Source organism: Methylobacterium sp. Gmos3, assembly GCF_056430985.1.
In genome coordinates this window covers 386843-443528 of sequence record NZ_JBWJYL010000001.1, presented here as the reverse complement: position 1 = coordinate 443528, position 56686 = coordinate 386843, and the positions used below count along the sequence as shown (strand labels likewise).

Sequence of the window (56686 nt, the reverse complement as noted above, 5' to 3'; positions counted from 1 at the left end):
GCCATCTGTCGTCGTCCAAACTCAGGCCGCCGTCGCGGCCGTTCCAAAATGCACCTCCCCGGCAGTCACGACATGCCGGGCCTCGTCGGGGCCGAGGATCACGAGCCGCCCCCCCTCGTCGATCGTGTCGAACCGGCCCCGCAGGACCCGTTCCCCGCTGGCCACCGCGATCTCGCTTCCGAGACCGGCGGCCCGCGCGAGCCAGCGCTCGCGGATGCGGGTGAATGCCTTGCCTCCGGCCCAGGCGCGCGCATGCGCGGCCATCTCGTCGGAGAGATGTTCCAGTAACGCTTCCGGCCCGCCGACGTAACCCGCCGCCGCGAGGCTTGTCGCGGGCAGGTCCGCCGGCGCGGCGGCGACGTTGACGCCGAAACCGATCACCACCGCCCGCCGGCCGCCCGGCAGAGCCTCCGCTTCCAGGAGGAGCCCCGCGAGCTTGCCGGACCCGAGCAGCAGGTCGTTCGGCCATTTCAGGCGAACAGATCGTGTCGGATCGCGCCGATCCCAGCCCGGCAGGGTGCCGCAGGTGGCCTCGACCGCATCGGCCAGCGCCACCCCGGCCACGAAGCCGAGTTCGGCCAGATGATCCGGCGCGACGCCGGAGACCGGCCAGAGCACGCTGGCGGTGAGGTTGCCCGGCAGCGAAGCCCAGGTGTTGCCCCGCCGGCCGCGCCCCGCCTCCTGACGGTGCGCGACGACCCAGAGCGGCCCGAGCTCGCCGGCCCGGGCCCGCTCCAGGGCTTCCGTGTTGGTGGAACCGAGGCGGTCATGGACGTGGAGCCTGTGCCCCGCCGCCCGCGCCGCCTGACCGAGTCGGTAGGCCAATCCTAGAAGAGGGATTTGGCCGCGTTCGCCGCAGCGGCCCGGAGGGGATCCGGCATCACGACGAACAGGATCACCACCACGCTCGACAGGGCGAGCACCACCCGCAGGCCCGGCGTCATCGGCTCGTAGCGCTCCTTCGGCTCGTCGAAGTACATGATCTTCACGATGCGCAGGTAGTAGTAGGCGCCGACCACGCTGGTCACGACGCCGATCACCGCCAGCGTCACGAGGCCCGCCTTGATGGCCGCCGCGAAGACGTAGAACTTCGCGAAGAACCCGGCGAGCGGCGGGATGCCGGCCAGCGAGAACATCATCGCCGCGAGGCAGAAGGCGAGCCACGGGTGGGTCCGCGACAGGCCCGACAGATCCTCGATGGACTCGAACATCACGTCCCGGCGGCGCAGGCTGAGGACGATCGCGAAGGTGCCGAGCGTCATCGCGAGGTAGATGATCATGTAGAGGACGAGGCCCTCGATCCCCTCCTGCGAACCCGAGGCGAGGCCGATCAGCGCGTAGCCGATGTTGGCGATCGACGAGTAGGCCATCAGGCGCTTGATCGAGCGCTGGCCGATGGCGGCGAAGGAGCCGAGCGCCATCGACACGATGGAGACGAACACGAAGATCTGCTGCCAGACTGCCGTGACATCCGGCAGGGCGCCGATGAACACCCGCACCGTCATCGACACCGCCGCCATCTTCGGCGCGGCGGCGAAGAAGGCCGTCACCGGTGTGGGCGAACCCTCGTACACGTCGGGCGTCCACATGTGGAACGGCACCGCCGACATCTTGAAGCACACGCCCGCCGCCACGAACACGATGCCGAGCACGATGCCCGCGCCCGCCTGATCGTTCAGGGCCGTGACGATGCCGGGGAACGAGACCGTGCCGGTGAAGCCGTAGATCAGCGAGGCGCCGTAGAGCAGCATGCCCGACGAGAGCGCGCCGAGCACGAAGTACTTCAGGCCGGCTTCCGTGGAGCGCACGTCGTCCCGGTGGAAGGCGGCGATGACGTAGGCGGCCAGCGACTGCAACTCCAGGCCGAGATAGAGGGCGATCAGGTCGTTGGCCGAGACCATCACCATCATGCCGATGGTGCAGAGCACGATCAGCACCGGGAACTCGAACCGGTCGATCTTCTCGCGCTTGAAGTAGTCGTGCGACAGGACGATCGCCGCCGCCGAGCCGAGCAGCACCAGGGACTTCATCACCTTCGAGAAGGCGTCCGACACGAAGGCGCCGGAGAGGGTCGTCACCCGGCCATGGGCCGGCTGCGAGATCACCACGAAGAGCGCCACGAGCAGCAGCACCAGGGCGCCGACGCTTACGGTCTCGGCGGAGCGCTCACCCCGCCACGCGCCGTAGAGGATCAGCACCATCACCCCGATGCCGAGGATCAACTCGGGCAGGAGCGGCGCGAGGGACGGGAGGGCGGCGTGGACGGGCGGCATCGGGACGGCCTCAGCGCGGGACCGGCAGCGCAGCCGCCGCGGTCTGGGTGTTGGCGAGCGCGGCCTTCATGCCCGTCATCAGCGCCTCGGTGGAGGGCGCGAACACGTCGAGCACGGGCGCGGGATGCACGCCGTAATAGATCGTCAGGATGACGAGGGGGGCGATGATCAGCTTCTCGCGCAGGTCGAGATCGAGGATGCCCTGCAGGCTGGGCTTCTCCAGCTTCCCGTAGATCACCCTCGCGTAGAGCCACAGGGCGTAGGCCGCCGAGAGGATGATGCCGAAGGTCGAGAAGAAGGCGACCATCGGGTTCGCCTTGAAGGCGCCCATCATCGACAGGAACTCGCCCACGAAGCCCGAGGTGCCCGGCAGACCCACATTGGCCATGGTGAACACCATCATCGCCGCCGCGTAGAGCGGCATGCGCTTCACGAGGCCGCCATAGGCAGCGATCTCGCGGGTGTGCATCCGGTCGTAGACCACGCCGACGCAGAGGAAGAGCGCGCCGGACACGATGCCGTGGGAGATCATCAGGAACAGGGCGCCCTGGATGCCCTGCTCGTTCAGGGTGAACAGGCCGAGCGTCACGAAGCCCATATGCGCCACCGACGAGTAGGCGATGAGCTTCTTGATGTCGGTCTGCATCATCGCGGTGAGCGACGTGAAGATGATCGCGACCACCGAGAGGGCGAAGACCAGCGGCGCGAAGTCCTGGCTCGCCAGGGGCAGCATCGGCAGCGAGATCCGGATGAAGCCGTAGCCGCCCATCTTGAGCAGGATGCCGGCCAGGATCACCGAGCCCGCCGTCGGCGCCTCGACGTGCGCGTCGGGGAGCCAGGTGTGGACCGGCCACATCGGCATCTTCACCGCGAACGAGGCGAAGAAGGCCAGCCACAGCCACCATTGCATCTCCGCCGGGAAGCGGTGCTGCAGCAGGGTCGGGATGTCGGTGGTGCCGGCCTCCCAGTACATCGCCATCACGGCGAGCAGCATCAGCACCGAGCCGAGCAGGGTGTAGAGGAAGAACTTGAAGCTCGCGTAGACCCGCCGCTGCCCACCCCAGATGCCGATGATCAGGAACATCGGGATCAGGCCGGCCTCGAAGAACAGGTAGAACAGCACGAGGTCGAGGGCCTGGAACACGCCGATCATCGTGGTCTCGAGGACCAGGAAGGCGACGAAGTATTCCTTCACGCGAAAATGGATCGAGTGCCAGGAGGCCCCGATGCAGAACGGCATCAGGAACGTCGTCAGCAGCACGAGCGGCATCGAGAAGCCGTCGACGCCGAGCTTGAAGCGGATGCCCTGGGCGAGCCACGCATGGCTCTCCACGAGCTGGAAGCTCGACGAGGTGGCATCGTAGCGCGACCACGCCACCAGCGAGAGGGCGAAGGTGACGATCGTGGTCGCCAGGGCGGCCCAGCGGCTGTTGCGCGCGACCGCCGCCTCATCGCCGTTCAGCGTGAGGATGAAGGCCGCCCCGCACAGGGGCACGATCAGCAGACCGGAGAGGATGCCGAGGCCGAGCATTTACTTCGTATTCCCCTCTGCCTGCCGCAACGAAGACCGTCGCATCAGTGAGTGCCCTTGGGCAGGCCGGACATCAGGTACCAGCTGATCAGGCCGGCGACGCCGATGAGCATGACGAACGCGTAGTGGTAGAGGTAGCCGGTCTGGAGGCGGACCACCCCGCGGGTGACGTCCACCACCCGGGCGGCGATGCCGTTCGGACCGAACCCGTCGATGATCCGGCCGTCACCCTCCTTCCAGAGGAACAGGCCGAACTTCTTCGCCGGGCGCACGAAGATCGCGTCGTAGATCTCGTCGAAGTACCACTTGTTGAGCAGGAAGCGGTACAGGGTCGGCTGCTGCGCGGCGAGCTCGCCCGGCAGCTTCGGCTGGCGGATGTACATCCAGAAGGCCAGGACGAAGCCCCCCACCAGCATGATGAACGGCGAGTAGGAGACCAGCGCCGGCACCTCGTGGATCTCGTGCATGATGTGGTTGTTCGGGCCATGCGCCAGGGCGTGGCCCCAGAAGGCGTCCATGCCCTCGCCGATGAACTTGTTCTTGAAGATCAGGCCGGCGAACAGCGCGCCGAAGGCCAGCACCGCCAGCGGGATCGTCATCACCAGCGGGCTCTCGTGCGGCGTGTGATCGCCGTGGTGCCCGTGGCCGTGATGGTCGTCCGCCACCACGTTGCTGTGGTGGGCCGGCTCGATGTCGTGGCCCTTGTCGTCGTGGGCTGCGCCCTCGGTGTGCCCCGGCGCGCCATCGGCCTCGTGGGCCATGGCGGAATGGGCGACGGCCGGCGCGGCGTGGTGATCGTGCGCCGCGTGGACGCCCCAGCGCGCCGGACCCTCGAAGGTCATGAAGAACAGGCGCCAGGAGTAGAACGAGGTGAAGAACGCGGCGATCACCGTGCACAGGAAGGCCAGCGTGTGGCCCGGCCGGGTCGAGGCATAGGCCGCCTCGATGATCGCATCCTTCGAGTAGTAGCCGGAGGTGAAGGGGAAGCCGATCAGCGCGAGGGTGCCGATCGCCATCATCGCGCAGGTGAAGGGGATGTAGCGGCGTAGGTCGCCCATGTTCCGCATGTCCTGCTCGTGGTGCATCGCGTGGATGACCGAGCCGGCCCCGAGGAACAGCAGCGCCTTGAAGAAGGCGTGGGTGAACAGGTGGAACACGCCGGCCGAGTAGGCGCCGACGCCGAGCGCCACGAACATGTAGCCGAGCTGCGAGCAGGTCGAGTACGCGATCACCCGCTTGATGTCGTTCTGCACGAGGCCGATCGTGGCCGCGAAGAACGAGGTGATGCCGCCGATGACCGTCACGACGATCAGCGCGTCCGGGGCGACCTCGAAGAGCGGCGAGAGACGGGCCACCATGAACACGCCCGCCGTCACCATCGTCGCCGCATGGATGAGCGCGGAGACCGGCGTCGGGCCCTCCATCGCGTCCGGCAGCCACGTGTGGAGCAGGAACTGCGCCGACTTGCCCATCGCGCCCATGAACAGGAGCAGGCAGGCGAGCGTCAGGGCGTTCCAGTCGTGCCCGAGGAAGTGGAAGCTCATCTCCTTCACGGCGTCGATCTTCGGGAAGATCCCGTCGAAGGCCACCGAGCCGAACAGCACGAAGACGAGGAAGATGCCGAGCGAGAAGCCGAAATCGCCGACCCGGTTGACGATGAAGGCCTTCATCGCGGCGGCGTTCGCCGAGGGCTTCTCGTACCAGAAGCCGATCAGCAGGTAGGAGGCGAGGCCCACGCCCTCCCAGCCGAAGAACATCTGCACGAGGTTGTCCGCCGTCACCAGCATCAGCATGGCGAAGGTGAACAGCGACAGGTACGCGAAGAAGCGCGGCCGGTGCGGATCCTCCTCCATGTAGCCGATGGAGTAGAGGTGCACGAGGGTCGAGACCGAGGTCACGACCACCAGCATCACCCGCGTCAGCGTGTCGATGCGGAAGGCCCAGTCCACCGTCAGGTCCCCGGCGGTGAACCACGAGGCCACCTGCACCCGCACCTCCGGGCCGCCTTCCAGGAAGACGCCCCAGGCGATCAGCGCCGCGAAGGCGAGGCACGCCGTGGTGATATACTCGCAGGCCCGCGCGCCGAGATAGCGCCCGAACAGGCCGGCGGTGAGGGCGCCGATGAGCGGGAAGAAGACGATCGCGTGGTACATCGGGGGAAGGCTGTCCGTCTTCGCGTCGGGCGGGGCGGGTTGGGAGACGACGAGGGGCTGAGGTCAGCCCTTCATCATGCTCACGTCCTCGACCGCGATCGATCCGCGGTTGCGGAAGAACACCACCAGGATGGCGAGGCCGATGGCCGACTCGGCCGCCGCGACGGTCAGCACGAACAGGGCGAAGACCTGTCCGGTGATGTCGTTCAGCTGGGTCGAGAAGGCCACGAGGTTGATGTTGACCGAGAGCAGGATCAGCTCGACCGACATCAGGATGACGATGATGTTCTTGCGGTTGATGAAGATGCCGAGCACGCCGAGCGTGAACAGGATCGCCGCGACGGTGAGGTAGTGGCTGAGGCCGATCATCGTGCAATCCCTCCGGCGGGCATCAGACTTCCACGCCCTGGCGCGAAGGCACCTTGCGGGTCTCCACGGCACTGGCCTGGGTGCGGGCGTTCTGCACCGCGATGTTCTGGCGCTTCACGCCCGGCCGATCCCGCAGCGTCAGCACGATCGCGCCGATCATCGCCACGAGGAGGATGAGGCCGGCGATCTGGAAGAAATACGCGTAGTCCGTGTAGATCACGCGGCCGAGCGCCTGGGCGTTGGTCACGTTCTCCGCGGTCGCGACGTTGCCGAGCGGTGCCTGCACGAGGCCCGGATCGATCGTCCAGGAGCCGACCACCAGCAGGAGCTCGATCAGGAAGATCGCGCCGATCAGCGCGCCGATCGGCAGGTATTGCTGGAAGCCCTGGCGCAGCTCGGCGAAATCCACGTCGAGCATCATCACCACGAACAGGAACAGCACGGCGACCGCGCCCACGTAGACGACCACGAGGATCATCGCGAGGAATTCCGCGCCCATCAGCACGAACAGCCCCGCCGCGTTCACGAAGGCGAGAATCAGGAACAACACCGACGCAACGGGATTGCGGGAGGCGATCACCATGAAGCCCGACGCGACGGCGAGGCTCGCGAACAGGTAGAAGAAGGCGGCTGCTGCGGTCATGCGCTTCGTGCGTCCGGCCGCTCGCGCGGCCCCTTCTGCCTCGGTGGCGTCAGGCCGCCGCAGGCGGCCCGTCTATAGAACCCGGCCAGGGCCGGCACAACGGTCTTGCCGCAATGCGGCGGCCGAGCGGCGTGCATGCCTCTCAGCGGTAGGGCGCATCCATCGCGATGTTGCGCGCGATCTCGCGCTCCCAGCGGTCGCCGTTCAGGAGCAGCTTCTGCTTGTCGTAGAGCAGCTCCTCGCGGGTCTCCGTCGAGAACTCGAAGTTCGGCCCCTCCACGATGGCGTCCACCGGGCAGGCTTCCTGGCACATGCCGCAATAGATGCACTTCACCATGTCGATGTCGTAGCGGGTGGTGCGGCGCGTGCCGTCGTTCCGGCGCGGCCCCGCCTCGATGGTGATGGCCTGGGCCGGGCAGATCGCCTCGCAGAGCTTGCAGGCGATGCAGCGCTCCTCGCCGTTGGGGTAGCGGCGGAGCGCATGCTCGCCCCGGAAGCGCGGCCCGCGATGGCCCATCTCGAACGGGTAGTTGATCGTCGCCTTCGGCTTGAAGAAGTAGCGCATGCCGAGGACCATTCCCGACACGAACTCCTTCAAGAGGAGGCTCTTGGCAACCTGATCCAGCTTCATGCCGTGATCTCCGGGTGTCTTGTGGTCACGCGCCGGGCGCCAGGCCGGTGATCTTCAGGACGAAGGCCACGACCACAACCGAGACGAGCGAGAGGGGGAGGAACACCTTCCAGCCGAGCCGCATCAGCTGGTCGTAGCGGTAGCGCGGCACGATGGATTTCACCATCGCGAAGCCGAAGAACAGGAAGCTCGCCTTCAGCACGAACCAGATCACGCCGGGCACCCAGGTGAAGGGCGCGAACGGGATCGGCGAGAGCCAGCCGCCGAGGAACAGCACGGTGCCGAGCGCGCACATGCTCATGATCGCGACGTACTCGCCGAGCATGAACAGCAGGTACGGGGTCGAGGAATACTCGACCATGTAGCCGGCCACGAGCTCCGATTCGGCCTCCGGCAGGTCGAAGGGCGGGCGGTTGGTCTCGGCCAGCGCCGAGATGAAGAACACCACGAACATCGGGAACAGCCACAGCCAGTACCAGCCGAACAGGCCGAGGCTGGTGTCCTGCGCCGTCACGATCCGCGTGAGATTGAGCGAGCCCGCGCACATCAGCACGCAGATGATCACGAAGCCCAGCGACACCTCGTAGGAGATCATCTGCGCCGCCGAGCGCAACGCGCCGAGGAAGGCGTATTTCGAGTTCGACGCCCAGCCGCCCATGATGACGCCGTACACGCCGAGCGACGAGATCGCGAAGATGTAGGTGATGCCGACATTGATGTCGGCGATGGCCCAGCCGTCGGCGATCGGCATCACCGCCCAGCTCGACAGGGCGAGCATGGCGAAGACCAGGGGTGCCAGCAGGTAGATCGCCTTGTTGGCGCCCGCCGGAATGACGGGCTCCTTCAACACGAACTTGAGCAGATCCGCGAAGGACTGGAACAGGCCGTAGGGACCGACCACGTTCGGCCCCCGGCGCAGCTGCACCGCCGCCCAGATCTTCCGGTCGGCGAGGAGTGCGTAGGCGATGAAGACGAGGAGCGCGGCGAGGAGCACGAAGCTCTTCAGCGCGATCAGGAGCACGGTCCCGATCAGTTCCAGGGGCGTCATCGGGCTCTCCTACTCGGCCGCCGCGAGGGGCTGAGGCTCGGCCGCCCGCTCGCGGGCGAGCCGCGAGCATTCGGCCAGCACCCGCGACGCGCGGGCGATCGGGTTCGTCAGGTAGAAATCACCGACCGGCGACACGAAGGCCCCGGTTCCGGTCTCGCCGCCGCGCTGCGCCAAGGCCGCCACCGCGCCGGCCACGTCACCGGCCTCCACCGCATCGACGGCGGCGAAATGCGGGTGGGCCGCGTAGAGCGCCTTGCGGAGCGCGATCAGCGAATCGAATGGCAGGCGGTGGCCCAGCACGTCCGACAGGGCGCGCAGGATCGCCCAATCCTCGCGGGCGTCGCCCGGCGGGAATCCGGCGCGGTTGGCGACCTGCACCCGGCCTTCGAGGTTCACGTAGGTCGCGTTCTTCTCGGTATAGGCGGCGCCCGGCAGGATCACGTCGGCGCGGGAAGCGCCCCTGTCGCCGTGGGTGCCCTGGTAGATCACGAAGGCGCCGGGGGCGACGTCGCACTCGTCGGCGCCGAGGTTGAACAGCACGTCCACCCCGCCGGCGGCAATCATCTGCGCGAAGGTCAGACCGCCCTCCCCCGGCACGAAGCCGAGGTCCAGCGCGCCAACCCGCGCGGCGGCATGGTGCAGCATGCCGAAGCCGGGCTTGCCCTCGGCGGTCGCGCCGATCTCCTGCGCCAGCGTGGCGGCGGCGGCCATCACGCCGGGGGCGACGTTCGCGCCGACGACGATGAGCGGAGCCTTCGCCTCCTTGAGGATGTCGAGGAAGCTGTGCTCGCCCCGCGCCAGGGCGGCCAGCGACTCGGAACCTGCGCCGAGATAGTGGCTCGGGTAGGTCAGGTCGATCTGCTCGCCGATCACGCCCACCGCCAGCGGGGCCATGCGCCAGCGCTTGCGGATGCGCACGTTCAGCATCGAGGCTTCAGTGCGCGGGTTGGCGCCGACGATCAGGATCGCGTCCGCCGCCTCGATGCCGGCGACGGTCGGGTTGAAGAGGTAGCTCGCCCGGCCAAGCGACGGGTCGAGGCCCGCGCCGGTCTGGCGGCAATCGAGGTTGGCCGACCCGAGGCTGCGGATCAGCTCACGCAGCGCGAAGGTCTCCTCCACCGCAGCCAGGTCGCCGACGATGGCGCCGATGCGCTTGCGCTCGGTGCCCTTCACCTTGGCGGCGATGGCCTGGAACGCCTCGCCCCAGGAGGCCGGGCGCAGGCGGCCGTTCTCGCGCAGGTACGGCCGGTCGAGGCGCTGCATCCGCAGCCCGTCCACGACGTGGCGGGTCTTGTCGGAGATCCACTCCTCGTTGATGTCCTCGTTGACGCGCGGCTCGATCTGCATGACCTCGCGGCCACGGGTGTCGACGCGGATCGCCGAGCCCACGGCGTCCATCACGTCGACCGATTCGGTCTTGGACAGCTCCCAGGGGCGGACGTTGTAGCTCTGCGGCTTGTGGACCAGCGCGCCCACCGGGCACAGGTCGGCGACGTTGCCCTGAAGCTCCGAGGCCATCGACTGTTCGAGGTAGCTCGTGATCTCCATGTCCTCGCCGCGCCCGATGGCGCCGAGGTCCGGCACGCCGGCCACCTCCGCCAGGAAGCGCACGCAGCGGGTGCAGTGGATGCAGCGGTTCATCGCCGTCCGCACCAGCGGGCCGATATGCTTCTCCTCGACCGCCCGCTTGTTCTCCTGATAGCGGGTCGAGTCGACGCCGTAGGCCATCGCCTGATCCTGCAGGTCGCAATGGCCGCCCTGGTCGCAGATCGGGCAATCGAGCGGGTGGTTGATGAGGAGGAACTCCATCACCCCCTCGCGGGCCTTCTTGGTGAGGCCGGAGCGCGTCAGCACCTCCGGCGGCTCGCCGTTCGGGCCCGGCCGGCAATCCTTCACCGCGTAGGCGCAGGAGGCCACCGGCTTCGGGGCGCCCTTCAGCTCCACGAGGCACATGCGGCAATTGCCGGCGATGGACAGGCGCTCGTGGAAGCAGAAGCGCGGGATCTCGGCCCCCGCGATCTCGCACGCCTGGAGCAGCGTGTAATCGGCCGGGACATCGACCTCGGTGCCGTCGACGAGGATTTTGGTCATCGGAACGTCTCGAAATCTGGCACGAACGCGCGAGCCCCGGTCCCACCCGCGACCTCATCCTGAGGTGCGAGGCAGCGCCGAGCCTCGAAGGAGGGCTCCAGCCGGCCGCGCGACCCCTGGAGGTCTCCTTCGAGGCCCGCTGACGCGGGCACCTCAGGATGAGGCTGGGGGCTGGAGACACGCATCATGATCACTCCGCTGCCATCGGCACCGGATCGGAATGGGGGTTGGCCGAGTAGCGGTCGATCCGCTTCTCGATCTCCGGGCGGAAGTGGCGGATGAGGCCCTGGATCGGCCAGGCCGCCGCGTCGCCGAGCGCGCAGATCGTGTGGCCCTCGATCTGCTTCGTCACCTCGAACAGCATGTCGATCTCGCGCTTCTGCGCCCTGCCTTCGGCCATGCGCGTCAGCACCCGCCACATCCAGCCCGTGCCCTCGCGGCAGGGTGTGCACTGGCCGCAGGATTCGTGCTTGTAGAAGTACGAGATGCGGGCGATGGCGCCGACGATGTCGGTGGACTTGTCGAGCACGATCACCGCCGCCGTGCCGAGGCCCGAGCCGAGGTTGCGCAGCGTGTCGAAGTCCATCTTCGCGTCGATGATCTGCTCGGCCGGCACCAGCGGCACCGAGGAGCCGCCGGGGATGGAGCAGAGGAGGTTGTCCCAGCCGCCGCGCATGCCGCCGCAATGCTTGTCGATCAGCTCGCGGAAGGTGATGCCCAGCTCCTCCTCGACGTTGCACGGCGTGTTGACGTGCCCCGAGATGCAGAAGAGCTTGGTGCCGGTGTTGTTCTTGCCGCCGAGCCCGGCGAACCACGCCGCGCCGCGCCGCAGGATCGTGCCCGCCACCGCGATGGATTCGACGTTGTTCACGGTCGTGGGGCAGCCGTAGAGGCCCATATTGGCCGGGAAAGGCGGCTTCAGCCGCGGCATCCCCTTCTTGCCCTCAAGGCTCTCGATGAGGGCCGTCTCCTCGCCGCAGATATACGCGCCCGCGCCGTGGTGGACGTAGATGTCGAACGGGTAATCGTGGACGTTGTTCTGACCGACGAGGCGCGCCTCATAGGCCTCGTCCACCGCCTTCTGCAGGGCGTGCTTCTCGGCGACGTACTCGCCGCGGATGTAGACGTAGCAGGCATGCGCGCCCATCGCGAAGCAGGCCAGCATGCAGCCTTCGATCAGGAGATGCGGATCGTGCCGCATGATCTCCCGGTCCTTGCAGGTGCCCGGCTCCGACTCGTCGGCGTTGACCACGAGGTAATGCGGCCGCCCGTCCGACTTCTTGGGCATGAACGACCACTTGAGGCCGGTCGGGAAGCCGGCGCCGCCACGGCCGCGCAGCCCTGAGGCCTTCATTTCCTCGATGATCCAGTCGCGGCCCTGCTCCAGGAGGAACTTGGTTCCGTCCCAGGCGCCGCGCTTCTTCGCGGCGTCGAGCCCCGGCGAATGCAGCCCGTAGAGGTTGGTGAAGATGCGATCCTGATCGGCGAGCATGTCAGGCCCTCACTTCTTCTCGTCGTCGGAGGCGAGCTTTTCCTCCACCGCCTCGCTGGCGCCGGTGGCTTCCGGCGGCGGCGGGGGGATGTCGCGACCCGGCAATTCCTGGCGGCTCTCCTCGCCGGCGGCGGGCTCGCCCTCGGCGACGCGCTTGGCCGGCGAATCGAGGGCGTCCGCATCGCCCTGGCGGGCACCGCCATGCTTGGCGATGGATTGGCCGCGCTCGGCGGCGTCGGCCCGGTCCTCGGGCTTCACCGGCTCCTGTCCGTCCGCGGCGCGCTGGGCCGGGGCGTCGGAGACCGTCCGCTCCACCGGGCGGCCGGCATCGGGCTTGGCGGGCCGGGGCGCGCTGGCCGCCTGCTGCGTCGCCGATTCGGCCTCGCCGGTCTTGGCGGGGGGCGTCGTCGCCTCGGCGCCCTCGGCCTCCTTCGCCTGCTCGAAGCGCTTGCGCCACGCGCCCACCCGCGACCCATCAAACAGGGTCTCGTCGGTGAGCGTGTTGGCGCCGCCCTGCGGCTCGGAGGAGGTGCGCCCGGTCTGCGAGCCGATCTTCACCGGCCGTCCGGCCGCGAGGTCGTCCATCAACTGCGACAGCGATTCGGGGGTCAGGTCCTCGTAATAGTCCTGATTGATCTGCACCATGGGCGCGTTGCAGCAGGCGCCCAGGCACTCGACTTCCAGCCAGGAGAAGTTGCCGTCCGCCGAGACGTGGCCGGGTGGGCCGAGGCGCTTCTCCAGCATGCCCTTCAGCTCGCGGGCGCCACAGGAATCGCACGGCACCGTGCCGCAGAGCTGGATCCAGAACCGACCCACCGGCTCCAGGGCGAACATCGTGTAGAAGGTCGCCACTTCGAGCACGCGGATCTTCGGCATGCCGAGTTCGGCCGCCACCGCCTCGATCGCCTTCTGCGGCAGCCAGCCGCCATTCTGCTCCTGCGCCTTCCACAGGAGCGGGATCACGGCGGAAGCCTGCCGGCCTTCCGGGTATTTCGCGATCTGGTGCTTCGCCCACTCCGCGTTCTCGGGCGTGAAGGCGAAGCTCTCGGGTTGCTCGGAGGCGGGGGCGAGTCTGCGGTTGGCCATCGCTGCTGTCTTACCGATCCACTTCGCCGAACACGATGTCGAGCGTGCCGAGCACGCAGGACACGTCGGCCAGAAGGTGCCCACGGCACATCCAGTCCATCGCCTGCAAATGCGCGAAGCCCGGAGCGCGGATCTTGCAGCGGTACGGCTTGTTGGTGCCGTCCGACACGAGATACACGCCGAACTCGCCCTTGGGCGCCTCGACCGCGGCGTAGACCTCCCCCTCGGGGACGTGGAAGCCCTCGGTGTAGAGCTTGAAGTGGTGGATGAGCGCTTCCATCGAGCGCTTCATCTCCCGGCGCGGCGGCGGCGCGAACTTGCCGTCCATGGAGGCGATCGGCCCCTGGCCGGCGGGCTCGCGCAGCTTGGCGCAGCACTGCTTCATGATCTTGGCCGATTCCCGCATCTCTTCCATGCGGATCACCTGCCGGTCGTAGGTGTCGCCGTTCTTGCCCACGGGGATGTCGAAATCCATCTCCTCGTAGCACTCGTAGGGCTGGCTCTTGCGCAGGTCCCACGGGATGCCGGAGCCGCGCACCATCACGCCCGAGAAGCCCCAGGCCATGCACTCGTCGACGGACACGATGCCGATGTCGACGTTGCGCTGCTTGAAGATGCGGCTCTCCATCACGAGCGCATCCAGGTCGTCCACCACCTGAAGGAACGGGTCGCAGAAGGCGTCGATATCCTCGATCAGCTTCGGCGGCAGGTCTTGGTGGACGCCGCCCGGCCGGAAGTAGTTGGCGTGGAGCCGGGCGCCGGAGGCCCGCTCGTAGAAGATCATCAGCTTCTCGCGCTCCTCGAAGCCCCAGAGCGGGGGCGTGAGGGCGCCGACGTCCATCGCCTGCGTCGTGACGTTGAGGAGGTGCGACAGCAGCCGGCCGATCTCGCAGAACAGCACGCGGATCAGCTGCGCCCGGCGCGGCACCTCGATGCCCGCGAGCTTCTCAATCGCGAGGCAGAAGGCATGCTCCTGGTTCATCGGCGACACGTAGTCGAGCCGGTCGAAATAGGGCGTCGCCTGGACGTAGGTCTTGTGCTCGATCAGCTTCTCGGTGCCGCGATGCAGCAGGCCGATATGCGGATCGACACGCTCCACGACCTCGCCGTCGAGTTCGAGGACCAGCCGGAGAACTCCATGCGCCGCAGGATGTTGCGGGCCGAAGTTGATGGCGAAGTTGCGGATGTTGTGTTCCGTCACGAAGACCTCCGCGCGTCAGGCCGACTTCTTCTCATCGCCCGGGAGCACGTAGTCCGTGCCCTCCCACGGCGAGAGGAAGTCGAAGTTCCGGAATTCCTGCGTCAGCTGGACCGGCTCGTAGACCACGCGGCCCTCGTCCTGGTCGTAGCGGACCTCGACGAAGCCGGTGAGCGGGAAGTCCTTGCGCAAGGGGTGGCCCTCGAACCCGTAATCGGTCAGCAGCCGGCGCAGGTCCGGGTGGCCCGAGAACAGGATCCCGTACAGGTCGTAGGTCTCGCGCTCGTACCAGTTGGCAGCGGGGAAGACCTCGATGATCGAGGGGACCGGCGTCACCTCGTCGGTCTGCACCTTCACCCGGATGCGGGTGTTATGGCGCAGGGACAGCAGGTGGTAGACGACGTCGAACCGCTTCTCCCGCTGCGGGTAATCCGCCCCGCACAGGTCGATGAAGCAGCGGAAGCCGCAGGCCGGGTCGTCGCGCAGGTAGGTGAGCGCGTAGACGATGTCGGAGGCCTGCACGACCAGCGTCAGCTCGCCGAAGGCGATGGCCTTCGACACGACGGCCGGACCCAGCGCCCCGGAGACGCGCTCGGCCAGGGTGGCGACGGCGTCGGCGCCGCCCTCGGCCGGGGTGTGGCTCAGGATCGAGATGCCGTTCGTCATGTCAGCGCTCGATCGTCCCGATGCGGCGGATCTTCTTCTGCAGGAGGAGCACCCCGTAGAGCAGCGCCTCCGCCGTGGGCGGGCAGCCGGGCACGTAGATGTCCACCGGCACCACCCGGTCGCAGCCGCGCACCACCGAGTAGGAGTAGTGGTAATAGCCGCCGCCGTTGGCGCAGGAGCCCATCGAGATGACGTAGCGCGGCTCCGGCATCTGGTCGTAGACCTTGCGCAAAGCCGGGGCCATCTTGTTGGTGAGCGTGCCGGCGACGATCATCACGTCGGACTGGCGTGGCGAGGCGCGCGGGGCGAAGCCGAAGCGCTCGCAATCGTAGCGCGGCATCGACATCTGCATCATCTCGACGGCGCAGCAGGCGAGCCCGAAGGTCATCCACATCAGCGAGCCGGTGCGGGCCCAGTTGATGAGCTCGTCGGCGCTGGTGAGCAGGAAGCCCCGGTCGGCCAGCTCGTCGCTGATCGACAGGAAGGTCGGGTCGTCGGCGCCGATGGGGCGGCCGGTGTTCGGATCGATGATCCCCTTCGGCTGCGGCGCGATGGCCGGGGTCCGGGGTGAGGTCTCGGTGATCAGGGCCATTCAGCGCCTCGGAATCTCAACGGTCTCGGCGGATCGCGGGGGTTAGTCCCACTCGAGGGCGCCCTTGCGCCACTCGTAGACGAACCCGACGGTCAGCACGCCGAGGAAGATCATCATCGACCAGAAGCCATACCACCCGAGCTCCCCGAAGGTGATCGCCCAGGGGAAGAGGAAGGCGACCTCGAGGTCGAAGATGATGAACAGGATGGCGACGAGATAGAAGCGCACGTCGAACTTCATGCGCGCGTCGTCGAAGGCGTTGAAGCCGCACTCGTAGGCCGACAGCTTCTCGGGGTCCGGCGCCTTGAAGGCGACGAGGAACGGAACCACCAGAAGGGCGGCGGCGATGAAGAGCGCCACCCCGATGAACACGATGAGCGGAAGGTAGTCCGCCAGCAGTCCGGTCATGCCCGAGCCTCACGAGACGAGGGACGGAGCGGCGCGAGGCCGGACCGGCTCCCCCGGTGGAATTGTTCTTATGCCAGGATGCGTTCGGGCGTGGCTTAGTCGAGCCGCCGCCGCATGACAATGGGCGTTGCGCGTCGCACAAACCGCGCTGCCCTCCCCAAGATGGTGAATGGGGTCGGTCTGCGCAGACGGCAGATCCGCACACGTGGCAGAGCGACGCCCGCGACAACCGCGATTCCCGGCCCGCCAAGCTTTCTCGCCTGACGTGAGAATTCGGGCGCGACTCGCGCTTGACAGGGGGGGCTCCCATCCATACACCCCCCGTCGTCGCGCAGCACTGAGGTGCTCAGCAGCGGCCGCCCGCGCGGGCGTAGCTCAGTTGGTTAGAGTGCCGGCCTGTCACGCCGGAGGTCGCGGGTTCGAGCCCCGTCGCCCGCGCCACTTCACGCTTCCCCATCGCCGGTTCGCCCATGCGGCGTTGTGCGCACGGTGCTCCGCCCGGCGGCGCAGCTGGTATGCGCTTACCGGTTAACGCATGTTGCGGCGATCCCCTCCGTGTCAGGTAACACTTCAGGTCCCGACGCGAGCCCTTCTCTCGCGCCGTCTTCCAGCGGACCTGATGACCGAATCCGACGTCTCTCTCCTGGACGGCGACGCCGCCCCCGCTCTTCCCGATTCCGTGCGCCGGCATCTGGGCGCGCTCCTGCAGGGCGCCTACGCGGACGCGCCGAGCGAGCCCGATGGGTTCGCGGACCTGCTCGCGCGCCTGGACAAGGCGCTGGGGCAGGCCGGGCGCCTGGGCGCGGCGGATGAGGACACGTTCCGCACGGGGCTGCTCGCGAGCGTGCCGGCGCTGCGCCGGTTCGCCCTGTCGCTCGCCCGCGAGCCGGCGGCCGCCGACGACCTCGTGCAGGATGCGCTCCTGCGCGCGTGGCGCGGGCGCGGGGGATTCGCGCCGGGCACGAACCTCGAAGCGTGGCTGTTCACGATTCTGCGGAACGTCTTCTACAGCCGCCACCGTCGCCAGACCCGCGAGGTTCCCGACAGCGACGGCGATTATGCCGGCCGACTCGCCGCCGCCCCCGAACAGGGCGGGCATCTCGACCTCCAGGACGTGCGCGCGGCCCTCGACCGCCTCGCGCCAGTGATGCGCGAGGCCCTCGTCCTCGTGGGCATCGAGAACCTCAGCTACGAGGAGGCCGCCGCCGTCATGGAATGCCAGATCGGCACGGCCAAGAGCCGGGTCTGGCGGGCGCGGGCCCAGCTCGCGCGGATGCTCGGCTATGGCGGCGCCGATATCGGCAGCGACGGCGTCACCCTCTCGGCGCTCGGCACGACGAGCGACGCCTCGGTCTAGCCCGGCAGGACGAGGGTCGCGCGCAGGCCCCCGCTCGCCGCGCGCCCGAGGCTCAGCGCACCGCCGTACAATTCCGCCAGTTCGAGGGTGATCGGCAGGCCGAACCCGTCGCCGGGGACGGCCTCGTCGAGGCGCCGGCCGCGCGCCATCACCGCCGTCGCGGCCTCCGGCGTCAGGCCGGGGCCGTCATCCTCGATGCGGATTTCGATCTGCGCCCCGACTCGCTGCGCGGTGACGGAGACCCGCCCGGCGCACCACCGGCAGGCATTGTCGAGGAGGTTGCCCAGCATCTCGTCGCAATCCTGCTCCTCGCAGGCCAGGGCGAGGCCGTCCGGCACGGCGAGCGTGATCTCCGGCGCCTTCCCGGCGTGGATGCGCACCAGCACCGCCCGCAGGTCCGTGAGGCGCGGCAGCAGGGGCGTGCGCGCCCGGCCCGGCCCCGCGAGGGCGGCGGCCCGGGCGCGGCGCAGGTGGTGGCGCACCCGCCGGTCCATGTCGTCCACCTGCGCGGCGAGCATCCCCTCGGGATCGCGGGCGGGGTCGCGCAGGGCCAGGGCGAGGGTCGCGAGCGGCGTCTTGAGGGCGTGGGCGAGGTTGGCCACATGGCCCCGGGCGCGGTCGAGGCTGCGCTCGTTCTCGTCGAGCAGGGCGTTCAGCTCCGCGACGAGGGGGCGGACCTCCTCCGGTTGGCGGGAGGGGATCCGCGCCTGCCGGCCGTTGCGGACGGCGGCGAGATGATCCCGCAGGCGCCGGAGGGGGGCGAGACCGAGGCGCACCTGCGCCACCGCCCCGAAGGCGAGGACGAGGCCGAGGCCGCCGAGCGCGAGGGCGAGACTCACGAGCACATCGCGCAGGGGGCCGTAGAGCGCCACCTGCGGCGCGCCGACGAGGATTCGCGCGGGCGGCTCCCCCAGCAGGTCGAGTTCGCGCAGCATCAGGTTCGCGGGCGGCCGGCGCTCATCGAACGAGTCCGAGCGGACGATCTCGTCGCCCCGGCGCACCTCCCAGATCCAGCCGCCCGGCCGGTCGAAGGGCGGGCCGTCGAACCGCTCCGGATGGGTGGTCAGCGTCCCGGCCTCGAGTCCGGCACGTAGCGCCGTGATCTGCGCATCGAGCCGCCCGTCGATCTGCGCGCGCAGGAAGCGGGTGAGGATCACGCCGATGGCGAGGCCGGCGACGACCAGCGCCACGGTGACGGCGGCGAGGGCGGCGGCGACGAGGCGCGTGCGCAGGGAGCCGAAGCGCAGGGGCATCAGGCCGCCTCGGCCGTGAGGCGGTAGCCGTGGCCGCGCACCGCCTCGATCCGCGCCGGGGCGATCTTCTTGCGCAGCCGCGCGACGATCACCTCCACCGAGTTCGAATCGACCTCGGCGTCGCCGTCGTAGACCCGCTCGATCAGGTAGGCGCGCGGCACCACCGAATCCCGGTTGAGCATCAGGCAGGACAGGACCCGCCATTCGAGGCCGGTGAGGCGCAGGGGCAGCCCGTCCCGCTCGAAGGCGCCGAGGCCGGGATCGAAGCTCAGGGGGCCGCAGCTGAGGCGGCTCGCGCCGTGCCCCTGGCTCCGCCGCACCAGGGCACGCAGGCGGATCACCAGTTCCTCCACCCGCACCGGCTTCACGAGGTAATCGTCGGCGCCCGCCTTGAACGCGGCGACCTTGTCGCTCCACCCGTCGCGGGCCGTGAGCACCAATACGGGGAGCGTCCGCCCCGCCGCCCGCCACGCCGTCAGGACGGAAACGCCGTCGCCGCGCGGCAGGCCAAGATCGAGGATGCAGGCGTCGTAGCCCTCCGTCTCGCCGAGATGGCGGGCATCCTCGCCCGTCGCCGCCCGGTCGAGGACGAAGTTCTCCGCGCGCAAGGCGCGGTCGATCTCCGCCGCCAGCGCCGCATCGTCCTCAACCAGCAGGATCTTCACGCCCGTCCCTCCTCGGCTCCGGGTAGGTCAGGCCGTTTAACCGGAACTGAACCGCCCGGTTCAGTTCCCGTCGCGCCCCCTTCCCTAGACCAGCCGCCACGGATCGAACGGGTCCGATCAGGAAAGGCAGACACAATGAGTGAGGATAAGGTGATCGACGGCACCGCGACGGAAATCCCGGCCGCGCGGCCGGAGACGGGCAAGCGCATCCCGAAGCGGACCTGGGTGGTGGGGGCGCTCGCCCTGCCCCTCGCCTTCGGGGCGATGGGCCTATCGCTGTCCAAGAACCGCGCCGTGGCGCAAACGCCGGTCGCGCCGGTGGCGATCCAGGCCCTGGCGCCCTCCGGCGCGACGGCGATCAAGGGCGACGTCGCCGAGATCTACGGCAACAAGTTCGTGGTGCAGGACCCGACCGGCCGGGCGCTGGTGGAGACCGGCCGGGCCGGCGAAGGCGGGACCCTCGTCGCCAAGGGCGAGAGCGTCACCGTGCAGGGCCGGTTCGAGAACGGCTTCCTCCACGCCCGGCTGCTGACCCATGGTGACGGCAAGCAGGTGGTGCTCGGCCCGGCGGGCGGCCCGCCCTTCGGCACCCTCGATTGGGCGAAGGACCGGGTCGGCCTCGCCCCCGCCCCCGATGTCCCGGCCCTGACGGCGGCGGTGCAGTCCGCCGGCTACAGCGACGTGCGCGTCACCGGGCGCGGGCCGCGCCACCTCGAGGTCGCGGCCAAGGACGGGGATGGCCGTGAACACGAACTGCATGTCGGCTTCGACGGGCAGGTCCGCGAGCGGCCGCGGCCGTGATGGACATCGCTCAACGAAGCATCCTGCCCGTCATAGCAGTTGGTCGCGCAGAACGAACTCAGCCCTGCTTCTGACACCTTGAGAGTGATCCGCGAGGAGCGGGCGCGCAATCGCCGCGCCCGCCAACGTTCCCCGTAGGCTGTGGATCACGCCTTCCAGAGCCACCTTCCTGACTATCGCCGACCGATCGTGGCACCCCTTTGTACAGAGGTCCACCAACGGGTAGTGCGCGGTAATGGGCCGGTGATCGAAAGCGGCGACAATCCTAAATTGCCCCATTGATTTATCGATCCATTGGCGCGTCGTGCCAACACGCCATTTTGCTTGACCGGTAATGAGTGTGCGTAAGGCCAGGGCTCGCACGGATGGCTGGCTGGATTTGAAGGCGATATCGTAGAGAAATGAATCAAGCTCAGGGAAGCGCAATAGCACCGCGAGCATTCTTATCGCAGGTGCCTTTGATTCGGCGATGATGCGTTCAGCTAAAGCAGAGATCACGTCCGGGCGGCTGATCGTTTGATCGAGAATCGTCCGCTCGAGATCCCAGCGCCGCCAGCTCATCGTCTGTGGGTAGAAGTACATGAACGCTTGGGCGAGCGTGGCCGCTTTTGTGATCGGGAAGACGCGTTCCGCGCATCGCGCCGCACTCTGGCGTACGGCAGAAACCCAGTCGTTTAGACGGAGAGTGATGGCGGCCACAAAGAACGGACTCGCGATTTCCTCTGAGATCTTTTCGAGGGCAGCTTCGCGAATGTAACCGTCACCATGGAATAGAAATATATATTTAAAGCTTGGTGATCTATCGAGGTTTATCAGGGATATTTTGCGGCAGTTTGAGCGTGAAAAAAAGTAAAAAGATGATTTGTTATTTGAATAATTAATTTCCTGCGCAATTGCTTTCGATGCATGTTTCAATTCTTGCGGCGATATTCTGGAAATTGATTCTATTACAGCATGTAATGTCTGGGTATGAGCGTCTTCAATTATAATATCTCGGAGAGATGCGATTGCATCTTCCGCAATTCTGGAAAGCTTGACCATCGCGGGCTAGTCTATCGTCCGATGGATATATCTGTCAATAATCTAATTACACAAAGTTTTAGCAATATATCATTCAATATATCTCCAAAATATGTGATTTATGATGATTTTTGCTTGATGCCACTGAGTATAGACGCATCTGGAAATACTTTATCGCATCGGAGGGATCCCAATGGCTTTGAGGGGCTTTTAAACTCGTGAAAGTAAGCCGCGGGGACGCACCATGGAACCGATGAAGCCGATGGAACCCATGAAGCCCATGGAGCCGATGAAGCCCATGGAAGGCACGAAGCCCTGGTGGCCGGAGGATCTCGGTTCGCCCGCCACGAGCGGCTCCCAGAACGGGATGAAATACGCCTTCTTCCCCGACAAGAAGCGGCTCCTGATCGAGTCCGACGGGACGGTCTCGACCTACGATAGCGGTGACCACCGGATCGGCGGCGTCTCGCAGGCCGATGGCGGCTCGCGCTCGCTCACCTTCACGAGCCAGAACGGCGAGGTCGACCTCGGTTCGCTGAAGAAGCTCGACTGAGGCCCTTGCACCCTCCCGCCGGTCCGTTAACTCGTGAACCGACTGGAGAGGGAGCATTCTGTGGGCGAGCGGATCGACCTCATCGCGCCGGACGGCACCACGGCGACCGTCTCGACCCACGGGGCCGAGCCGGTCTCGTGGCGGGTCGGCGGGCGCGAGTACCTGTGGAGCGGCGATCCCGCCCACTGGAACCGGCACGCCCCCTGGCTCTTCCCGGTGGTCGGCGCCTCGGCCGGCGCGGCGGTGCGGGTCGACGGGCGCGCCTTCCCGATGGGCCAGCACGGCTTCGCCCGCGATCTGACCTTCGCCGTCATCGAGCGCAGCGACGATTCCGTGCAGCTGCGCCTGACCGACAGCGACGCGACGCGGACGCATTACCCCTATGCCTTCCGCCTGGATGTGACGGCCCGCCTTCGCCCGGCCGGGCTCGATTTCGAGGTGATCGTCGCCAATCCCGGCGACAGGCCCCTGCCCTATGCGCTGGGCTTCCACCCCGCCTTCCCCTGGCCCTTCGCCGGGGGCGAGCGCGCGAAGGACGGCGGCTACGCGGTGGAGTTCGAGGCAGCCGAGCGGCCCTTCGCCCCCAAGGTCGGCGACGGGGGGCTCCTCCTGCGCGACGAGCAGCCGGTGCCCCTCGACGGACGCCTCCTGCCCCTCGATCCGGCGATCTTCACCGAGGCCTTCGTGTTTCGGAACGCGGCGAGCCGGGTGATGCGCTTCACCGGGCCGGGCGGGACGGCGATCCGCATGGAGGCGGAGGACTTTCCGCATCTGGCCGTGTGGACCAAGCCCACCGCGCCGTTCGTCTCCCTCGAATGCTGGACCGGCCATGCCGATTGGGCGGGCTTCGACGGCGATTTGACGGAGCGCGATTCGCAGCGCCTCCTCGCCCCCGGCGCGCAGGCGCGCCACGGGGTGCGCCTGAGCCTGGAGGGCTGAGGACCGTGCGCGTCTGGGTGGCGCGGCCGGAGCCGGGGGCCTCGCGCACGGGCGCGGCGCTGGCCGGGCTCGGCCACGCCCCGGTGGTCGCGCCCGTCCTCGCCGTGTGCCCCGTGGAGGAGCCTGTGCCGTCCGGCCCGTTCGAGGGGGTGATCCTCACCAGCGCCAATGCTGTGCCGGCGCTCGAGGCGCGTTTCCGGGGCGTGCCCGTCTTCGCGGTGGGAGCGCGCACCGCCGCGTGCGCGCGGGCGGCCGGGCTCGGGCCGGTGTTCGAGGGGCCGGGCGACGGGGCGGGCCTCGCCGCCCTCGTCGCGCAACGGCTCGACGCCGGGGCGCGCCTGCTCCATGTCGCCGGGGAAGACCGCAAGCCGGAGCCCGCCGCGTCGCTGGAGCAGGCGGGCTACCGCCTCGTCACCCATATCGCCTACCGGGCCAAGGCCGTCGCCGATCTGCCCATCGCGGTCGGGGATGCCCTGTCGGCGGGAACGCTGGACGCCGCTTTGCACTATTCAAGCCGCAGCGCGGAAACCGCCCTCTCCCTGTGCGAGGCGGCAGGGCACGGTGGAGCCTTCCGCGCTCTGAATCATTACTGCCTGTCCGCCGATGTCGCGCGGACGCTGGAACAGGCGGGCATTCGGGTCCATTTCGTCGCGGCGCAGCCGCGCGAGACGGCGCTGCTCGACGGGTTGGCCCGGTGACGGGCGGCCCGACAAAGCCGACAGGCCGCCCTCGCCGGAACCGGCGGCGCGGTGATAGGGGAACGGGCCGCCGCGACACCGCAGCGGCCGTGACGCCGAGAGTGGAGGACCTGCCCGTGACGCCAGCGCCCAGCGACGCAGACAAGCCCGCCTCCGGGCCGTCCGGCGCGAAGCCGGAGACGAAGCCCGAGATCAAGCCCGAGGCGAAGCCCGGCGCGGTGCCGCTTTCCGCGACGAAACCCGTCACCCCCTCCCCGGCCGGCACGCCGCCCAAGGCCGCCGAGCCTTCGAAACCCGCCGAGACGGTCAAGCCCACGGAGCCGGCGAAGCCGGTTGCCGCTTCCGGTGGCCCGGTGAAGACGGATGCACCGAAGGCCGAACCTCCGAAATCCGAGCCCCCGAAGGCCGGTGAGACGAAGCCCGGCGATCCGAAGAAGCCCGATCCGGTGAACACGGCCGGCCCGAGCGCCCGTCCCGGCGGCCCGGCCGGCCCGGTGGCCGGCGCGGCGGTGACGGCGGGGCCGATCCTCGACCTGAAGGCGACCCGCGTCCCGGATGCCGTGAAGGATTCGCCCAAGGATGCGACTAAGGATGCGGCCAAGGATTCGCCCAAGCCCGGCGAGCCGGCGAAGCCGTCCGATCCTGTGAAGCCTGCGGCCTCGGCCTCCCCCGCGAAGCCCGGCCCGACGCCGGCCGCCTCGCCCTCTCCCGCCGCCACGCCGAAGCCCGCCGTGTCGCCGGCGCCGGCCGCGTCCGCCGCCTCGGCCGCCGCCGTGCCCCCGGCCGCGAAGGCGCGGGGCGGGTTCGGCTCCATGGCCGCCGCCGGCCTGATCGGTGGCGTCCTCGGCGCGGGCCTGCTCTTCGCCGCCGAGAAGGCGGGAATCGGCGGCGAGGCCGGCCGCGTCGCCGCCCTCAACCAGAAGATCGCCGGCATCGATCAGCGCCTCGGCACCTTCGTGCCGAAGGACGCCCTCGCGCCCCTCGACAAGCGCGTCGCCACCGCCGAGGCGAGCGCCAAGCAGGCCCTCGACAAGGCCTCCGCACCGCCGCAGGCCTCGGGCGAGGCCGCCGTCCCGCAGGATGTCGCCGCCCGCCTCGACAATCTGGACCAGCGCCTCTCGGCGCTGACCGAGGAGCCCGGCCGCGACGCGGGCGCCGTTGCCGGCATGGGCGTCGCCCAGGCCGACGGCGCCAAGCAACTCGCCGAGCTCGATTCCCGCGTGAAGGCCCTCGAAAGCGCGGCCCCGGCTGCAGGCGCGGACGAAGCCAAGGCCAAGGAAACGGCCGACGCGATCGCCGCCCTCAAGAGCGAGATGGAGTCGCGCACCAAGCAGAACGCCGATGCCGACGCGGCCCTCGGCCAGAAGCTCGATTCCCTGCAACAGAGCCTCGATGCCAAGGTGCAGGCCGCGACCGCCTCGGTCCAGGCGGCCACGGAGGCGAGCCGCAAGGCGGCCGAGGCCGGGCAGAGCCAGGCGGCCGAAGCCGCCAAGGCCGTCGACCGCAAGCTCACCGAGCAGGGCGACAAGATCGCCGCCCTCGACAAGGGCCTCTCAGACCGCGCCCCCGCCGCCACCGTCCAGGCGGCCCTGCGGGTCGTGGTGGCCGACCGGGTCGCCTCGGCGCTCGCCAGCGGCACGCCCTATGCCGAGCCGCTCGCCACCCTGCGCAAGCTCAATCCGTCCGCGCAGGATCAGGCCGAAGCCCTCGCCCCCTTCGCGGAGAAGGGCGCGCCGACCACGGCACAGCTCGCCGGCACGTTCCGGGGCATCGCGGACAAGATCGCCCAGGCGCGGCAGGCGGCCAAGGTGAAGGCGGCCTCCGAGAGCGGCGATTTCCGCACGAAGCTCCTCAGCATGGCCGATGGCCTCGTGCAGGTGCGCAAGGTCGAGTCCGGCGCGGCCGAGACCAACGGCGCGACGGCAGCCCCCGAGGAGACGGTTCAGGCCGCCCTCGACCGGGGCGACCTCGCGGGCGCGGCCAAGGCGTTCGATGCCCTGCCGCCCGAGGCGAAGGCCCAGGCCGGGGATTTCGGCACGACCCTCGCCGCGCGGGCCAAGGCGGCCGGCGCCTCGCAGGCGCTCACCGCCGCCGCGTTCCAGGCCCTGCCCGCCCCCGCCGCGCAGAAATGACGGCGGCGCCCGCCCGCCACCGCAGCCCATCGGCGCGGGGTGCCAGACGCCCCGCGCCATCCCGCATTCGCGCCGGCCGCCCCACGGCCGGCGCCAGGAGAGACTGACCCCATGTGGCGCGCCCTCGCCTACCTCGTCCTGCTGGCCGTGGCCGCCTTCGGGGCGGTCTGGATCGCCGACAGGCCCGGCACCGTCACGGTGGTGTGGAACGGCTACCAGATCGGCACCAGCCTCGCCCTCGCCATCGTCGGCGTGATCGCGGCGGCGGTGGTCCTCGGCATCGTCTGGGCGATCATCCGCGGCTTCATCGGCCTGCCCGAGGCGCTGGTGCGCGGCTCCTCCGAGCGGCGGCGGACCAAGGGGCTCTCGGCCCTCTCGCGCGGAATGATCGCCGTGGGCTCGGGCGATCCCCTGGCGGCCAAGCGCTACGCGGGCGACGCGGAGCGGCTGCTCGGCACCGAGCCGCTGACCCTTCTGCTGAAGGCCCAGGCCGCGCAGATCTCCGGGGACCGCGAGGGCGCCGAGCGCGCCTTCCAGGCCATGGCCGACGATCCCGAGACGCGGGTGCTCGGCCTGCGCGGCCTGTTCGTGGAGGCCCGCCGCCGGGACGACGAGGTTGCCGCCCGCGCCTACGCCGCTGAGGCGTCGCGCCTCGCGCCGAGCGTCACCTGGGCCAACGACGCGATGCTGGAGGCGCATTGCGCCGACACCGACTGGACCGGCGCCCTGGAGACGGTGGAGCGCCGCGCCTCCCTCGGCCTGATCGACAAGCAGGCGGCCAAGCGCCAGCGGGCCGTGCTGCTCACCGCCATCGCTCGCGACCGGGAGGCTGGCGAGCCCGAATCCGCCGCCGAGCGGGCGCTTCAGGCGGTGAAGCTGAGCCCCGGCCTCGTGCCCGCCGCCTGCATCGCGGGCCGGCTGCTCGCCCGCCGCGGCGACCTCAAGAAGGCCGCCCGCGTGATCGAGGGCGCGTGGAAGATCAACCCGCATCCCGACCTCGCCCAGGTCTATCTCGGCCTGCGCACGGGCGATTCCGTGCGTGACCGCCTCGCCCGCGCGGAGACGCTCGCCAAGATCTCGTCCTGGGATCCCGAGGCGCGCCTCGCCGTGGCCCAGGCGGCGCTGGACGCCCGTGACTTCGGGCGCGCCCGCGAGGCGCTTCAGCCCCTCACACTCGAAGGGCCGACGGCGCGCACCTGCCTGATGATGGCCTCCATCGAGGAGGCCGAGCACGGCGCCCAGTCCGGCCGGGCCCGGGAATGGCTCTCCCGCGCCGCCCGCGCCCCGCGCGACCCGCTGTGGATCGCCGACGGCACCGCCTCGCGCACCTGGGAGCCGGTCTCGCCGGTCACCGGCCAGCTCGACGCCTTCACGTGGCAGGCGCCGCCGAACGCCCTCGGCGCCCCGGCCGAGCCCATGGACCCGGAGGAGGACGAGCCCCGGTCCGAGCCGGTCCTCGTGGCGCCCAAGCCCGCCGAGCCGAAGCCTGGGACACGGACCGCGGATCCGGTCTCGGCGGGCATGGCGGCGGCGGCCCTCCCTGGCCCGGCGACGGAAGGATCGAGCGTCAAAACTGTTTCCCGTGACACTTCTTCCCGCAGCGGCGAACTTGTTTCCCAGTCAGAACGTAGCAATATCTAGACAACGGCTCATCTGGGGCCGTGCGGGGCGCCCGTTGGGAGGACAGTTCGATCGCCGCACAGCTTGCCAAGCCGTCCGTACGCCGGCTGAAGCCTTCGGATCTGTCCCTCGACGATGCGGACGAGCCACGACGCCAAGTCGGCGTGCTGCCCATTCGCCGTGGGCGTGACGGCGCGATGAAGGTCCTGCTGGTCACGTCGCGGGAGAGCCGCCGCTGGGTGATCCCGAAGGGCTGGCCGATGAAGGGCCGCAAACCCTTCGAGGCGGCGGCGCAGGAGGCCTATGAGGAGGCGGGCCTGCGCGGTTCGGTCGGCAAGCGCCCTCTTGGCTATTACCTCTACGAAAAGCGCCTGAAGAACCTTGAGGCCGTCACCTGTCAGGTGAAGGTGTTTCCGCTGCGGGTGCGCAAGCAGCTGAAGCATTTTCCCGAGGTGCATCAGCGCGAGCTGCGCTGGTTCACGCCGGCCGAGGCGGCGGAGGCGGTAACGGAGCCCGGCCTCGCGGCGATCATCCGGGCGGTGTTGCAACGTCCGGTTCTTCCGGAGATGCGGCTGGACGCATAACTGGCGTTGCCAAGGCCGTTTCGATCCGGTATGGCCCCTCTCGCGTGGACGGAACGGCCCCAGCGGCCTCCGATCTGCCCCGCATCCCCGAGGGGATGCCAGATGCTGCGGTAGCTCAGTGGTAGAGCACTTCATTGGTAATGAAGAGGTCGAGAGTTCAATCCTCTCTCGCAGCACCAGCCTAATCCCTTAGGCATCAGTCAATTAGCGATATCATTGAGGATCTGGCGGCCCACCGCTGCACAATGGTCCTTTGCATGGCGCATCCATCCCCTTGTGGCGCCGGAAAGACGGGGTTGGCTCGCTTCTCGAGGCCGAGCCCAGGGTGGATCACCCCCAGCCGAATGGGCAATGGTCTGCATCGGCAGTGAGACCCGGCCAAGGCAAACGGCGGAATTTCCTTTACGACATATTCGCATTAGGCGGATACGATCGTCTTGTCGGTCGAAAATCCAAATCTACCGATTTCTTGTTCCAGTGTATGCGTAGTCGCGGTTTCGACATGACTGCTATAGACATCAAGAAGTCCACGAGTATTGCGGACGCCTGCATCGTCGACCTTCATGCCTATCGGTTGGCGACCTACAACGACCTCGACGGTCGGACACGAACCGGCGGGGGCGCCGACCATGGTGCTGCCTGCTGGCGCGACGAAGCGAATGATCTGGCGCAGACGATCGACCGACTTCTCGATCGGATCGGTGATTGCCTTGCCGTCGTGACATAGCGCGGTGACGGATCACGTTGAGGCGGCCCCACCCACTCACCTCATCCTGAGGTGCCCGCGTCAGCGGGCCTCGAAGGAGGGCTCCAGCCTGCCGCGCAATCCCTGGAGCCCTCCTTCGAGGCGGCTTCGCCGCACCTCAGGATGAGGGGAAGATCTGGAAAAGTCTGGCTGAACCAACTCGTTCGCGGGATGCTTGGCGAGCCTGCCGCCGTTCGCAAAGACGGTTGACGCGGCGTGAGACGAATATCTCGAACACGTTCGAGCGGCGGCAACGCTCAGTCAGCGGTCGTGAAAGGTCCGGTCTCGGTCACGCGAAAACGCGACCGCATGGTCTGCGCGCCGTTGGAAAGGCGACTTACCGTTTCAGGTCCGCGACGACCCGGCGCGAGGCCGTTTCCTGAAGGTGCGCCTCGATCGCGGCATTGGCACGGCTGCGCAGGGCCTTCGTCGCCTCGATCTCGTCGAACGTGTCGGGGAAGCGTCGGCCGAGCCAGAGATAGGCGGCGGCGAGTTTGACCGTCCGCTCGAGGTCGTCGAGTTCACCGTCGACCCGGGCGCGCAACGCGGGGACGAACGTGCCGGCGGCGCGGGCCTGGACCCAGCGGTCCAGGACAGCCTTGGACGCGGCGTCCCGCCGGTCGATCGGAGCCACCGCGAAGGCGAAAGCCTCGCGGATCGGCAGCCGTGCCGTGTCGACGGCGCGCGTGGCCTCCAGGGCCTCCTCCATCTCGGAGGGCTGGAACGGCGAGCCGTCGTAGAAGGTGGCGCGTGAGAAGTGCATCAGCACCTCGGCGAGCGATGCGGTGCCAAGCTCCTGGGCCGCCGCCTCGATCGCGATCAGGTCCGGCCTAACATAGAACCGGGTGTCGGCGGCGGGCGCCGTCGGGGCGCCGGCGAGGGCGTCGCGGATCGGCCCGAGGCTCGTCTCGTCCGTCGCCGAGACGTGCCCCTCGTCCTGATGGCCGAAGCGTCCGGCCCGGCCGGCGATCTGGCGGATCTCGGGGTTGGTGAGGGGGCGCGTCGCCGTGCCGTCCCACTTCGTCACCGCCGAGAAGATCACGCGCTTGAGCGGCCCGAGGTTGAGGCCCATGCCGATCGCATCGGTGGTGACCAGCGCCTCGGCCTCGCCGTCGCGGAACCGGCGCGCCTCGGCGCGGCGCACCTCCGGCGACAGGGCGCCGTAGATCGTCGCGACGCTCCGCCCCTCCGCCACGAGGGTCTCGCGGATCTCGTGGACGGCCCGGCGCGAGAAGGCGACGACGGCGTCCCCCGGCTGCACGGCGTCGAGGGGGGCGGGGGCGTCCAGCGCCACCAGCGGCGTCTTGCGCGCGAAACTCACCACGTCGAGGGATTCGCCGGCCGCCTCCGCCGCGCGGCGGACATGCGACAGGGCATCGTCCGAGCCGCAGACGATCACCGTCTTCGCCGGAATCCCGAACAGGGCGTTGGTCCAGGCCCAGCCGCGATCGGGGTCGGACAGCATCTGGATCTCGTCGATCACCGCGACGTCGACGGGCCGGCGCAGATCCGCCGTTTCGATGGTCCGCGCGGTATGGCTGGGATCGGGCTCGCCCAGAACCTCCTCGCCGGTGATCATGCCGGCGCGAAGCCCTCGCTCCAGCAGCGCCTCGTAATTCTCCAGCGCGAGCAGCCGGAGCGGCGCGAGATACGTGCCGGTCGGCGCCTTCGTCAGCGCTTCGAGCGCCGCGTAGGTCTTGCCGGAATTGGTCGGCCCCATGTGGAAGACGATCCGCCGGTTCAGCCGGCGGGCCGGCACGAACTTGTCGATGTAGCCGCCGAAGCCGACCCGGTCGCGCAGGCGCCGCCGGCCGGATTCCTCGCGCGCCACCACCTTCGCCCGGGTACGGACGGTCTTGAGCGTGTCGCCGATGACGTGCGTGAGGTTCGGCGACGGCGTGAAGATCCGCGCGCGGAGCGACCGATCGAGATGGGCGATGTAGGTCGGCGCGTCCGCACCGGTCTCGTGCAGGTCGTCGCTGATCTGGAGGCGCAGCCGGGCGACCGCCTGACGCAACCGGCCCTTGAGTTCCGTGTCGGTCGCGGCGAGCGCCGCGCGCAGGCCGTCCAGCCGTCGCGCCGGGTCGCCGCCCAACGCCATCTCGGTCAGGATCTCTGCGGCGGCCTCCCCGGGTGGAACGTCGATGCGCAGATCGAGGCGGCCGTCGTCTAGGAGCGGGATGCTCACCCGAAGCCGCCAGACCGGGGTGTCGTCGCGTCCAGGTTCGAAACGCAGCGCCGGGATCGCCGCGCGAAGGACGGGAACGCCTGTCTCGACGAAGGCGCGTCGTGCACGGCCATCCCGAAGTGCGGCCGCGACCGCGTCGTCCTCGACGAAGCCGTTGTGCTCGGGCAAGTCCAGGCGAAGGCGCAGAGCCTCGCGGTCCACCGCTCCGGCGCCGATGCCGAGCCGATGCAGGGCGTCCGCTAGGAGATCGGTCGTCAGGTGGTTGCGCTTTCGGGCCATGCACCACCTTCTCGGTCGCGCCGCCGCAGATCAAGGAGGCGGCGGCTCTGAACGAACGGGGAGCGGTTGAAGCCGCTCCCCGGTCGAGCCTATCAGCGCGTGGCGCCCGCCGTGCCGGCATGGGCCAGGAAGAACCGGACCATCTCCCGGCTCGCGTCGGGGCCCCGGTTGTCGGTGAAGGATCCTGCCGGATCGCCGCCGGACCACGCGTGGCCGGTCCCATGCAGGACCCACTGCTCCAGCACCGCACGGCCTTCGGCGTCCGTCCGCACCGTGCGGGTGTAGGCGACACCGTCCGTCGTCCGCCCCTCGTTCACCGCTTGGGTGAGGCCCGGCCCGGACGGTCCCTGGGCGGCGACCCGATCCCCGTTGGCCACGTTCACGGTCTTGTCGCCGTCGCCGTGGAACACGATCGTCGGAACCGCGTGTCGCTTGTCCTTGGACGCGCCGACGCCGTCCCCCCGCATCGCGGCGAAGGCCGAGGGCACATCGCGGGCCGCGCCGCACGCCAGCCCGGAATGGACGCCCACCGCCGCGAACAGGTCCGGATACGTCGCGGCGAGGATCGCCGCCGCAGCCCCGCCCGCCGAAAGACCCGCGGCATAGACACGGGTCTCGTCGGCCGAGAACTCCGCGATGACCTCTCGGACGATGCCGGCGATCAGCGCCGGCTCGCCGCCCTCGCGCTGCTGGTCGCCCGGTTCGTACCAATTCCAGCAGCGCTGCATGTTGGCCGAGCGCGGCTGCTCCGGGTACACCACGAGGAACGACCGCTCTTCGGCCACGGCGTTCATGCGGGTGCCACGGGCGAAGTCGTCCGGGTTCTGGGTACAGCCGTGGAGCATCACCACGACCGGGAGCGATTGACCGGTATAGGTGCTCGGCACGTAGACCTTGTAGGTCCGGCTGCCGACCGAACTGGCGAAGCTGCGCGTCTCGAAGCGTGCCCCGTCCGGGAGCGGCGCCGCCGGCACCGAGCCTCCGAGGCCGCGCTCGAAACCCGCGCCCACGCCATTCCCGACACCGCCCTTGGCCAGCGCCTCCTTGATCGTGCGCATGACATCCGCGGCGATGTCGCCCTGGGGAGCCGTGAAGGCCGGCTTGTGCGGAGAGCCGCCCGGGGCGGCATTCGGCGCGGTCCAGGCCCCGCCGGGCGTGGAGGGCGCGAGCATGTCGATCGTCTCGCCCTCATGCGCCCCCGTCGCCTGCGCGGCGGTCGCAGCGGTCGCGGCCCGCCGGACCTCGGCCCATTTGGCGTAAGCCGCCGCGTGCTGCTGCTGCAGCTTGGCCATCTTGTCCATCATCCGCGCGGTGCGTGCCGGGTCGAGCTTCGGCATGGCGAACGAGGAGAAGTCCATCTTCGGAAACGCGTTCATCGGGGCTGATCCTGGGGCGCGAGGTGGACGGTGCGGGATGCCCGGCCTCCTCCGCGGGAGCGTCGTGCTCGGTGGGGGTCGTGTCAGGTAATGCGGTCGGCCAAGGCGGCCTTGACCGCGGGACTGGCTTGGAAGGCGCCGAGCACCTCGACCGAGGCGATGGCGGCGCGCGCGAGGTCCGGGGTGACGTCCAGGGCAATGCTGGCCAAGCCGAGCACCTGGATATGGATCGGCGCCCCGGCATCCCGGGCCGCTTCCAGAACCTGCCTGGAGTAGTGCGACAGGCCGAGTTGCAACCGCTTGCGGCTGACGGATTGCTTCACCGCCTCGCCTTGGCGCTCGATCTGGTTGCGCACGGCGGTGCGGATGAAATCGGCCCGGTTGGCATAGAAGCCGTCGCGGACCATCAGGTCGATATGGCCGAGATCGACGAAGCCGAGATTGATCGTCAGCTTCTCGCTGTCCGGGAGTTTCGGACGCAGCTCGCGTACATTGTCTTCCATCCTCGCCATCCTCAAGCCATCCGGTTGGATGGTCAAGAGATGGGTACGTCCGGGTCGCGTACAAGGGCCAGGGCGGTCAGGGCGCGTCCTAGGATTGCATCGCTCGCGCTCGCAAGGACGATGGCGGGGGCCTGCTCGCCGATCGGCCCACGCGCTTCCGGCAGGTTCGCATCCTCGACGGCATGACAGGGTTGGGCCGGGAGCGACTGGTCCGCTTTTCAGTCTCCGTCTTTCTCGGCGAGGTATGAATAAATTTAAGATCCGTCGTGCAAGCATTGTCGGATTCGCGACCGCGAGCCTACGCTGACGATCACAGAGAATCAGCCTTGAGAACCCGCCGGCCATTCAGCGATGGAGCCTCGTTGGACCGACGTGTTGCCGCGTCGACGACCAACTCGACACGGATATTCCTGAAACAGACCCGGCGCTGCCTTACATAGAATTACAAATATGAAGGTGGCTTCATGAATATTCTGATTGCGGATGCTGACGAGGAAACCCGACTGACGCTTCTGGAAGCGATTGTCGCTGTTCTGCCGAACGCCTGTGTTCGGGAAGCCACCAACGGCCTGGAGTTGCAACGGGCGATCACCGAGACCTCCCCGGACATTCTCTTCATCGAGACGATCCTGCCGGGCACGAATGCCGAGATGATCACCACCTGGCGCGCGAATGCGGGCGTCCACAGCGTGATCGTCCTCGTGGCGGATCTGCTGGCGGCGCGGTGGCCGACGATCGCGCGGCGCCTCAATGCCTACGATGTCCTCTTGAAGCCGCTCGGCCAGCGGAATGTCAGGCATGTGCTGCAGGCCGCCGCCTTCCTGTGCCGGGATCTCACGCTTCTCTTCGTGGAGCCCGGATCGAAGACCCGGCAGGTCGCGCAGCAGATCTTCGCCGCGACCTCATTCCGCTTCCACGTGATCGAGGCCAAGGACGGCCGCACCGCCGTGAAGATGGCGACGGCGCAGCCCATCGATCTCGTGGTGATCGGACCCTCCATCCCCGATATGCCGCCATCCGAAGTCGCCTGCCGGATCGACGCCCTCGGAACGGGGACACGCATCGTCATGGCGGTCGGGCGGACCGAGGAAACGCCCGCGTCGAAGCTCTCGCTGTTCGGCGCCAGCACCACTCTGCGCCTCCCCTTCACCGCGACCGACATCGACCGGGCCGTCTACGAGACCTACGGCCTGTGGCAGCCCTATCTCCTGGAAGCGCTGCGGAAGGAGTACGAAAGCCACGAGAACGACGTCGCGGCGGCTTCGGGGGCGCGATGAGCGCCTCTCCCGGCGGCGGGCGGTTGCCGCGTCTCGATCTGCTGGTGCGCGACATCGAAGCCGCGATCATCAGCAAGGATCGCGCGCGGCAATCCGAGCTGGTGGTCTGTTCGGCGGCGGCCCTCACGCGACATTGGTCGCGGCTGCCGGTTGCGGACAAGCCGGGCTTCGATCGCCTTCTGGCCAGCCTGCTCGATCAGGTCGATCTGGAGGCCCGCGAGACCTTCGCCCAATGCCTGATGCCCCTCCGGCGCGCGCCCCGGATCACGACCACCCGCTTGGCCCGCGATCCCTCCCCCGCCGTCTCGCTGTCGCTTCTGGAGCATTGTCCCAGCTTCGACGACGAATGGCTGCTTGGCATCATCCAGAGTGTCGGGCGCGCGCAACAGGCGGCCATCGCCCGGCGGCGCACCCTCGGTCCGGGCGTGGCGGAAAACCTCCTCCAAGGCAGGGACCCGACCGTCGCGACGGCGCTGCTCACCAATCCGGGAGCGAGCGTGCCCGTGGAAGCGCTGGACGGCCTTCTCACGGCCGCCGCCGGCTCGCTTCCGCTCATGCTCGCGCTGGCGAACCGGGCCGATCTCTCCGAATCCGGCCGGGCCACCCTGGCGGCCATCGCGCGGCAAGCGGCGTCGCAGGCCCTCACCGAGGAGGGAGAATTCAGCGGCGGGGAAGCCGACACGCTCCTGGACCATGTCGCGCGGACCTTCCTCACGCCGGTATCCCCCGACGACCTCAGCCGCCACGCCGCCTCGGTCGCCGTCGCCGGCATGGATCCGGGGGCGAAGCCAACGAGCTCATCGACCATCGCGGATTGGCTCTTTCGCCGCCGGCACGAAGACGTGCTGGCGACCCTGGCGAAGGATATGGATCTGCCGGTCGCCGTGCTGATCGCCTGCCGCGATGCGCCGACGCCTCATGCCCTCACGATCGTCATGCGCGGGCTCGGCCACCCGTGGTCGCTGCTGAAGGCGCTGCTGCAGGTCGCGGCCAAAGGCGTCGTATCCCCCGAATGCCTCGGGATCGCCCATCGACTGCATTTCGAGATCGGACCGCGAACGGCCCGCATGGTCGCGCGCTACGCGTCGATCCAATCCGGGACGGGCGCCTTCATCGCCGCCGCGGCGAGCGACGATTGGCATCATGACCGAACCGACGGCGCCTCGTAGCGCGTTCGGGCGCACGAGAAGGCCGGCTGGCCCGGCCCTGCCGAAACGCCGGCCTTACTGAGCGGCCGACGCGACAGTTGCGGTCGTCGGCGGCTGTGATGCCGCGAACGGAGTCGCGGTCTGCGTCCGGGTCGTCTTCTCGTAGAAGACGTTGCCACCGGCGGCCGCGACGTAGTGCATGTTCTTGTAGGGGAAATGGTAGCCGGCGGTGTGGAAGAACATCGCCTTTCCGACCTTGGGATGCCGCTCGCCCGCCAGGACCGCGTCGGTGACCTCCGCGACCTTGTCGAGGTCCTTCTCCTGCATCGGCTTCGTCAGCACGCCGGTCGCGAACTGGCCAGGCTGCCCTACGACCGCGCAGATGCCGCCCGGAAACATCGCGGCCTCCATGCGGTTCATCACGACCGTGCCCACCGCCAGCAGGCCCTCGGCGTCGTTCCGCTTGGATTCGAAGTACATGGCGCGCCCGAGGCAGTCGCGTTCGGCGTCGCTCACCTGCAGGGCGGTCCTCTGGATCGGCAGGCCGCCTGTCACGGCCGGGTTGGCCGTATTGCAGGCGCTCAAGCCCGCGCCGAGGAGAATCACGCCGAGACGGGCTATCGATGAGGTCGCCTCAACACTCCGCATGCAGCTTCGCTCTCCCCTTGTCCGGAAAGGCGATGCTTCCCGGATTGCGCGATGTCGGCCTCGACGTCCCCGATAAGGCCGAGCTTAAGCGCCACTTCTGGGCGATGATGTGGCAGGTCGATCATCTTAGGCGTGTGGCTGGGGGCAACCGCGGGATCGGGCCCTGGGCCGCCTTTTCGACGCCGTCAGGTGTGCGCGACCGCAGGCGTGCCGAGGAGCGAGGCATCTTCGCCGAGCACCCGGTCGCGCAGGCTCTTCGGTCCGAGGGTCAGGGCGAAGATGTCGAACACGCCGGGATGGTCGTTCGCCATCAGGAACTGGAAGTGCATCCGGAAGGGGCGCAGGCGGATGCTCTTGTAGGTCTGCGCGTCGATGATCTCGGTGAACTTCGCCGAGCGGATGATCGGGTTCGCCATCGTGTCCTCAGAGAGGCCGAGGGGCAGATCGTGCGCCGGGTGGAAGCCGGGGAAGTTCATCCAATCCTGCGGGGCCTGGTAATCGACCCAGGTCAGGCGGCGTGAGGTCGCGAGGGTCGCGACGGCCGCCCGCGTCGCGCGGGCGCCGGGCTGCAGCGCCACGACCGGCAGGCTCGAACCGAGGGTCAGCAGCGAGAGGACGGGGCTCGTCTTTCCAAGCGAGGGATTCTTGGCGAGGAGGCGGTCGGCGAGTTCCACGGCGGTCAGGCCACCGGTCGAATGGCCGACGATCATCACCTCGTCCGCCTCGCTCTCCCGGATGCGGGCGAGCATGTGCTCGGCGAAGGCGTCGAGCCGCGCCTCGTAATCCGGCCGTTTCCCGCACGCGTGCCGCCAGTGGAAGGTGCAATCGTGCATCAACTGCCAGAGGAAGGCGCGGTCGAGGCGCGGCGCCAGAGTCTTCAGGCCGAAACAGGCGGCGACGACCCCCGCCAGCAGGGCGATCTCCGTCGGCAGGCAGAACCCGTGCCGCAGCACGCCGTGCCCGGCGAAGCTGGCGACGAGCAGGATCGCCAGCAGCACGAACGACATCACGAACGGGTACAGGATGACGTTCCCGCACTTCCAGTTGGCGCGGTAGATACGCGCCAGCGTGCCGTTGGCGGCGACGTTCAGCACGGCCCAGACGTTGAGGCAGGCGCCCAACGTGTAGGGCCTGCGCATATCCTCGCGCACGAGGTCGCTCCACAGGAGCAATTCGTACTCCGTCCGGGTGGCGCCGCCGCCGGTCTCCACGATCCAGGTCTGGCGATTGCCGCACGCGCTCGCCACCGGGCGGCCGATCTTCGGCATCGCGACGCCGAAGTTCTTCGCGTAACGGCGGATCTCGCGCATGAACAGGGCGCGGTAGCGGCGCTCGGATTCGGGATCGTAGCCCGGCACGTAGAACAGGAGCCGCCGCGCGATCGGCCCGGTCGGCTCCCGCGAGGCCAGGGGCGGCGTGAACGCGATGGGCTTCGCCCGGACGGGGTGGCGTCGCCGCTCGGGTCCGGCGCTCATCGCGTCGGATTGCATGATTCGAACTCTGACTTCGCGAGCGGCGAGAGCAAGATGCGCCGTAACGCGGCGTCGTTATTCAATCCGTCATCGCAATGAGAGCGCCATTGGTCAATGGAACGGCGATACTGGTAGTTTCAATGCCGCGCGAGTGCGGCAAGGTGGTGACAGCCGCCGTCACCAGCCCTGACTGCCCGGCCCGCCCTTGAACGGGCCGACGATGCGCGGGGTGATCCAGCCGCCGTAGAAGCCGCCGGGCTGGGGCGTCACCAGGTCGTCGCCGACATGGCAGGAATCCATCGGCGCCGCATAGAAGGCGACGTGGTTGGCGATTCCCGCGAAGTCCGGGGTCGGGGTGGGGTAGGCCCAGGCCGCTTGCGGCGCCCGGCGGGTCGGCCCGACCACGTCGAAATGGATCGCCCTGCCCTTCCACTCGCAGAAGCTGCCGCTGGCGATCCGGGCGAGGCTGCCGGAGGCGATGTCCTCCGGCGGGATGTAGTAGGTCGGCGGATGGCTCGTCTCCAGCACCCGCCAGCCGCGCGTGGTGTCGGCGATGGTCATGCCGTCGAAGACGATGCGCAGGCGCTCCGGCACGGATTCCAGCCGGGGTGGGCGCGGGTAATCCCACACGCTCTCCTGTCCGGGTCCGACGGGAAGGGGATTCGGATAGGTCGCCATGGGCATGCGGGTCCTGAGAGGAACGCCATAGCATCATGTAGGGCGCCGCACCCTGAGAGGAATGCGGCGCGGGATCAGAGACCGCGATCGTTCCGGCGCAGGCTCGCCGGGGTGGCGAACAGGAGCAGCGCCGCCGCGACGAGGCAGAGCACGCCGATCCCGTAGAGGGCCGGGGTGGTGGAGCCGGTGAGGTCCTTCACCCAGCCGACCGCCACGGGGCTGACGATGCCGCCGAACTGGCCGAGCGTGTTGATGAGGGCGATGCCCCCCGCCGCGCCGACGCCGGTGACGAGCTTGGCCGGCAGGGTCCAGAAGGTCGGGATCGAGGCGACGATGCCGGAGCCGACCAGGGCCAGGGCGATCATCAGGGGCACGATCTGCTTGTCGAACAGGCCGGCGGCGAAGAAGCCGAGGGCCGCCGCGATGGCGAGGCCGGCGACGAATTTCGGCCGCTCGCCCGAGGCGTCGGACAGGCGCCCGACGACGACCATGCTGATCGCGCCGCAGATGTAGGGGATGGCGGTGAGGAAGCCGACCGAGGCCGCCGACCCGCCCGTGGCGGTCTTGATGAGGTCCGGCCCCCAGAAGTTCAGGCCGTAGGAGCCGATCTGGAGCAGGAAGTAGACCAGCGCGATGAGCAGGAAGCCCGGCAGCTTGATCGCGCCCCAGAGGGAATGGTCGCCGATATCGCGGTTGTGGTGGGCGATCTTCGAGGAGAGGAGATCCTTCTCCTGCTGCGTCAGCCAGCGGGCGTCGGAGATCCGGTCGTCGAGGCGCAGGAACACCAGTACCCCGAGGAGGAGGCAGGGCAGGCCGCCGGCCAGGAACAGCCATTGCCAGCCGGCGAGACCGGCCACGCCGTTGAGCCCGCCGAGGATCAGGCCCGCGATGGGCGCGCCGAAGATTCCGGAGAAGGCCGAGGCGACGAACATGAAGGAGGTGACGCGGCCGCGGAACGAGGCCGGGAACCACAGGGTGAGGTAATAGAGGATGCCCGGCGCGAAGCCCGCTTCCATGGCGCCGATGAGGAAGCGCAGGGCGTAGAACTGCCACTCGGTGCTGATGAACACCATGAGCGCCGTGGCGATGCCCCAGGAGATCATGATGCGGGCGATCCAGCGCCGCGCCCCGACCTTGTAGAGGAACAGGTTCGAGGGCACCTCGAAGATCACGTAGCCGATGACGAACATGCTCGCCCCAAGCCCGTAGGCGACGTTGCTGAAGCCGAGGTCGCTCTGGAGCTGGAACTTCGCGAAGCTGATGTTGATGCGGTCGAAGAACGCGAACATGTAGCAGATCATGATCAGCGGCATCAGCCGCCACGCGGCCTTGCGGACCACGCTGCTCTCGGTGACTTCGGCCACGCCCGCGAGCGGGCTGGTGCTGACGGCGCTCATTTCGTTTCCTCCAAGACTTCGGGCACCCGGCACCGCTTCTCGTGGCGGCGTCCGGGGAAGGGTTCTTGCGGTTCGCCGCAGCGGCGTCCGTCAAACCTCGATCGCGTTCTCACTCTCCCTTGCGGGAATCGGTGCGAACCGGGGCGTCCATGACCGTCGCCGTCTGCCACCCCGTCCTTGCGAGCGAAGCGAAGCAATCCAGGGACGCGCTACGGTCGGAAGCGGCACTCCCGCCCCTGGATTGCTTCGCTTCCGCTCGCAAAGACGGCGAGGGTGACGATCCCCACAGGCATGACGGGACGTCAGGCGGCGTGCGGGATCGGGTGCAGGTCGGAAGGGCGTCCGGCCTTGGCGACCTGCCCCGGCACGTCGTGCCCAACGAGGCGCGGCAGATCGCGGGAGAGGCCGATCAGGGCCTCGAGGTCGAGGCCCGTCGCGATGCCCATCTCCTCCGCCATGTTGGCGAGATCCTCGGTGCAGATGTTGCCCGTGGCCCCCGGCGCGAAGGGACAGCCGCCGAGGCCGCCCAGCGCCGCATCGAACCGGCGCGCCCCGACCGTGTAGGCGGCCAGCACGTTGGCGAGGCCGAGGCCGCGCGTGTTGTGGAAGTGGAGCGTCAGCTTCGAGGCCGGCACAAGGGTCAGCGCCCTCGCGACCAGGGCCTCGACCTGCCGGGGGTTGGCCATGCCGGTCGTGTCGGCGAGGGTGACGTTCTCGACGCCCAGCGCGAGGTAGCGCTCCACCTGCGCCATCACCTTGTCCGCCGGCTGGTCGCCCTCGAAGGGGCAGCCGAAGGCCGTGGCGACGGTGGCGTTGGTGGAGACGCCCGAACCCTTCACCGCCTCCATGATCTTGCCGAAGCCCTCGATCGAGGCGGCGGGCGTCATGCCCATGTTGGCGCGGTTATGGGTCTCGCTGACGGAGGCGACGAGGTTGATCTCGTCCACCTTGGCGGCGAGCGCCCGCTCGGCGCCCTTGGGGTTCGGCACCAGCGCCACGTAGACCGTGCCGGGCCGCCGCCGGATGCCGGCGAAGACCTCGGCGGCGTCGCGGAGCGCAGGCACGGCCTTCGGCGAGACGAAGGACGAGACCTCGATCCGCGAGAAGCCGGCGGCCGAGAGGGCGTCGATCAGGGCGATCTTGTCGGCGGTCGCCACGAAGACGGGCTCGATCTGGAACCCGTCGCGGGTGGCGACCTCCTGGATCAGCATGGCATCCCCGCTCATTGGACGGCTCCCTCGCGGCGCAGGCGCGCGATGGTCTCGGGGTCGCGGCCGAGATTGGCCAGGACGTCGTCCGTGTGGGCGCCGAGCGCGGGGCCCTGCCAGCGCACCGAACCCGGCGTGCCGGAGAGCTTGGGCACGATGCCCGGCATCTTCACGGTGGTGCCGCCGGGCAGTTCCGCCTCCAGGATCATGTCGCGGGCGGCGTAATGCGGGTCGGCCACGATGTCGGCGACCGAGTAGATGCGGCCCGCCGGCACGTCGGCGCCGTCGAGGACCTCCAGGGCCTCCTCGACGCTGCGCGCCTTCGTCCAGTCGGCGATCACCCCGTCGAGCATCGCCGCCACGGCGCTGCGGCCGTCATTGCCGCGCAGCGACGGATCCTCCGCGAGGTCCGGGCGGCCGATGGCATTCATCAGGCGCCGGAAGATCGGGTCCGAATTGCCGGCGATGACGACGTAGCCGCCGTCCTTCGTGGGATAGGTGTTCGAGGGCGTGATGCCCGGCAGCGCCCCGCCGGTGCGGGTGCGGACCTCGCCCAGCAGGTCGTATTCCGGGACGAGGCTTTCCATGACGTTGAACACGCTCTCCACGAGCGAGACGTCGATCACCTGGCCGGCGCCGCCGCCGGTCTTGACGTGGAGCAGCGCCATCAGGGCGCCGATCACCCCGTGCAGCGAGGCGAGGGTGTCGCCGATGCTCACGCCGACGCGGGCGGGCGGGGCATCCGGGCTACCGGTGGTGAAGCGGATGCCGCCCATCGACTCGCCGATGGCGCCGAAGCCCGGCCTGTCGCGATAGGGGCCGGTCTGGCCGTAGCCGGAGATGCGGACCATCACCAGTTTCGGGTTCAGCGCTTGCAGCACATCCCAGCCGAGGCCGAGCTTTTCCAGCCCGCCGGGGCGGAAGTTCTCCACCACTACGTCGGCGCTGCGGACGAGATCCTTCACGACCGCAAGGCCGTCCGGCGATTTCAGGTTGATCGCGATCGACTTCTTGTTGCGCGATTGAAGATACCACCAGAGCGAGGTGCCCTCGTGCATCTTGCGCCACTTGCGCAGGGGGTCGCCGTCGTTCGGCGGCTCGACCTTGATGACCTCGGCGCCGAATTCGGCGAGGATCTTGGTGGCGAACGGTGCCGCGATCAGCTGGCCGAGTTCGAGAACGCGGATTCCAGCGAGCGGACCCTGGGACTGGGCGGTTGCCGAGCTTGCCATGAGCGCTCCTCCATCATTTGTTGATGGAGGAATAGTTCATCGCGCCCGTCGGGTCTAAACGTCATGCGCCAACCTGCGTTCTCGCCACGAGAACGCAATCTGGCGGTATCCGTCTTTGCGAGCGCAGCGAAGCAATCCAGGGCAGCGGGACGTTGCCGAACCGTGGCGGATCCCTGGATTGCTTCGCTCTCGCTCGCAATGACGGGCTTGAGGCGATGGGGCCGTCTCACCCCGCCGCCCGCAGGTGGTCGAACAGCAGCGCGGGGGCGGGCGTCAGGGCGCCCGGCCGGACCACGAGGAGGAGCGTGCGCTGCGCCCACGGGTCGGTGAGGGGTACGGCGGCGACGCGCATCTGCGGCCCGAGCAGGGCGTAGACCCCCTCCGGCACGACGCCGAGCCCCATGCCGGCCTGCGCCATCCGGCAGATCGCGTCGAAGCTCGGCACGTGGATGCGCAGCTTCAGGGGGCGCCCGAGGCGGCGGGCCTCGTCGCGCAGGGCGGCGTAGATCGAGCTTTCCCGGTGCATCCCGACATGGTCGTGATCGAGGGTGTCGGCGAGCGCCACGGAATCCCGCCCGGCGAGCGGATGGCCGTCCGGGACGACGAGGACGAGGCGGTCGCTCCGGTAGGGGTAGGCGTCGAGCGAGCGGGTGTCGGTGCCGCCCGCGCAGATGCCGAGGTCGGCGGCACCCTCCTCCACCCCTGCGACGACGCCGCTGCTCGGGCGCTCCTCCAGGTCGACGCGGATCTCCCCCTGCGCGGCGAGGAAGGCCTGAAGGTCCTCCGGCAGGAACTCGACGATGGCCGAGAGGTTCGCGAGCACCCGGACGAAGCCGCGCACGCCCCGGGCATGCTCGGCGAGTTCGAGGCTGATCTGCTCGGCGCTCGCGAGCATCCGGCGGGTGTGGTGGAGCAGGGTCTCCCCGGCGGGGGTGGGGCGCATCCCCCTGGGCTCGCGGATGAGCAGGTCGCAACCCAGCGCGCGTTCCAGTTCCGCGAGGCGCTTGCTGACGGCCGAGGGCGCGATGGCGGCCCGCCGGGCGGCGCCGTTCAGCGTGCCGTCCTCGCAGATCGCCACGAAGAGGCGCAGGGTCTTGAGATCGAGGCGGTTGAGGAGGGATGGCGTCGCAAGACCCGTCACCGGCTCAACCCATCCTGGCGGCCGTGAGGTCCGGCCCGTGGGGCGGGCGCAGGATCGCGCGGTCGATGGCGCGGATGTCGCGATGGCCGCACAGCGCCATCGTCATGTCGAGCTCCTTGCGGATGATCTCCAGGCAGCGGGCGACGCCCGCCTCCCCGCCCGCGCCGAGCCCGTAGAGGAACGAGCGGCCGATGAAGACGCCCTTGGCGCCGAGCGCCACGGCCTTCAGCACGTCCTGCCCCGAGCGGATGCCGCCATCCATCAGCACCTCGATGCGCGCGCCCACCGCCTCCACGATCTCCGGCAGGATCGCGATGGAGGACGGCGCGCCGTCGAGCTGCCGCCCGCCATGGTTCGAGACGACCAGCGACTCGGCCCCCGTGGCGACGGCCCGCTCGGCATCCTCCGCGTCGAGGATGCCCTTCAGGATCAGCGGCCCCTTCCAGCGGTCGCGGATGCGGGCCACGTCGTCCCAATCGAGGCGCGGGTCGAATTGCTGCGAGGTCCAGGCCGAGATCGAGCGCGTGTCGCCGACGCCCTCCACATGGCCAACGATGTTGCGGAACGTCCGCCGCTTGGTGCCGAGCATCTGCAGGCACCAGCGCGGCTTGGTGAGGAGGTCGAGCACCGTGGACGGCGTCAGCCGCGGCGGCGCCGAGAGGCCGTTGCGGATGTCCTTGTGGCGCTGCCCGAGGATCTGGAGGTCGAGGGTCAGCACCAGCGCCGAGCACCCCGCCGCCGCCGCCCTGTCGATCAGCCTGTCGTTGAAGGCCCGGTCGCGCATGAAATACAGCTGGAACCAGAACGGCGCCGAGACCGCCTCGGCCACGTCCTCGATGCTGCAGATGCTCATGGTCGAGAGGGTGAACGGCACCCCGGCGGCCTGCGCCGCCCGCGCGGCCAGGATCTCCCCGTCCGCGTGCTGCATCCCCGTCAGGCCGGTGGGCGCCAGGGCGACGGGCATCGCCACCGCCTGCCCGGCCATGGTGGTGGCGAGCGTGCGGTTCGTCATGTCCACCGCCACCCGCTGGCGGAACTGGATCGCGGCGAAGTCGTCCTCGTTCGCCCGGTAGGTGCCCTCGGTCCACGAGCCGGAATCGGCGTAGTCGTAGAACATCCGCGGCACCCGCCGCTTGGCGATCCGGCGCAGATCTTCGACCGTGGTGATGGTGGCGTCCATCGGGCGTGGTCCTCCGTCTCGCCGCGATGCCGGGGCCGGGGCATCCGCATCGCGCGAGGTGTGTTTTCCTCACCCTATACCGGCAGGCGGCCATGCGGCCAGGCGCGGCGCCGCGCCTCAGCCCCCGCGCTTCGAGGCGACGTCGCGCTGGCGCTCGACCTCGACGCGGACACCCCGCCCCGCGAGCAGGATCTCCGCCAGGAAGGCGCAGATAGCGATGAAGGTGAACACCAGGGCGAGGCCGAACAGCGCGAACAGCACCGAGGCCGCCGCGCCCTCGCGCAGGGCGCCGACATAGAGGGTGAGGATCGAGCTCAGCACCAGCCCCGCCCCGACGCAGGCCAGCACCACCGCCGAATCGAGGAGGATCGAGCGGCGGTGGAGGAAGGCGAGCCGTACGGAGATCGCCCGCGCGGCCGCCTCGTCCGCCGCCTGCATCTCCCGGTCCGCCGCGTTCACCTTGTCGGAGATCCGGGCGAGCCGGGTCGAGAAGGTGTTGAGCAGCGTCGCCAGCGCCGTCAGCAGGAAGGCGGGTGCGAGCGAGACCTGGATGATGTGGGCGATGTCGTCGGGCGAGTTGACGCTGAGGGCGCCGCCGAACAGGTCCATGCGCTGAAAATCCCCGGATGCGCCCGCTCGGAAGGCGGGCGGCACGGGCTTTAGCGCATCAGGGCATCCGGGTCGTCATTCGGTCTTGGCCAGCGCCTTGGCCTGCGCGGCGAGGCGCGCCTTGCGGGCCTCCCGGATCATGATCTCCGCCCGCTCGGCCTCCGTGCGGATGCCCATGCGGTCGATGAGCTCGGTCCCCGCCCTTTTCTGCACGGCCTGAAGATCCGTCTTCGGCCGCGGCCCCTTCACTTGCCCCATTCCCCACCTCGTTGCGCCAGAATGGCCACGCTTGTGCGAGGGGAGATCTTGGGCGTTGTCGCAGCGCGTCAACCCTGGACTGTAGGAGAATACACAGAACAACGCGGCCGGACGGGCAATCCCATCCGGCGCGTGGAAGGTCTCGGGAGGGGCCGGTCAGTTCAGGCTGGACCAGCCGGTCGAGGCGACGGAGCGGTTCCAGGTGTGGCCGGCGCCATCCATCAGGTGGAGTTCGGTCGCGTCGGGATATTCCCCGCGAACCTTCTCGTAAGCTGCGTTCGCAGCGAACTGCGCCGAGGATTCGTCGCCGGCCGAGATCGCGATGCGGCGGACGGGCTCGTCATCGCCATCGGCCATGATACCCAGCGTGAACTTGGCCATAGTGCCTCCCTTATAATTATCGCGTCAATTCACTCCGCTTCGAGCGACAGTGTCAATCGATCATTCGATGCCTGTGGTGATGAATGATGTATTCCGTCATTTCGCAGCTGCGAAGAACGCATCTCGCGCTGCAATCGACACAAACCGGGAGAACAGTTTGCGAGCACGGCGACATGACTATTGCCGCCGGTCTGGACGAACCTGATCAGAAATGGGGCGGCGCTCACCCTCACCGCACGCCGCCGCGACGGCGCGGAAGATCCGGTCCGGGGCGAAGGGCGTGGCGGTGAGGCGGGCGCCGGTGGCGTCGCGGATCGCGTTGCCGAGCGCCGCCGCGACCGGGTTGAAGGGCGATTCGCTCATCGACTTGGCCCCGAGCGGCCCGACCGCATCGTCGGTTCGGGCGAACAGGACCCGCGTGTCCGGGACGTCGCCGCAGGCGGGGATGTGGTAGTTGCGGAAGGTCCGCGTCGCCACCGCGCCCTCCCCGTCCAGGGCGACCTCCTCGTAGAGCGCGGCGCCGAGCGCCTGGGCCACGCCGCCCTCCACCTGCCCCCGGCACTGCATCGGGTTGATCACCACGCCCGCATCGGCGGCGTGGACGCTCGTGAGGATGCGCACGGCGCCGCTCACCGGGTGGACCGCCACCCGGAAGGCCTGGACGTTGAAGGCGACCGAGCGCGGGCTTCCGTTCGACCGGCCGGAGGCTTCGAGCGGCGCGAGGTCGGCGAGCGCGATGCGCCCCTTGGGCGTCTCGACGGCGCCGTCCGCGAGGCGGCATTCCTCCGGCGCCACGCCCGTCCGCTCGGCCGCCCGCGCGTGGATCGCCTCGGCGAGCGCCAGCGCGGCCCGGTGGACCGCTTGGCCCGCGACGACGGTGCCGGTCGAGCCATAGGCGCCGGTATCGTGCCCGACCGCGTCGGTGTCGGCGGCCTCGATCCGCACCCGCGCCGGGTCGGCCTGGAGCGCCTGCGCGGCGAACTGGCGGTGGATCGTCTGGCTGCCGTTGCCGAACTCGGCGGTGCCGGTGCGGAGCCGATAGGTGCCGTCGGGCAGGAGCGCGGCGAAGGCCTCCGCGTGGTGGCCGCGCGGGGGAATCGTATCGAGCATCGCCATCGCCATGCCGGTGCCGACGCGCCAGCCGGGCTCTGGGGCCGGGCCGGGATCCTCGGCCAGCGCCGCCTCGGCGAGGTCGAGGCATTGGTCGAGGCCGTAGCTGCCGAACACCACGTCGTGCGGGTGCAGGCTGTGGGCGATCAGCGTCTCGCCGGGCTTCACGGCGTTGATCCGGCGCAGGGCGAAGGGATCGATGCCGAGCCGCCGCGCCACCTCGTCGAGGGCGGATTCGAGGGCGAAGATCGTCTGGCTGAGGCCGTAGCCCCGGAAGGCGCCCGCCGGCGGGGTGTGGGTGTGGACCGCCCTCCCCTCCACCCGCTTGTTCGGGCAGGAATAGGCGGCCAGCACCTCGTTGCAGCCGTGGTGGAGCACGCCGCCGGCATGGTTGCCGTAGGCGCCGGTCTCGGAGAGCACGTCGAGACCAATCGCGGTGAGCCGCCCGTCCCGCTTGGCGCCGAGCGTCACCCGCACCCGCATCGGGTGGCGCGTCGTCGTCGCGGCGAACTGCTCCTGCCGGGTCAGCTCCCACTTTACCGGGCGGCCGGTCTTGAGGACGGCGAGCGCCACCAGATCCTCGGTCAGCATCTCCTGCTTGCCGCCGAAGCTGCCGCCGACCCGCCCGCACACCACGCGGATCTCCTCGCGGGGCAGATCGAACAGGGCGCAGAGGGCGTCGCGGGTCAGGAACGGCACCTGCGTGCTGGTGCGCAGGGTGAGGCGCCCGTCCGCGTCGCGCCAGCCGGCGCAGCCATGGGTTTCGAGATGGGCGTGCTGCACCCGCTGCGAGACGAAGGTCTCCTCGTAGACGAGATCCGCCTCGTCGAGGCCGGCGGCCACGTCGCCGACTTCGCCGCGCACCTCCGCCGCGAGGTTGGTCTCGCCGTGGACGCGGGGCGTGTCCGGGTCGAGAGCGCGGGCGGGGTCGAGCAGGGCGGGCAGCACCTCGTAGATGACGCGAAGGGCCCGGCAGCCCGCCTCGGCGGCGGCCTCGGTCTCGGCGACCACCGCCGCGACGCGCTGGCCGGCGAAGCGCACGACGGGATCGAGCACCAGCGTGTCGGCGGCGTCGTCGCGCGGGTCCTCGTGGCGCCCGGTGGAGAAACGGCGCGGGGGCGCGTCCTCATGGGTCAGCACGGCCACGACGCCGGGCACGGCGCGGGCGGGGCCGGTGTCGATGGCGACGATCCGGGCATGGGCATGGGGCGAGCGCAGCACCTTCAGGTGCAGCATCCCGGCCTCGGGGATGTCGAAGGTGAAGCGGGCGGTGCCCGTCACCACCAGCGGCGCGGCCGGGGCCGGCACGGAGCGGCCGACGCACGCCCCGTCCGGCGCCTCGACGCGCGCGATTCCCGCGATGGCGTCGCGGATCGCCCCGTAGCCGGTGCAGCGGCAGAGGTTGCCCTTGAGGGCGTCGCCGAGATCCTGGCGCCGTCCCTGGTCCAGGGCGGCGGCGGTCATCACCATGCCGGGGGTGCAGAAGCCGCACTGGAAGCCCTGCGCGGCGAGGAAGCCCGCCTGCACCGGATGGCTCGGCGCCGGGGATTCCCCCGGCCGGCACGGGCCGGACAGGCCCTCGATGGTCGTGACCTCGGCGCCCTCGGCGCGGAAGGCCGGGACGAGGCAGGAATGGACCGGCTCGCCATCGAGATGGACGGTGCAGGCGCCGCAATCGCCCGCGTCGCAGCCCTTCTTCACCCCGAACCAGCCGGCCTCGCGCAGGAAGGTGCGCAGGCATTGGCCGGGGCGCGGGTCGGCCTCGTGCGCGTGCCCGTTGACCGTCAGCCTCACGCCCGTGCCTCCGTCAGTTCGGCCAGGATCTCGCCCGCGAAATGCAGGGTCATGTGGCGCCGCCAGTCGGGGCGCCCGTGCACGTCGTCGTAATACAGGCCCTCGGGAACCGCCGCCTCGACCGCGTGCAGCAGGTCGTCGCGCTCAGGGGCACGCGGGAAGGCGAGGCGCAGGGGGCGCGGCACCGAGGCCGTGACCGTAAGGGCGAAGCCCCCATCCGCGCCGAGCGTCCCGATGAGCAGCGCCCCCGAGCGCCCGTGCGGGCTGAGGCTGATCCGCCGGAAGGCGGTGCGCTTGGAGAGCGCCGAGGCCGGCAGGGTGACGCTGCGCAGGATCTCGCCGGGGGCCAGGGCGTTGCGCTGCGGCCCGATCACCACCTCCGGCACGGTGAGGCGGCGCTCGCTCCCGTCCGGCGCCCAGAGCAGGCAGGTGCCTTCGAGGGCGGTCGTCAGGGCGATGATCGGCCCGGCCGGCAGGGCGAGGCAGAGGTTGCCGCCGACCGTCGCCCCGTTCCACACCTTGAACGAGCCGAGCAGCGACCGGCAGCATTGCCGCACCAGCGGCGCGGCGATCCAGGCGGCGGGCAGTTCCAGCCGTTCGAGGGCGGAGACGGTGCAGGTGGCGGCCAGCGTCAGCCCGTCCGGCCCCTTCTCATGCGGCGGCCAGCCGAGGCTCGTCAGGTCGATTAGGCGGCGGAGCGCCGGCTGCGGCTCGGAATAGAGCCACGTGCCGCCCGCGAGCCACGCATCGCCCTCGCGCCAGTCCGGCATGTCCGACCGGCTGCGGAGCCGGATCGTCGTTTCGATCGTGTGCAGGTCCATGGCGTCCCAGGGGAGACTGTCCGGCCTCCCCTGGCAAGTTGCTTGCCGCCAACCCGGCCTCAGGCGCGGAACATCCGGCCGACCTTGCGCACCGCGCGGGCCGAGCGGAACCACAGGGTCCGCTCCATCCGCCGCTGGACCTGGAGGGCAGCCTCCAGCCTCGCCCCGAGATCGGCGCGCTCGGCGTCCCCTGCCGCACGCTCCTGCGCGCGGTCTGCCTCTTCCTGCTTCAGGAGACCGGAGAGGCGGTCACGGTCGCCGACGATGCCGTCCCGGTCTGCGGCGAGCGCATCCCGCTCGGTCGCCAGAGCGTGGATGTGGCGGTCGCGCTCCTCGATCCCGCGCAGGCCGAGGGCGTCGATCCGGCCGGCCCACTCGCGCAGCGTGGCGAAATGCTCCGGTGCGTGCGCCTCCTCGTAAAGGGTTTGGAGGGCGAAGAGGCGGAGCGCCGGCCGGTCGAGCCTGCTCGCGAGGCGGGCGAGGCGCAGGGGCAGCGGCTCCCCGGGATGGGCGATCTCTGCGGGGTCGAAGACCTCCGCGAACAGCGCCTCGTCCATCCCCCTGAAGCGGTGCAGGACCATCGCGTGCTCGAATCCGTCGCGCAGGCGGGCCTCCGGGCTCGGGGCGCTGGCATTGGCGAGGCCGTCGCGGATGCGGAACGCGGTCAGGCTGTCGGGCAGGACGTGGATGGTCTGCCCGGCCATGAGCATGCGGATCCACATGTCGTAATCCTGCAGGTTCGTCAGCCGCAGGTCGTAGGCGCCGGCGGCCTCGTAGGCCTCACGGCGGATCATCGCGGTGGGCGCGCAGACCGTGTTGTGGTGGAAGAAGAAGAACCGCAACCAGCTCCGCCGGGAGAAATCGGGGAAGCGCAATGGCGCGGAGAAATCGTTGTAGCCTCCCGTCGGCAGGCCCGCCTCGTCCACCATCCGTGGCATCCCGAAGACCAGGGCGACGTCGGGATGCGCGTCGAGGAAGCCCACCTGCCGCCGCAGGCGGCCGGGCAGCGCCCAATCGTCGGAGTTGAGGATCGCGAGGTAGCGCCCCCGCGCCCGCGCCACGGTGGCGTTCATCGCCGCCGAGATGCCCCGGTTCTCCGGGCAGCATACGAGGCGGATGCGCGGATCGGTGAAGCCGCGCAGGATCTCGGCGGTGCCGTCGGTCGAGCCGTCGTCGGTGACGACGATCTCGAAATCCTGGAAGGATTGGGCGAGCACGCTCTCGATCGTCTGCCGGACATAGGGCGCGTGCTGGTACGACTTCACCAGCACCGAGACGGTGGGCGCCGCCCCCGGCGTGGCCGGCACGAGGGGCGGCAGCGGGGCGGGATCGGCCCGGCGCAGGCCCTGCTCCTCCCACCAGACGGGGCGGATGGCGAGGGCCTCCGCGTCGGCCCCGGCGAGGTCGAGGCTGTCGCGCTCCATCTCGGCCCAGAACGCGCGCAGGCGCTCGCGCCCCCAAAGGTAGTGCTGGCCGAAGCCCTGCTCGCGGTCGGTGCGGCCGAGCCGCTCGGCCTGGATCGCCTCCCGCGTCGCGTTCCGCTCGAAGCCGAGATGCTTGTAGTGCCAGAGCTGAAGGGTATCGCGCGGGGGCAGCACGAGATCGCCCTCGGGCGTGGCCGCGTGGCGCCCCGGCCCGAAGCCGGTCTCGCGCAGGGCTTCCGGCTTGAACACGCTGAGCTTGTTGAAGGCGAGGCGCGGGCGCCCGCGCGTGACGCGCTCCACGAGCAGCCCCGAATCGTCGGGCATCTCCGCGTGGTTCAAATCGAAGCCCAGTGCCGGGATCAGGGTGACGCCCCGGTCGGCCTGCTCGGCGAGGTAATCCGCCATGGCGCGGCCGGGCACGTGCAGATGCTCGTCGATGGCGGTGACGACGATCCAGTCGGCCCGGTGGCGGCTCTCCTTCCATGCCTCGTTCTGCATCGCCCGGTGGGAGAGCACGAAGGACTCGGGGTCCGTGCGGGGGAAGTCGCGCAGCTCGACCTTCGGGTGGGCGCGCAGGATCTCGCGGGAGCCGTCCGTCGAGCCGTCGTCGTAGATGACGTAGCGGTCGACGAAGGAATCGTAGTGGCGGAAGAAGAAGCCGAGCATGTCGGCCTCGTCCCAGCACAGGGTGTAGAGGTGGACGACCGGCCGCGTCATGGAACGGCGATTCCCCTGTAGCCGCCGATGTCGCGGCGGATGATCCTGGCCGGGTTGCCGAGGGCGAGGGCGCCGTCCGGCACGTCCTTCGTCACCACCGCGCCCGCGCCGACCACGGCATTCGCGCCGATGGTGACTTCCGGCAGGATCGTCGCCCCCGCACCGACGAAGGCGCCCGTCCCGAGGCGGACATGGCCCGCGAGCACGGCGCCCGGCCCGACCGAAACATAATCCCCGCCCCGGACATGGTGGCCGAGGCTCGCCCCGCGATTGATGAAAGCGAAGGCGCCGAACACGCTGCCGGAGCCGAGGCTGCACCCGGCATTGACGTAGGAGCCCGGCCCCAAGTCGAGATGGCGCGGGGCGGCGACGCTCGGGTCGATCAGCGTGAGCGGCCGGCTGAAACCCCGCCGCGCGGCCTCTCCGGCAGCCGCGTGCCGGTGGCCCGGCGTGAACAGCGGCACGAGGAAGGGCAGGTCGCGCTCCGCGTCCGCGATCTCCTCCGGCGCCAGGATTCGCGCGCCCTCCGGCAGATGCACCGCCCCCGGATGATTGGCGATGCCGGCCACGAGCGGCAGGCCCGCCCGGTACAGGCTCTCCTCGACATCGACCACGATGGGCGAGCCGATTCCGTAGAGAATCACCCCGCGCAACGCAGGCACTCCCGGATCGCCCCGGCGATGCGGGCCTCGTGGCCGGTCGCCACCTCGGGCTGGATCGGCAGGCTGAGGAGGCTGCCGGCCAGGGCATCCGTGACCGGCAGGGGGGTGCGGGCGCCCTCAATGAAGGCCGGGTGGCGGTGCAGGCCCGGCGCATAATGCACCGCCGTGCCGATCCCCGCCGCGTCGAGACGGCGTTTCAGCCCGTCCCGGTCGGGAATGGTGATCGCGAACTGGTGGTAGACGCTGCCCGCGCCCTCCGGCGGAAGACCGATCCCGGGTCCGTCGAGCAGCCCCCGGTAGCGGGCGGCGCTCGCCCTGCGCGCGGCGTTGCCCTCCGCGAGATGCGGCAACAGGGCGAGGAGGATCGCCGCCTGGATCTCGTCCAGCCGGGAATTGAAGCCGATTCCCCCGCTGACCCGCTCGCCGCCCGCGAAACCGTAATGGCGCAGGCGGCGCAGGCGCTCGGCCAGGGCCGGATCGGCGGTGACGACGGCCCCGCCGTCGCCGACGCCGCCGAGGTTCTTCGTCGGGTAGAACGAATAGGCCGCCGCGTGGCCGAAACTGCCGAGCGCCCGGCCGTCCAGGGTGGCGCCGTGGCTCTGCGCGCAATCCTCCACCACGGCGAGCCGGTGCCTGTCCGCGAGCGCCATCAGCGCGGGCATGGCGGCCGGGTGGCCGAAGAGGTGGACCGGCACGAGGGCGGCGGTGCGGGGGCCGATGGCCCGCTCCGCCGCTGCCGGGTCGATGCAGCGCGTGGCGTGGTCGACCTCCACGAAGACCGGGCTCGCACCGCAATGCAGGATCGCCTGCGCGGTGCCCGCGAAGGTCAGGGCCGGCAGCAGCACCTCGTCGCCCGGCCCGATTCCCAGCGCCCGCAGCGCCAGCGCCAGCGCATCCGTGCCGGAGGCGACCCCGACGCAATGCCCGCCCCCCGCCGTCTCCGCGAAAGCGGCCTCGAAGGCGGCGACCGCCTCGCCCAGGATGTAGGACGGACCGGACAGGACGCGGGCGACCGCCGCGTCGATCTCCGTCCGGAACCGGGCGATCCGCAGCGGCGGCGCCGCCTGCGGGATCATGCCGGACACAGGGTCCGGGTCGCGCCCGTGCGCGGACGGTCGAAATGCCGGGTGTCCTCGTAGCGCTCGGAGGCGCAGACGAGGAGCGCGGTGCCCGGCGCGAACTCCTTCAGCACGATGAGGATGCCGGCCCGGATCCACAGGGCCTCGTCGCGGCCGTCGAGGCGCACGGAGCGGCGGCTCTCGCCGTTGTCGATCTCGATGGTGACCGCGCCGCTGATGACGCTGATCAGCTCGTCGCAGGAATTGGCATGACCGCCGCGAGCCGGCCCCGGACGGTCCACCGTGATGACGAAGACACGCTTCGGGCAGAACGGAACGTTGCCGAATTCTTCGAAGGAAACAAGATTTCCGCGCGGGTCACTGTGCACGACCTGCGGCAGAAGGTCGACACCTTTGATGATCTCGCTCCGGATCATTTCTTGTCTTTCCGGCGGAACTAATTTGCCGGTTAGACTACAGACTCACAAACGTGTGTACAATTGCCAGACTTGCCCGGTGCATAGCGGGAGAATTGCCTGGGTGACGGGAGGAAGTTCTTGCAGGCGGCGGCCGGGAGGCCCCGGCCGCCGCCCGTGCGTCAGTTCGGCTTCAGGTCGTAGCGGTCGAGGTTCATCACCTTGTCCCACACTTTCACGAAGTCGCGCAGGAAGCGCTCCTGCCCGTCCGTGCCGGCATAGACCTCGGCCACCGCGCGAAGCTGGGCGTTCGCGCCGAAGACGAGGTCGCAGCGGGTCGCCGTGAACGTCGTCTGCCCGCTCGCGCGATCATCGAGGGTGAACGCCTTGCCCGCGCCGTCCGCCTTCTTCCACTCGTAATCCATGCTGGTCAGCACGGTGAAGAAGTCGTTCGTCAGCACCCCGACCCGGTCGGTGAAGATGCCGTGGGTCGAGCCGTCGTGGTTGAGGTTCAGCGCCCGCACGCCGCCCGTCAGCGCCACCCATTCGGGGGCGGTGAGCGCCAGGAGATGCGCCCGGTCGAGGAAGACCTGCTCCGGCGAGACCCGGCCTTGCGTGATCTGGTCGAAGCGGTCGTCCACGTAGTTGCGGAACCCGTCCACCACCGGCTTCAGCCACTCGAAGCTGTCGGCGTCGGTCATCGCGTCGGTGGTGTCCATCCGCCCCGGCGCGAAGGGCACCGTGACCGAGGATCCGGCGTCGCGGGCGGCCTTCTCCACCGCCGCGCAGCCGCCGAGCACGATCAGATCGGCGAGCGAGACCTTCTTGCCCCCGCCGGCCCGGCCGTTGAACCCGGCCATGACGCCCTTCAGGGCCTCGATCACCGGCATGGCCCTGCGGTTGATCGCCCAGTCCTTCTGCGGCGCCAGGGCGATGCGCGCCCCGTTCGCCCCGCCGCGCTTGTCGGTGTTGCGGTGGGTGGAGGCCGAGGCGAAGGCCGCGTAGGCCAAGTCCGACACCGAATGCCCGAGGCCGAGGATCTCCTGCTTGAGGGCGGCGATGTCGCCCTCGTCGATCAGCGGGTGATCGACGGCCGGGATCGGGTCCTGCCACAGCAGATCCGGCTCGAGGGTCTTCTCCGGGCCGAGGTAGCGCTCCTTCGGACCCATGTCGCGGTGGGTGAGCTTGTACCACGCCTTGGAGAACTGCAGCGTGAAATAGTCGAAGTCGTTCAGGAACTTCAGGCAGATCTCGCGATAGACCGGGTCGGTCTTGAGCGCGATGTCGCTCGTCATCATCATGAGCGGGTGGGTCTTGCCGGGGATGTGGGCGTCCGGCGTGCGCGGGGCGTCCGGATCCTCCGGTTCCCATTGCAGGGCGCCGGCCGGGCTCTTCGTCTGCTTCCATTCGAACTTGAAGAGGTTCGTCAGGTAGTCGTTGTCCCACTGGGTCGGGTTCGGGATCCACGAGCCCTCGATGCCGTTCGTCATCGTGTTCTCGGCCGCGCCCGTGCCCTGCGGGTTGTGCCAGCCGAGCCCCATCGCCTCGAGGGGCGCGATCTCCGGCGGCGGGCCGATCCTGTCCGCCTTCACCATGCCGTGGCTCTTGCCGAAGGCGTGGCCGCCCGCGATCAGCGCGACGGTCTCCTCGTCGTTCATCGCCATGCGGGTGAAGGTCACGCGGATGTCCCGCGCCGAGCCCATCGGGTCGCCGTTGGCGTAGGGCCCTTCCGGGTTCACGTAGATCAGCGCTTGGTGGGAGGCCGCGAGCGGGTTCTCCATGTCGTAATCGGCGTCGCCGTTCCGGCCGCGCCAGCGCTTGTCGCGCGTCACCATGCTGTCGAAGGATTCGACGTTGTGCGGGTCCCACAGCTCGGGTCCCCAATAGGTGGCGTTGTCCGCCTCCCAGGCGTCGCGGCGGCCGCCGGCGAAGCCGTAGGTGGGCAGGCCCATGATCTCCAGGGAGACGGTGCCGGTCAGCACCATCAGGTCGGCCCAGGAGAGGGCGTTGCCGTATTTCTGCTTGATCGGCCAGATCAGGCGGCGGGACTTGTCGGTATTGCCGTTGTCCCACCACGAGCTGATCGGGGCGAAGCGCTGCAGGCCCTCGCCCGCGCCGCCGCGCCCGTCCGCGATGCGGTAGGTGCCCGCCGAGTGCCAGGCCATGCGGATCATCTGCGGGCCGTAATTGCCGTAATCGGACGGCCACCACGCCACCGAGCTCGTCAGGAACGCGCGGATGTCGGCCTTGAGCTGCTCATGGTCGAGCGCCTCGAACGCCGACCTGTAATCGAAATCCGCCAGCGGATTCGCCTGCGGACCGTTCTGGTGAAGCATCTCGACGCGCAGGCGGTCGGGATACCAGTCCTCAAGGGTCGGCGGGGACGTGTCGGCGCCCCCGATGCGGTCGCCGCCGAAGGGGCATTGGCCCGCCAGAACGTCCTTATAGGTTTCCATGCTCTATTCCCCGTTCACTCGCCTTAGGTTTTAGGGCGAGACAGGGTTCCGTCACCGAAGCGGTGCCATACGCCGCATCGTTTTTTCAACGACCCGCCCGACGCAGCCGCATGACGGCCCGATCGAGGGCGCCGAGGAAGGCCGACCGATCCTTGGCCGAGAACGGAGGCGGCCCACCGGTCACCGCGCCGGCTTCCCGCAGGTCCTGCATGAGGTTGCGGGTGGCGAGCGCCATCCCGACCGAGGAATCCGTGAACGCCTTGCCGGTGGGCGAGAGGGCGCTCGCCCCGGCCTTCACGCAGCGGCTCGCCAGGGGCACGTCGGCGGTGATCACGATGGCGTGCGGCCCGGCCCGCTCGGCGATCCAGTCGTCGGCGGCGTCGAACCCGTCCGACACGACGACCCGCTCGATCCACGGCTCGCGCGGCACGTTGAGGAAGCTGTTGGCCACCACGTAGACGTGCAGCCCGTAGCGCTCGGCCACGCGGTAGGTCTCGTTCTTCACCGGGCAGGCGTCGGCGTCGATGAAGATCGTGATCGGCTGGGTCACGGGCGCGTCCTCGTTCGGTCCGCCGAAGGGGATGCCCCTTCGGCGCCCGGCGGTCCAGGGCGCGCGTCCGCTCGGCCAAGCCGAGGCTCAGACGCGACCGGGAATCGCCTCGCGCAGGGTGCGTTCGGTTTCGGCGGTCTCGATCCGGTTGATCA

General features: G+C 69.5%; 53 protein-coding genes and 2 tRNA genes (2 of these 55 cut by a window edge). 13 read left to right on the top strand and 42 right to left on the bottom strand.

Features of this window, described 5'->3' with window-relative positions:
• The 16 genes from ACS5Q7_RS02155 to ACS5Q7_RS02080 form a co-directional block, all read right to left on the bottom strand.
• Positions 1-5: the start of a ribonuclease J gene (locus ACS5Q7_RS02155; protein WP_478337767.1), read on the bottom strand. The gene continues 1669 nt to the left of window position 1, outside the view; the window shows 5 of its 1674 coding nt (coding positions 1-5); it begins with the start codon at positions 3-5; its stop codon lies beyond the left edge, outside the window.
• 16 nt (positions 6-21) lie between these two features.
• The gene (locus ACS5Q7_RS02150; RefSeq protein ID WP_478337766.1) at positions 22-825 is read right to left on the bottom strand and encodes a biotin--[acetyl-CoA-carboxylase] ligase; all 804 of its coding nucleotides are present in this window, start codon (positions 823-825) and stop codon (positions 22-24) included.
• A 2-nt stretch (positions 826-827) separates the two neighbouring features.
• Positions 828-2273, bottom strand: a complete 1446-nt coding sequence (gene nuoN, locus ACS5Q7_RS02145) for an NADH-quinone oxidoreductase subunit NuoN (RefSeq protein ID WP_478337765.1) — start codon at positions 2271-2273, stop codon at positions 828-830.
• A 10-nt stretch (positions 2274-2283) separates the two neighbouring features.
• Entirely contained in the window at positions 2284-3804 is a 1521-nt protein-coding gene (locus ACS5Q7_RS02140; protein WP_478337764.1) for an NADH-quinone oxidoreductase subunit M, read from the bottom strand.
• A gap of 44 nt (positions 3805-3848) precedes the next feature.
• Positions 3849-5957, bottom strand: a complete 2109-nt coding sequence (nuoL, locus tag ACS5Q7_RS02135; RefSeq protein ID WP_478337763.1) for an NADH-quinone oxidoreductase subunit L — start codon at positions 5955-5957, stop codon at positions 3849-3851.
• A 63-nt stretch (positions 5958-6020) separates the two neighbouring features.
• Positions 6021-6326: an NADH-quinone oxidoreductase subunit NuoK gene (gene nuoK / locus ACS5Q7_RS02130; RefSeq protein WP_010686008.1), complete on the bottom strand. Its 306-nt coding sequence runs from the start codon at positions 6324-6326 to the stop codon at positions 6021-6023.
• 22 nt (positions 6327-6348) lie between these two features.
• Positions 6349-6969, bottom strand: a complete 621-nt coding sequence (locus ACS5Q7_RS02125; RefSeq protein ID WP_478337762.1) for an NADH-quinone oxidoreductase subunit J — start codon at positions 6967-6969, stop codon at positions 6349-6351.
• Positions 6970-7111: 142 nt separating this feature from the next.
• On the bottom strand, positions 7112-7600 hold the full coding sequence (nuoI, locus tag ACS5Q7_RS02120; RefSeq protein ID WP_243952840.1) for an NADH-quinone oxidoreductase subunit NuoI: 489 nt from the start codon (positions 7598-7600) through the stop codon (positions 7112-7114).
• Positions 7601-7625: 25 nt separating this feature from the next.
• Positions 7626-8648: an NADH-quinone oxidoreductase subunit NuoH gene (gene nuoH, locus ACS5Q7_RS02115; protein ID WP_463848908.1), complete on the bottom strand. Its 1023-nt coding sequence runs from the start codon at positions 8646-8648 to the stop codon at positions 7626-7628.
• A 9-nt stretch (positions 8649-8657) separates the two neighbouring features.
• The gene (nuoG, locus tag ACS5Q7_RS02110) at positions 8658-10739 is read right to left on the bottom strand and encodes an NADH-quinone oxidoreductase subunit NuoG (RefSeq protein WP_478337761.1); all 2082 of its coding nucleotides are present in this window, start codon (positions 10737-10739) and stop codon (positions 8658-8660) included.
• 190 nt (positions 10740-10929) lie between these two features.
• The gene (gene nuoF, locus ACS5Q7_RS02105) at positions 10930-12231 is read right to left on the bottom strand and encodes an NADH-quinone oxidoreductase subunit NuoF (protein WP_478337760.1); all 1302 of its coding nucleotides are present in this window, start codon (positions 12229-12231) and stop codon (positions 10930-10932) included.
• A 9-nt stretch (positions 12232-12240) separates the two neighbouring features.
• Entirely contained in the window at positions 12241-13317 is a 1077-nt protein-coding gene (gene nuoE / locus ACS5Q7_RS02100) for an NADH-quinone oxidoreductase subunit NuoE (protein ID WP_478337759.1), read from the bottom strand.
• 10 nt (positions 13318-13327) lie between these two features.
• On the bottom strand, positions 13328-14518 hold the full coding sequence (locus ACS5Q7_RS02095) for an NADH-quinone oxidoreductase subunit D (protein WP_478337758.1): 1191 nt from the start codon (positions 14516-14518) through the stop codon (positions 13328-13330).
• Between the two features lie 15 nt (positions 14519-14533).
• Positions 14534-15181, bottom strand: coding sequence for an NADH-quinone oxidoreductase subunit C (locus ACS5Q7_RS02090; RefSeq protein WP_478337757.1), 648 nt, complete (start codon positions 15179-15181; stop codon positions 14534-14536).
• A 1-nt stretch (position 15182) separates the two neighbouring features.
• Complete coding sequence (locus tag ACS5Q7_RS02085) at positions 15183-15773, bottom strand: NuoB/complex I 20 kDa subunit family protein (protein WP_243952833.1); 591 nt, start codon at positions 15771-15773, stop codon at positions 15183-15185.
• Between the two features lie 42 nt (positions 15774-15815).
• Positions 15816-16181, bottom strand: coding sequence for an NADH-quinone oxidoreductase subunit A (locus ACS5Q7_RS02080; RefSeq protein WP_243930008.1), 366 nt, complete (start codon positions 16179-16181; stop codon positions 15816-15818).
• A gap of 364 nt (positions 16182-16545) precedes the next feature.
• Here ACS5Q7_RS02080 and ACS5Q7_RS02075 point away from each other — a divergent pair.
• Both ACS5Q7_RS02075 and ACS5Q7_RS02070 read left to right on the top strand, forming a co-directional pair.
• Positions 16546-16622: transfer RNA gene (locus ACS5Q7_RS02075), tRNA-Asp, on the top strand.
• A 178-nt stretch (positions 16623-16800) separates the two neighbouring features.
• Positions 16801-17538, top strand: a complete 738-nt coding sequence (locus ACS5Q7_RS02070) for a sigma-70 family RNA polymerase sigma factor (RefSeq protein ID WP_478337756.1) — start codon at positions 16801-16803, stop codon at positions 17536-17538.
• Here ACS5Q7_RS02070 and ACS5Q7_RS02065 read toward each other — a convergent pair.
• Both ACS5Q7_RS02065 and ACS5Q7_RS02060 read right to left on the bottom strand, forming a co-directional pair.
• On the bottom strand, positions 17535-18791 hold the full coding sequence (locus tag ACS5Q7_RS02065; RefSeq protein ID WP_478337755.1) for a sensor histidine kinase: 1257 nt from the start codon (positions 18789-18791) through the stop codon (positions 17535-17537). The genes ACS5Q7_RS02070 and ACS5Q7_RS02065 overlap by 4 nt on opposite strands.
• Positions 18791-19456 (bottom strand): response regulator, encoded by a 666-nt coding sequence (locus ACS5Q7_RS02060; RefSeq protein ID WP_478337754.1) that lies wholly within the window; start codon positions 19454-19456, stop codon positions 18791-18793. Before ACS5Q7_RS02060 ends, ACS5Q7_RS02065 begins: the two co-directional genes overlap by 1 nt.
• A 135-nt stretch (positions 19457-19591) precedes the next feature.
• On the opposite strand from ACS5Q7_RS02060, the gene ACS5Q7_RS02055 reads away from it, so the two are divergent.
• Entirely contained in the window at positions 19592-20257 is a 666-nt protein-coding gene (locus ACS5Q7_RS02055) for a DNA-binding protein (RefSeq protein ID WP_478337753.1), read from the top strand.
• 30 nt (positions 20258-20287) lie between these two features.
• On the opposite strand, the gene ACS5Q7_RS02050 is transcribed toward ACS5Q7_RS02055, so the two are convergent.
• On the bottom strand, positions 20288-21298 hold the full coding sequence (locus tag ACS5Q7_RS02050) for a hypothetical protein (RefSeq protein WP_478337752.1): 1011 nt from the start codon (positions 21296-21298) through the stop codon (positions 20288-20290).
• A 223-nt stretch (positions 21299-21521) separates the two neighbouring features.
• Between ACS5Q7_RS02050 and ACS5Q7_RS02045 the strand changes: the two genes are divergently transcribed.
• From ACS5Q7_RS02045 to ACS5Q7_RS02010, 8 genes are all read left to right on the top strand, one after another.
• On the top strand, positions 21522-21830 hold the full coding sequence (locus ACS5Q7_RS02045; protein ID WP_478337751.1) for a hypothetical protein: 309 nt from the start codon (positions 21522-21524) through the stop codon (positions 21828-21830).
• A 60-nt stretch (positions 21831-21890) separates the two neighbouring features.
• On the top strand, positions 21891-22769 hold the full coding sequence (locus tag ACS5Q7_RS02040) for an aldose 1-epimerase family protein (RefSeq protein ID WP_478337750.1): 879 nt from the start codon (positions 21891-21893) through the stop codon (positions 22767-22769).
• Positions 22770-22774: 5 nt separating this feature from the next.
• The gene (locus ACS5Q7_RS02035) at positions 22775-23467 is read left to right on the top strand and encodes a uroporphyrinogen-III synthase (RefSeq protein ID WP_478337749.1); all 693 of its coding nucleotides are present in this window, start codon (positions 22775-22777) and stop codon (positions 23465-23467) included.
• Between the two features lie 116 nt (positions 23468-23583).
• Positions 23584-25599, top strand: coding sequence for a COG4223 family protein (locus ACS5Q7_RS02030; protein ID WP_478337748.1), 2016 nt, complete (start codon positions 23584-23586; stop codon positions 25597-25599).
• A 111-nt stretch (positions 25600-25710) separates the two neighbouring features.
• Positions 25711-27240 (top strand): heme biosynthesis HemY N-terminal domain-containing protein, encoded by a 1530-nt coding sequence (locus tag ACS5Q7_RS02025; protein ID WP_478337747.1) that lies wholly within the window; start codon positions 25711-25713, stop codon positions 27238-27240.
• A 101-nt stretch (positions 27241-27341) separates the two neighbouring features.
• Entirely contained in the window at positions 27342-27803 is a 462-nt protein-coding gene (locus tag ACS5Q7_RS02020) for an NUDIX hydrolase (protein WP_478338016.1), read from the top strand.
• Between the two features lie 104 nt (positions 27804-27907).
• Positions 27908-27982: transfer RNA gene (locus ACS5Q7_RS02015), tRNA-Thr, on the top strand.
• Between the two features lie 146 nt (positions 27983-28128).
• Positions 28129-28530 carry a hypothetical protein gene (locus tag ACS5Q7_RS02010; protein WP_478337746.1) on the top strand — a complete coding sequence of 134 codons (402 nt, stop codon included), beginning with the start codon at positions 28129-28131 and terminating at the stop codon, positions 28528-28530.
• A gap of 355 nt (positions 28531-28885) precedes the next feature.
• On the opposite strand, the gene ACS5Q7_RS02005 is transcribed toward ACS5Q7_RS02010, so the two are convergent.
• From ACS5Q7_RS02005 to ACS5Q7_RS01995, 3 genes are all read right to left on the bottom strand, one after another.
• On the bottom strand, positions 28886-31015 hold the full coding sequence (locus ACS5Q7_RS02005; protein ID WP_478337745.1) for a helicase-related protein: 2130 nt from the start codon (positions 31013-31015) through the stop codon (positions 28886-28888).
• A gap of 92 nt (positions 31016-31107) precedes the next feature.
• Entirely contained in the window at positions 31108-32391 is a 1284-nt protein-coding gene (locus ACS5Q7_RS02000) for an extracellular catalytic domain type 1 short-chain-length polyhydroxyalkanoate depolymerase (RefSeq protein WP_478337744.1), read from the bottom strand.
• Between the two features lie 83 nt (positions 32392-32474).
• Positions 32475-32894 carry a CopG family transcriptional regulator gene (locus tag ACS5Q7_RS01995; protein WP_478338015.1) on the bottom strand — a complete coding sequence of 140 codons (420 nt, stop codon included), beginning with the start codon at positions 32892-32894 and terminating at the stop codon, positions 32475-32477.
• Between the two features lie 464 nt (positions 32895-33358).
• Between ACS5Q7_RS01995 and ACS5Q7_RS01990 the strand changes: the two genes are divergently transcribed.
• Both ACS5Q7_RS01990 and ACS5Q7_RS01985 read left to right on the top strand, forming a co-directional pair.
• Positions 33359-34171, top strand: coding sequence for a response regulator (locus tag ACS5Q7_RS01990; protein ID WP_478337743.1), 813 nt, complete (start codon positions 33359-33361; stop codon positions 34169-34171).
• Positions 34168-35340 (top strand): DUF2336 domain-containing protein, encoded by a 1173-nt coding sequence (locus tag ACS5Q7_RS01985; protein ID WP_478337742.1) that lies wholly within the window; start codon positions 34168-34170, stop codon positions 35338-35340. Before ACS5Q7_RS01990 ends, ACS5Q7_RS01985 begins: the two co-directional genes overlap by 4 nt.
• Before the next feature lie 54 nt (positions 35341-35394).
• Here the strand turns inward: ACS5Q7_RS01985 and ACS5Q7_RS01980 are convergent, their stop codons facing one another.
• The 20 genes from ACS5Q7_RS01980 to ACS5Q7_RS01885 all read right to left on the bottom strand — a co-directional run.
• Positions 35395-35967, bottom strand: coding sequence for a cell wall hydrolase (locus ACS5Q7_RS01980; RefSeq protein WP_478337741.1), 573 nt, complete (start codon positions 35965-35967; stop codon positions 35395-35397).
• 185 nt (positions 35968-36152) lie between these two features.
• On the bottom strand, positions 36153-37457 hold the full coding sequence (locus ACS5Q7_RS01975; protein WP_478337740.1) for an alpha/beta hydrolase: 1305 nt from the start codon (positions 37455-37457) through the stop codon (positions 36153-36155).
• Positions 37458-37616: 159 nt separating this feature from the next.
• A complete protein-coding gene (locus ACS5Q7_RS01970; RefSeq protein ID WP_478337739.1) occupies positions 37617-38117 on the bottom strand; it encodes a DUF427 domain-containing protein in 501 nt (166 codons plus the stop codon).
• Positions 38118-38191: 74 nt separating this feature from the next.
• Positions 38192-39514, bottom strand: a complete 1323-nt coding sequence (locus tag ACS5Q7_RS01965; RefSeq protein ID WP_478337738.1) for an MFS transporter — start codon at positions 39512-39514, stop codon at positions 38192-38194.
• A 302-nt stretch (positions 39515-39816) separates the two neighbouring features.
• Positions 39817-40740, bottom strand: coding sequence for a hydroxymethylglutaryl-CoA lyase (locus tag ACS5Q7_RS01960; RefSeq protein WP_478337737.1), 924 nt, complete (start codon positions 40738-40740; stop codon positions 39817-39819).
• Positions 40737-41954 (bottom strand): CaiB/BaiF CoA transferase family protein, encoded by a 1218-nt coding sequence (locus ACS5Q7_RS01955; protein WP_478337736.1) that lies wholly within the window; start codon positions 41952-41954, stop codon positions 40737-40739. Before ACS5Q7_RS01955 ends, ACS5Q7_RS01960 begins: the two co-directional genes overlap by 4 nt.
• A 226-nt stretch (positions 41955-42180) precedes the next feature.
• A complete protein-coding gene (locus ACS5Q7_RS01950) occupies positions 42181-43095 on the bottom strand; it encodes a LysR family transcriptional regulator (RefSeq protein WP_478337735.1) in 915 nt (304 codons plus the stop codon).
• Between the two features lie 4 nt (positions 43096-43099).
• Positions 43100-44275 carry an alpha-hydroxy acid oxidase gene (locus tag ACS5Q7_RS01945; protein WP_478337734.1) on the bottom strand — a complete coding sequence of 392 codons (1176 nt, stop codon included), beginning with the start codon at positions 44273-44275 and terminating at the stop codon, positions 43100-43102.
• A 117-nt stretch (positions 44276-44392) separates the two neighbouring features.
• Positions 44393-44884, bottom strand: coding sequence for a DUF2721 domain-containing protein (locus ACS5Q7_RS01940; RefSeq protein ID WP_478337733.1), 492 nt, complete (start codon positions 44882-44884; stop codon positions 44393-44395).
• A 75-nt stretch (positions 44885-44959) separates the two neighbouring features.
• Positions 44960-45097 (bottom strand): hypothetical protein, encoded by a 138-nt coding sequence (locus ACS5Q7_RS01935; protein WP_478337732.1) that lies wholly within the window; start codon positions 45095-45097, stop codon positions 44960-44962.
• Between the two features lie 201 nt (positions 45098-45298).
• Positions 45299-45523, bottom strand: coding sequence for a hypothetical protein (locus ACS5Q7_RS01930; RefSeq protein ID WP_478337731.1), 225 nt, complete (start codon positions 45521-45523; stop codon positions 45299-45301).
• Between the two features lie 177 nt (positions 45524-45700).
• Positions 45701-48427 carry a molybdopterin-dependent oxidoreductase gene (locus ACS5Q7_RS01925; protein WP_478337730.1) on the bottom strand — a complete coding sequence of 909 codons (2727 nt, stop codon included), beginning with the start codon at positions 48425-48427 and terminating at the stop codon, positions 45701-45703.
• A complete protein-coding gene (locus ACS5Q7_RS01920) occupies positions 48424-49248 on the bottom strand; it encodes an FAD binding domain-containing protein (protein ID WP_478337729.1) in 825 nt (274 codons plus the stop codon). The genes ACS5Q7_RS01925 and ACS5Q7_RS01920 overlap by 4 nt, the downstream gene beginning before the upstream one ends.
• Before the next feature lie 59 nt (positions 49249-49307).
• Entirely contained in the window at positions 49308-51389 is a 2082-nt protein-coding gene (locus ACS5Q7_RS01915) for a glycosyltransferase family 2 protein (RefSeq protein ID WP_478337728.1), read from the bottom strand.
• Complete coding sequence (locus ACS5Q7_RS01910) at positions 51386-52033, bottom strand: LbetaH domain-containing protein (protein WP_478338014.1); 648 nt, start codon at positions 52031-52033, stop codon at positions 51386-51388. The genes ACS5Q7_RS01915 and ACS5Q7_RS01910 overlap by 4 nt, the downstream gene beginning before the upstream one ends.
• Entirely contained in the window at positions 52030-53127 is a 1098-nt protein-coding gene (locus ACS5Q7_RS01905; RefSeq protein WP_478337727.1) for a DegT/DnrJ/EryC1/StrS family aminotransferase, read from the bottom strand. The genes ACS5Q7_RS01910 and ACS5Q7_RS01905 overlap by 4 nt, the downstream gene beginning before the upstream one ends.
• The gene (locus ACS5Q7_RS01900) at positions 53124-53546 is read right to left on the bottom strand and encodes a sugar 3,4-ketoisomerase (RefSeq protein ID WP_478337726.1); all 423 of its coding nucleotides are present in this window, start codon (positions 53544-53546) and stop codon (positions 53124-53126) included. Before ACS5Q7_RS01900 ends, ACS5Q7_RS01905 begins: the two co-directional genes overlap by 4 nt.
• Positions 53547-53707: 161 nt before the next feature.
• On the bottom strand, positions 53708-55981 hold the full coding sequence (gene katG / locus ACS5Q7_RS01895; protein ID WP_478337725.1) for a catalase/peroxidase HPI: 2274 nt from the start codon (positions 55979-55981) through the stop codon (positions 53708-53710).
• Between the two features lie 85 nt (positions 55982-56066).
• Positions 56067-56531 carry a YaiI/YqxD family protein gene (locus ACS5Q7_RS01890; protein WP_478337724.1) on the bottom strand — a complete coding sequence of 155 codons (465 nt, stop codon included), beginning with the start codon at positions 56529-56531 and terminating at the stop codon, positions 56067-56069.
• 87 nt (positions 56532-56618) lie between these two features.
• Positions 56619-56686 carry the final stretch of a YiaA/YiaB family inner membrane protein gene (locus ACS5Q7_RS01885; protein ID WP_478337723.1) on the bottom strand. It continues 208 nt past the right edge of the window, so the window shows 68 of its 276 coding nt (coding positions 209-276); its start codon lies off the right edge, out of view; its stop codon occupies positions 56619-56621.

Coding starts and splice junctions, on each gene's coding strand:
- nuoN (WP_478337765.1), bottom strand. CDS start 2,273: ATGCCGCCCGTCCACGCCGCCCTCCCGTCCCTCGCGCCGCTCCTGCCC.
- ACS5Q7_RS02140 (WP_478337764.1), bottom strand. CDS start 3,804: ATGCTCGGCCTCGGCATCCTCTCCGGTCTGCTGATCGTGCCCCTGTGC.
- nuoL (WP_478337763.1), bottom strand. CDS start 5,957: ATGTACCACGCGATCGTCTTCTTCCCGCTCATCGGCGCCCTCACCGCC.
- nuoK (WP_010686008.1), bottom strand. CDS start 6,326: ATGATCGGCCTCAGCCACTACCTCACCGTCGCGGCGATCCTGTTCACG.
- ACS5Q7_RS02125 (WP_478337762.1), bottom strand. CDS start 6,969: ATGACCGCAGCAGCCGCCTTCTTCTACCTGTTCGCGAGCCTCGCCGTC.
- nuoI (WP_243952840.1), bottom strand. CDS start 7,600: ATGAAGCTGGATCAGGTTGCCAAGAGCCTCCTCTTGAAGGAGTTCGTG.
- nuoH (WP_463848908.1), bottom strand. CDS start 8,648: ATGACGCCCCTGGAACTGATCGGGACCGTGCTCCTGATCGCGCTGAAG.
- nuoG (WP_478337761.1), bottom strand. CDS start 10,739: ATGACCAAAATCCTCGTCGACGGCACCGAGGTCGATGTCCCGGCCGAT.
- nuoF (WP_478337760.1), bottom strand. CDS start 12,231: ATGCTCGCCGATCAGGATCGCATCTTCACCAACCTCTACGGGCTGCAT.
- nuoE (WP_478337759.1), bottom strand. CDS start 13,317: ATGGCCAACCGCAGACTCGCCCCCGCCTCCGAGCAACCCGAGAGCTTC.
- ACS5Q7_RS02090 (WP_478337757.1), bottom strand. CDS start 15,181: ATGACGAACGGCATCTCGATCCTGAGCCACACCCCGGCCGAGGGCGGC.
- ACS5Q7_RS02085 (WP_243952833.1), bottom strand. CDS start 15,773: ATGGCCCTGATCACCGAGACCTCACCCCGGACCCCGGCCATCGCGCCG.
- ACS5Q7_RS02080 (WP_243930008.1), bottom strand. CDS start 16,181: ATGACCGGACTGCTGGCGGACTACCTTCCGCTCATCGTGTTCATCGGG.
- ACS5Q7_RS02070 (WP_478337756.1), top strand. CDS start 16,801: ATGACCGAATCCGACGTCTCTCTCCTGGACGGCGACGCCGCCCCCGCT.
- ACS5Q7_RS02065 (WP_478337755.1), bottom strand. CDS start 18,791: ATGCCCCTGCGCTTCGGCTCCCTGCGCACGCGCCTCGTCGCCGCCGCC.
- ACS5Q7_RS02055 (WP_478337753.1), top strand. CDS start 19,592: ATGAGTGAGGATAAGGTGATCGACGGCACCGCGACGGAAATCCCGGCC.
- ACS5Q7_RS02050 (WP_478337752.1), bottom strand. CDS start 21,298: ATGGTCAAGCTTTCCAGAATTGCGGAAGATGCAATCGCATCTCTCCGA.
- ACS5Q7_RS02045 (WP_478337751.1), top strand. CDS start 21,522: ATGGAACCGATGAAGCCGATGGAACCCATGAAGCCCATGGAGCCGATG.
- ACS5Q7_RS02025 (WP_478337747.1), top strand. CDS start 25,711: ATGTGGCGCGCCCTCGCCTACCTCGTCCTGCTGGCCGTGGCCGCCTTC.
- ACS5Q7_RS02005 (WP_478337745.1), bottom strand. CDS start 31,015: ATGGCCCGAAAGCGCAACCACCTGACGACCGATCTCCTAGCGGACGCC.
- ACS5Q7_RS02000 (WP_478337744.1), bottom strand. CDS start 32,391: ATGAACGCGTTTCCGAAGATGGACTTCTCCTCGTTCGCCATGCCGAAG.
- ACS5Q7_RS01995 (WP_478338015.1), bottom strand. CDS start 32,894: ATGGAAGACAATGTACGCGAGCTGCGTCCGAAACTCCCGGACAGCGAG.
- ACS5Q7_RS01990 (WP_478337743.1), top strand. CDS start 33,359: ATGAATATTCTGATTGCGGATGCTGACGAGGAAACCCGACTGACGCTT.
- ACS5Q7_RS01985 (WP_478337742.1), top strand. CDS start 34,168: ATGAGCGCCTCTCCCGGCGGCGGGCGGTTGCCGCGTCTCGATCTGCTG.
- ACS5Q7_RS01980 (WP_478337741.1), bottom strand. CDS start 35,967: ATGCGGAGTGTTGAGGCGACCTCATCGATAGCCCGTCTCGGCGTGATT.
- ACS5Q7_RS01975 (WP_478337740.1), bottom strand. CDS start 37,457: ATGCAATCCGACGCGATGAGCGCCGGACCCGAGCGGCGACGCCACCCC.
- ACS5Q7_RS01970 (WP_478337739.1), bottom strand. CDS start 38,117: ATGGCGACCTATCCGAATCCCCTTCCCGTCGGACCCGGACAGGAGAGC.
- ACS5Q7_RS01965 (WP_478337738.1), bottom strand. CDS start 39,514: ATGAGCGCCGTCAGCACCAGCCCGCTCGCGGGCGTGGCCGAAGTCACC.
- ACS5Q7_RS01960 (WP_478337737.1), bottom strand. CDS start 40,740: ATGAGCGGGGATGCCATGCTGATCCAGGAGGTCGCCACCCGCGACGGG.
- ACS5Q7_RS01955 (WP_478337736.1), bottom strand. CDS start 41,954: ATGGCAAGCTCGGCAACCGCCCAGTCCCAGGGTCCGCTCGCTGGAATC.
- ACS5Q7_RS01945 (WP_478337734.1), bottom strand. CDS start 44,275: ATGGACGCCACCATCACCACGGTCGAAGATCTGCGCCGGATCGCCAAG.
- ACS5Q7_RS01940 (WP_478337733.1), bottom strand. CDS start 44,884: ATGGACCTGTTCGGCGGCGCCCTCAGCGTCAACTCGCCCGACGACATC.
- ACS5Q7_RS01930 (WP_478337731.1), bottom strand. CDS start 45,523: ATGGCCAAGTTCACGCTGGGTATCATGGCCGATGGCGATGACGAGCCC.
- ACS5Q7_RS01920 (WP_478337729.1), bottom strand. CDS start 49,248: ATGGACCTGCACACGATCGAAACGACGATCCGGCTCCGCAGCCGGTCG.
- ACS5Q7_RS01915 (WP_478337728.1), bottom strand. CDS start 51,389: ATGACGCGGCCGGTCGTCCACCTCTACACCCTGTGCTGGGACGAGGCC.
- ACS5Q7_RS01905 (WP_478337727.1), bottom strand. CDS start 53,127: ATGATCCCGCAGGCGGCGCCGCCGCTGCGGATCGCCCGGTTCCGGACG.
- ACS5Q7_RS01900 (WP_478337726.1), bottom strand. CDS start 53,546: ATGATCCGGAGCGAGATCATCAAAGGTGTCGACCTTCTGCCGCAGGTC.
- katG (WP_478337725.1), bottom strand. CDS start 55,981: ATGGAAACCTATAAGGACGTTCTGGCGGGCCAATGCCCCTTCGGCGGC.